This window comes from Paenibacillus tarimensis (genome assembly GCF_021532315.1).
GTDB classification, from domain to species: domain Bacteria; phylum Bacillota; class Bacilli; order Paenibacillales; family Paenibacillaceae; genus Paenibacillus_I; species Paenibacillus_I tarimensis.
This window is the reverse complement of the sequence record NZ_JAKGAO010000029.1, coordinates 1-55,704: the sequence shown is the minus strand read 5'-3', so window position 1 is coordinate 55,704 and position 55,704 is coordinate 1. Positions and strand designations below refer to the sequence as shown.

General features: G+C 49.9%; 72 protein-coding genes and 1 other annotated feature (1 of these 73 only partly in view). Of the genes, 69 read left to right on the top strand and 3 right to left on the bottom strand.

Annotated elements, in window-relative coordinates:
* The 3 genes from radA to pssA all read left to right on the top strand — a co-directional run.
* On the top strand, positions 1-396 hold the 3' end of the coding sequence (gene radA / locus L1N82_RS21355) for a DNA repair protein RadA (protein WP_235289470.1). The gene continues 972 nt to the left of window position 1, outside the view; the window shows 396 of its 1,368 coding nt (coding positions 973-1,368); its start codon lies beyond the left edge, outside the window; the stop codon is at positions 394-396.
* 10 nt (positions 397-406) lie between these two features.
* Positions 407-1,483: a DNA integrity scanning diadenylate cyclase DisA gene (gene disA / locus L1N82_RS21350; RefSeq protein ID WP_235289469.1), complete on the top strand. Its 1,077-nt coding sequence runs from the start codon at positions 407-409 to the stop codon at positions 1,481-1,483.
* A 114-nt stretch (positions 1,484-1,597) separates the two neighbouring features.
* On the top strand, positions 1,598-2,341 hold the full coding sequence (pssA, locus tag L1N82_RS21345; protein ID WP_235289468.1) for a CDP-diacylglycerol--serine O-phosphatidyltransferase: 744 nt from the start codon (positions 1,598-1,600) through the stop codon (positions 2,339-2,341).
* Positions 2,342-2,425: 84 nt separating this feature from the next.
* Here the strand turns inward: pssA and L1N82_RS21340 are convergent, their stop codons facing one another.
* Positions 2,426-2,815, bottom strand: coding sequence for a DUF1573 domain-containing protein (locus L1N82_RS21340; RefSeq protein ID WP_111145601.1), 390 nt, complete (start codon positions 2,813-2,815; stop codon positions 2,426-2,428).
* 169 nt (positions 2,816-2,984) lie between these two features.
* Between L1N82_RS21340 and L1N82_RS21335 the strand changes: the two genes are divergently transcribed.
* The 63 genes from L1N82_RS21335 to L1N82_RS21025 all read left to right on the top strand — a co-directional run bounded on the left by L1N82_RS21335 (position 2,985) and on the right by L1N82_RS21025 (position 51,719).
* Positions 2,985-4,070 (top strand): PIN/TRAM domain-containing protein, encoded by a 1,086-nt coding sequence (locus L1N82_RS21335; protein WP_407946798.1) that lies wholly within the window; start codon positions 2,985-2,987, stop codon positions 4,068-4,070.
* Positions 4,071-4,238: 168 nt separating this feature from the next.
* Positions 4,239-4,958 (top strand): 2-C-methyl-D-erythritol 4-phosphate cytidylyltransferase, encoded by a 720-nt coding sequence (gene ispD, locus L1N82_RS21330; RefSeq protein ID WP_235289465.1) that lies wholly within the window; start codon positions 4,239-4,241, stop codon positions 4,956-4,958.
* Positions 4,959-4,962: 4 nt separating this feature from the next.
* Positions 4,963-5,445, top strand: a complete 483-nt coding sequence (gene ispF, locus L1N82_RS21325; RefSeq protein ID WP_235289464.1) for a 2-C-methyl-D-erythritol 2,4-cyclodiphosphate synthase — start codon at positions 4,963-4,965, stop codon at positions 5,443-5,445.
* Positions 5,446-5,486: 41 nt separating this feature from the next.
* Positions 5,487-6,947, top strand: a complete 1,461-nt coding sequence (gene gltX, locus L1N82_RS21320; protein ID WP_235289462.1) for a glutamate--tRNA ligase — start codon at positions 5,487-5,489, stop codon at positions 6,945-6,947.
* Between the two features lie 651 nt (positions 6,948-7,598).
* Positions 7,599-8,261 (top strand): serine O-acetyltransferase EpsC, encoded by a 663-nt coding sequence (epsC, locus tag L1N82_RS21315; RefSeq protein WP_235289460.1) that lies wholly within the window; start codon positions 7,599-7,601, stop codon positions 8,259-8,261.
* Positions 8,258-9,697: a cysteine--tRNA ligase gene (cysS, locus tag L1N82_RS21310; protein ID WP_235289459.1), complete on the top strand. Its 1,440-nt coding sequence runs from the start codon at positions 8,258-8,260 to the stop codon at positions 9,695-9,697. Before epsC ends, cysS begins: the two co-directional genes overlap by 4 nt.
* On the top strand, positions 9,694-10,173 hold the full coding sequence (locus tag L1N82_RS21305) for a Mini-ribonuclease 3 (protein WP_235289458.1): 480 nt from the start codon (positions 9,694-9,696) through the stop codon (positions 10,171-10,173). The genes cysS and L1N82_RS21305 overlap by 4 nt, the downstream gene beginning before the upstream one ends.
* Positions 10,170-10,958: a 23S rRNA (guanosine(2251)-2'-O)-methyltransferase RlmB gene (gene rlmB / locus L1N82_RS21300; RefSeq protein ID WP_235289456.1), complete on the top strand. Its 789-nt coding sequence runs from the start codon at positions 10,170-10,172 to the stop codon at positions 10,956-10,958. Before L1N82_RS21305 ends, rlmB begins: the two co-directional genes overlap by 4 nt.
* Before the next feature lies 1 nt (position 10,959).
* The gene (locus L1N82_RS21295; RefSeq protein ID WP_235289455.1) at positions 10,960-11,490 is read left to right on the top strand and encodes an NYN domain-containing protein; all 531 of its coding nucleotides are present in this window, start codon (positions 10,960-10,962) and stop codon (positions 11,488-11,490) included.
* A 230-nt stretch (positions 11,491-11,720) separates the two neighbouring features.
* On the top strand, positions 11,721-12,371 hold the full coding sequence (gene sigH, locus L1N82_RS21290) for an RNA polymerase sporulation sigma factor SigH (protein ID WP_111145610.1): 651 nt from the start codon (positions 11,721-11,723) through the stop codon (positions 12,369-12,371).
* Between the two features lie 325 nt (positions 12,372-12,696).
* On the top strand, positions 12,697-12,846 hold the full coding sequence (rpmG, locus tag L1N82_RS21285) for a 50S ribosomal protein L33 (protein WP_081666981.1): 150 nt from the start codon (positions 12,697-12,699) through the stop codon (positions 12,844-12,846).
* An 18-nt stretch (positions 12,847-12,864) separates the two neighbouring features.
* On the top strand, positions 12,865-13,074 hold the full coding sequence (gene secE, locus L1N82_RS21280) for a preprotein translocase subunit SecE (RefSeq protein ID WP_111145611.1): 210 nt from the start codon (positions 12,865-12,867) through the stop codon (positions 13,072-13,074).
* Between the two features lie 23 nt (positions 13,075-13,097).
* Entirely contained in the window at positions 13,098-13,631 is a 534-nt protein-coding gene (gene nusG, locus L1N82_RS21275) for a transcription termination/antitermination protein NusG (protein ID WP_111145612.1), read from the top strand.
* A 114-nt stretch (positions 13,632-13,745) separates the two neighbouring features.
* Complete coding sequence (rplK, locus tag L1N82_RS21270; RefSeq protein WP_235289453.1) at positions 13,746-14,171, top strand: 50S ribosomal protein L11; 426 nt, start codon at positions 13,746-13,748, stop codon at positions 14,169-14,171.
* Between the two features lie 120 nt (positions 14,172-14,291).
* Positions 14,292-14,984, top strand: a complete 693-nt coding sequence (rplA, locus tag L1N82_RS21265; protein WP_111145614.1) for a 50S ribosomal protein L1 — start codon at positions 14,292-14,294, stop codon at positions 14,982-14,984.
* Between the two features lie 13 nt (positions 14,985-14,997).
* Positions 14,998-15,157 (top strand) — a sequence feature (ribosomal protein L10 leader region).
* 59 nt (positions 15,158-15,216) lie between these two features.
* Positions 15,217-15,720, top strand: a complete 504-nt coding sequence (gene rplJ / locus L1N82_RS21260) for a 50S ribosomal protein L10 (protein WP_235289451.1) — start codon at positions 15,217-15,219, stop codon at positions 15,718-15,720.
* A 61-nt stretch (positions 15,721-15,781) separates the two neighbouring features.
* Positions 15,782-16,147, top strand: coding sequence for a 50S ribosomal protein L7/L12 (gene rplL, locus L1N82_RS21255; protein ID WP_235289450.1), 366 nt, complete (start codon positions 15,782-15,784; stop codon positions 16,145-16,147).
* A gap of 76 nt (positions 16,148-16,223) precedes the next feature.
* The gene (locus L1N82_RS21250; RefSeq protein ID WP_235289449.1) at positions 16,224-16,838 is read left to right on the top strand and encodes a class I SAM-dependent methyltransferase; all 615 of its coding nucleotides are present in this window, start codon (positions 16,224-16,226) and stop codon (positions 16,836-16,838) included.
* Positions 16,839-17,243: 405 nt separating this feature from the next.
* The gene (gene rpoB, locus L1N82_RS21245; RefSeq protein ID WP_235289448.1) at positions 17,244-20,789 is read left to right on the top strand and encodes a DNA-directed RNA polymerase subunit beta; all 3,546 of its coding nucleotides are present in this window, start codon (positions 17,244-17,246) and stop codon (positions 20,787-20,789) included.
* A gap of 157 nt (positions 20,790-20,946) precedes the next feature.
* Positions 20,947-24,564 (top strand): DNA-directed RNA polymerase subunit beta', encoded by a 3,618-nt coding sequence (gene rpoC, locus L1N82_RS21240; protein ID WP_235289447.1) that lies wholly within the window; start codon positions 20,947-20,949, stop codon positions 24,562-24,564.
* Positions 24,565-24,797: 233 nt separating this feature from the next.
* Complete coding sequence (locus tag L1N82_RS21235; RefSeq protein WP_235289446.1) at positions 24,798-25,025, top strand: ribosomal L7Ae/L30e/S12e/Gadd45 family protein; 228 nt, start codon at positions 24,798-24,800, stop codon at positions 25,023-25,025.
* A 137-nt stretch (positions 25,026-25,162) separates the two neighbouring features.
* Positions 25,163-25,582: a 30S ribosomal protein S12 gene (gene rpsL, locus L1N82_RS21230; RefSeq protein ID WP_111145620.1), complete on the top strand. Its 420-nt coding sequence runs from the start codon at positions 25,163-25,165 to the stop codon at positions 25,580-25,582.
* A 49-nt stretch (positions 25,583-25,631) separates the two neighbouring features.
* Complete coding sequence (rpsG, locus tag L1N82_RS21225; protein WP_111145621.1) at positions 25,632-26,102, top strand: 30S ribosomal protein S7; 471 nt, start codon at positions 25,632-25,634, stop codon at positions 26,100-26,102.
* Positions 26,103-26,131: 29 nt separating this feature from the next.
* The gene (fusA, locus tag L1N82_RS21220; RefSeq protein ID WP_235289445.1) at positions 26,132-28,207 is read left to right on the top strand and encodes an elongation factor G; all 2,076 of its coding nucleotides are present in this window, start codon (positions 26,132-26,134) and stop codon (positions 28,205-28,207) included.
* Positions 28,208-28,326: 119 nt separating this feature from the next.
* Entirely contained in the window at positions 28,327-29,517 is a 1,191-nt protein-coding gene (gene tuf / locus L1N82_RS21215; RefSeq protein ID WP_235289444.1) for an elongation factor Tu, read from the top strand.
* Between the two features lie 378 nt (positions 29,518-29,895).
* Complete coding sequence (rpsJ, locus tag L1N82_RS21210; protein ID WP_005544556.1) at positions 29,896-30,204, top strand: 30S ribosomal protein S10; 309 nt, start codon at positions 29,896-29,898, stop codon at positions 30,202-30,204.
* Positions 30,205-30,247: 43 nt separating this feature from the next.
* Positions 30,248-30,871: a 50S ribosomal protein L3 gene (gene rplC / locus L1N82_RS21205; protein WP_235289443.1), complete on the top strand. Its 624-nt coding sequence runs from the start codon at positions 30,248-30,250 to the stop codon at positions 30,869-30,871.
* Positions 30,872-30,897: 26 nt separating this feature from the next.
* On the top strand, positions 30,898-31,521 hold the full coding sequence (gene rplD, locus L1N82_RS21200) for a 50S ribosomal protein L4 (protein WP_235289442.1): 624 nt from the start codon (positions 30,898-30,900) through the stop codon (positions 31,519-31,521).
* A complete protein-coding gene (rplW, locus tag L1N82_RS21195; RefSeq protein WP_235289441.1) occupies positions 31,521-31,814 on the top strand; it encodes a 50S ribosomal protein L23 in 294 nt (97 codons plus the stop codon). Before rplD ends, rplW begins: the two co-directional genes overlap by 1 nt.
* 17 nt (positions 31,815-31,831) lie before the next feature.
* Positions 31,832-32,662 carry a 50S ribosomal protein L2 gene (gene rplB / locus L1N82_RS21190; protein WP_235289440.1) on the top strand — a complete coding sequence of 277 codons (831 nt, stop codon included), beginning with the start codon at positions 31,832-31,834 and terminating at the stop codon, positions 32,660-32,662.
* 78 nt (positions 32,663-32,740) lie between these two features.
* Positions 32,741-33,022, top strand: a complete 282-nt coding sequence (rpsS, locus tag L1N82_RS21185; protein WP_111145628.1) for a 30S ribosomal protein S19 — start codon at positions 32,741-32,743, stop codon at positions 33,020-33,022.
* Between the two features lie 44 nt (positions 33,023-33,066).
* Entirely contained in the window at positions 33,067-33,402 is a 336-nt protein-coding gene (gene rplV, locus L1N82_RS21180) for a 50S ribosomal protein L22 (protein WP_111145629.1), read from the top strand.
* Between the two features lie 13 nt (positions 33,403-33,415).
* Positions 33,416-34,081, top strand: coding sequence for a 30S ribosomal protein S3 (rpsC, locus tag L1N82_RS21175; RefSeq protein ID WP_111145630.1), 666 nt, complete (start codon positions 33,416-33,418; stop codon positions 34,079-34,081).
* Positions 34,082-34,083: 2 nt separating this feature from the next.
* The gene (rplP, locus tag L1N82_RS21170) at positions 34,084-34,521 is read left to right on the top strand and encodes a 50S ribosomal protein L16 (RefSeq protein WP_111145631.1); all 438 of its coding nucleotides are present in this window, start codon (positions 34,084-34,086) and stop codon (positions 34,519-34,521) included.
* On the top strand, positions 34,508-34,708 hold the full coding sequence (gene rpmC / locus L1N82_RS21165) for a 50S ribosomal protein L29 (protein WP_111145632.1): 201 nt from the start codon (positions 34,508-34,510) through the stop codon (positions 34,706-34,708). Before rplP ends, rpmC begins: the two co-directional genes overlap by 14 nt.
* A gap of 52 nt (positions 34,709-34,760) precedes the next feature.
* A complete protein-coding gene (gene rpsQ, locus L1N82_RS21160; RefSeq protein ID WP_111145633.1) occupies positions 34,761-35,024 on the top strand; it encodes a 30S ribosomal protein S17 in 264 nt (87 codons plus the stop codon).
* 44 nt (positions 35,025-35,068) lie between these two features.
* Entirely contained in the window at positions 35,069-35,437 is a 369-nt protein-coding gene (gene rplN / locus L1N82_RS21155; RefSeq protein ID WP_111145634.1) for a 50S ribosomal protein L14, read from the top strand.
* A gap of 61 nt (positions 35,438-35,498) precedes the next feature.
* Positions 35,499-35,852, top strand: coding sequence for a 50S ribosomal protein L24 (gene rplX, locus L1N82_RS21150; RefSeq protein ID WP_111145635.1), 354 nt, complete (start codon positions 35,499-35,501; stop codon positions 35,850-35,852).
* Between the two features lie 30 nt (positions 35,853-35,882).
* Positions 35,883-36,425 carry a 50S ribosomal protein L5 gene (rplE, locus tag L1N82_RS21145; RefSeq protein ID WP_111145636.1) on the top strand — a complete coding sequence of 181 codons (543 nt, stop codon included), beginning with the start codon at positions 35,883-35,885 and terminating at the stop codon, positions 36,423-36,425.
* 24 nt (positions 36,426-36,449) lie between these two features.
* Positions 36,450-36,635: a type Z 30S ribosomal protein S14 gene (locus L1N82_RS21140; RefSeq protein WP_013312154.1), complete on the top strand. Its 186-nt coding sequence runs from the start codon at positions 36,450-36,452 to the stop codon at positions 36,633-36,635.
* A 31-nt stretch (positions 36,636-36,666) separates the two neighbouring features.
* Positions 36,667-37,065 carry a 30S ribosomal protein S8 gene (rpsH, locus tag L1N82_RS21135; RefSeq protein ID WP_111145637.1) on the top strand — a complete coding sequence of 133 codons (399 nt, stop codon included), beginning with the start codon at positions 36,667-36,669 and terminating at the stop codon, positions 37,063-37,065.
* A gap of 30 nt (positions 37,066-37,095) precedes the next feature.
* Positions 37,096-37,638: a 50S ribosomal protein L6 gene (gene rplF, locus L1N82_RS21130; protein WP_235289439.1), complete on the top strand. Its 543-nt coding sequence runs from the start codon at positions 37,096-37,098 to the stop codon at positions 37,636-37,638.
* Positions 37,639-37,727: 89 nt separating this feature from the next.
* Positions 37,728-38,096 (top strand): 50S ribosomal protein L18, encoded by a 369-nt coding sequence (rplR, locus tag L1N82_RS21125; RefSeq protein ID WP_235289438.1) that lies wholly within the window; start codon positions 37,728-37,730, stop codon positions 38,094-38,096.
* A gap of 31 nt (positions 38,097-38,127) precedes the next feature.
* Positions 38,128-38,625, top strand: a complete 498-nt coding sequence (gene rpsE, locus L1N82_RS21120) for a 30S ribosomal protein S5 (RefSeq protein WP_111145640.1) — start codon at positions 38,128-38,130, stop codon at positions 38,623-38,625.
* A 12-nt stretch (positions 38,626-38,637) separates the two neighbouring features.
* Complete coding sequence (gene rpmD, locus L1N82_RS21115; RefSeq protein WP_111145641.1) at positions 38,638-38,823, top strand: 50S ribosomal protein L30; 186 nt, start codon at positions 38,638-38,640, stop codon at positions 38,821-38,823.
* Positions 38,824-38,868: 45 nt separating this feature from the next.
* The gene (rplO, locus tag L1N82_RS21110; protein WP_111145642.1) at positions 38,869-39,309 is read left to right on the top strand and encodes a 50S ribosomal protein L15; all 441 of its coding nucleotides are present in this window, start codon (positions 38,869-38,871) and stop codon (positions 39,307-39,309) included.
* Positions 39,310-40,602, top strand: a complete 1,293-nt coding sequence (gene secY / locus L1N82_RS21105; RefSeq protein WP_235289437.1) for a preprotein translocase subunit SecY — start codon at positions 39,310-39,312, stop codon at positions 40,600-40,602.
* 87 nt (positions 40,603-40,689) lie between these two features.
* Entirely contained in the window at positions 40,690-41,343 is a 654-nt protein-coding gene (locus L1N82_RS21100) for an adenylate kinase (protein WP_235289436.1), read from the top strand.
* Positions 41,340-42,095 carry a type I methionyl aminopeptidase gene (map, locus tag L1N82_RS21095; protein WP_235289435.1) on the top strand — a complete coding sequence of 252 codons (756 nt, stop codon included), beginning with the start codon at positions 41,340-41,342 and terminating at the stop codon, positions 42,093-42,095. Before L1N82_RS21100 ends, map begins: the two co-directional genes overlap by 4 nt.
* A gap of 63 nt (positions 42,096-42,158) precedes the next feature.
* A complete protein-coding gene (locus L1N82_RS21090) occupies positions 42,159-42,440 on the top strand; it encodes a KOW domain-containing RNA-binding protein (protein WP_235289434.1) in 282 nt (93 codons plus the stop codon).
* A 2-nt stretch (positions 42,441-42,442) separates the two neighbouring features.
* Positions 42,443-42,658 (top strand): translation initiation factor IF-1, encoded by a 216-nt coding sequence (gene infA, locus L1N82_RS21085; protein ID WP_015847200.1) that lies wholly within the window; start codon positions 42,443-42,445, stop codon positions 42,656-42,658.
* Between the two features lie 135 nt (positions 42,659-42,793).
* A complete protein-coding gene (gene rpmJ, locus L1N82_RS21080; RefSeq protein WP_003333770.1) occupies positions 42,794-42,907 on the top strand; it encodes a 50S ribosomal protein L36 in 114 nt (37 codons plus the stop codon).
* A gap of 19 nt (positions 42,908-42,926) precedes the next feature.
* Entirely contained in the window at positions 42,927-43,295 is a 369-nt protein-coding gene (gene rpsM, locus L1N82_RS21075) for a 30S ribosomal protein S13 (protein WP_235289433.1), read from the top strand.
* Positions 43,296-43,314: 19 nt separating this feature from the next.
* Positions 43,315-43,710: a 30S ribosomal protein S11 gene (rpsK, locus tag L1N82_RS21070; protein ID WP_111145648.1), complete on the top strand. Its 396-nt coding sequence runs from the start codon at positions 43,315-43,317 to the stop codon at positions 43,708-43,710.
* A gap of 161 nt (positions 43,711-43,871) precedes the next feature.
* Positions 43,872-44,816, top strand: a complete 945-nt coding sequence (locus L1N82_RS21065) for a DNA-directed RNA polymerase subunit alpha (protein WP_235289432.1) — start codon at positions 43,872-43,874, stop codon at positions 44,814-44,816.
* A gap of 101 nt (positions 44,817-44,917) precedes the next feature.
* On the top strand, positions 44,918-45,283 hold the full coding sequence (rplQ, locus tag L1N82_RS21060) for a 50S ribosomal protein L17 (protein ID WP_111145650.1): 366 nt from the start codon (positions 44,918-44,920) through the stop codon (positions 45,281-45,283).
* Positions 45,284-45,413: 130 nt separating this feature from the next.
* Entirely contained in the window at positions 45,414-46,196 is a 783-nt protein-coding gene (gene truA / locus L1N82_RS21055; RefSeq protein WP_235289431.1) for a tRNA pseudouridine(38-40) synthase TruA, read from the top strand.
* Between the two features lie 269 nt (positions 46,197-46,465).
* Positions 46,466-46,903, top strand: coding sequence for a 50S ribosomal protein L13 (gene rplM, locus L1N82_RS21050; RefSeq protein WP_111145652.1), 438 nt, complete (start codon positions 46,466-46,468; stop codon positions 46,901-46,903).
* Between the two features lie 18 nt (positions 46,904-46,921).
* On the top strand, positions 46,922-47,314 hold the full coding sequence (rpsI, locus tag L1N82_RS21045; RefSeq protein WP_111145653.1) for a 30S ribosomal protein S9: 393 nt from the start codon (positions 46,922-46,924) through the stop codon (positions 47,312-47,314).
* Between the two features lie 273 nt (positions 47,315-47,587).
* Entirely contained in the window at positions 47,588-48,280 is a 693-nt protein-coding gene (locus L1N82_RS21040; RefSeq protein ID WP_235289430.1) for a phosphoadenylyl-sulfate reductase, read from the top strand.
* A gap of 45 nt (positions 48,281-48,325) precedes the next feature.
* A complete protein-coding gene (gene sat, locus L1N82_RS21035) occupies positions 48,326-49,495 on the top strand; it encodes a sulfate adenylyltransferase (RefSeq protein WP_235289429.1) in 1,170 nt (389 codons plus the stop codon).
* A 117-nt stretch (positions 49,496-49,612) separates the two neighbouring features.
* Entirely contained in the window at positions 49,613-50,383 is a 771-nt protein-coding gene (gene cwlD, locus L1N82_RS21030; RefSeq protein WP_235289428.1) for an N-acetylmuramoyl-L-alanine amidase CwlD, read from the top strand.
* Between the two features lie 172 nt (positions 50,384-50,555).
* Complete coding sequence (locus tag L1N82_RS21025; RefSeq protein ID WP_235289427.1) at positions 50,556-51,719, top strand: Mrp/NBP35 family ATP-binding protein; 1,164 nt, start codon at positions 50,556-50,558, stop codon at positions 51,717-51,719.
* A 115-nt stretch (positions 51,720-51,834) separates the two neighbouring features.
* Here L1N82_RS21025 and gerD read toward each other — a convergent pair whose 3' ends face one another.
* Entirely contained in the window at positions 51,835-52,548 is a 714-nt protein-coding gene (gene gerD, locus L1N82_RS21020) for a spore germination lipoprotein GerD (protein WP_235289426.1), read from the bottom strand.
* A gap of 189 nt (positions 52,549-52,737) precedes the next feature.
* On the opposite strand from gerD, the gene L1N82_RS21015 reads away from it, so the two are divergent.
* Positions 52,738-53,367, top strand: a complete 630-nt coding sequence (locus L1N82_RS21015; RefSeq protein WP_235289425.1) for a KinB-signaling pathway activation protein — start codon at positions 52,738-52,740, stop codon at positions 53,365-53,367.
* A 12-nt stretch (positions 53,368-53,379) separates the two neighbouring features.
* Here the strand turns inward: L1N82_RS21015 and pdaB are convergent, their stop codons facing one another.
* Positions 53,380-54,207, bottom strand: coding sequence for a polysaccharide deacetylase family sporulation protein PdaB (gene pdaB, locus L1N82_RS21010; RefSeq protein ID WP_235289424.1), 828 nt, complete (start codon positions 54,205-54,207; stop codon positions 53,380-53,382).
* A 182-nt stretch (positions 54,208-54,389) separates the two neighbouring features.
* On the opposite strand from pdaB, the gene L1N82_RS21005 reads away from it, so the two are divergent.
* Both L1N82_RS21005 and L1N82_RS21000 read left to right on the top strand, forming a co-directional pair.
* Positions 54,390-55,004: a stage II sporulation protein M gene (locus tag L1N82_RS21005; protein ID WP_235289423.1), complete on the top strand. Its 615-nt coding sequence runs from the start codon at positions 54,390-54,392 to the stop codon at positions 55,002-55,004.
* A 188-nt stretch (positions 55,005-55,192) separates the two neighbouring features.
* The gene (locus L1N82_RS21000) at positions 55,193-55,414 is read left to right on the top strand and encodes a hypothetical protein (protein WP_111145661.1); all 222 of its coding nucleotides are present in this window, start codon (positions 55,193-55,195) and stop codon (positions 55,412-55,414) included.
* Positions 55,415-55,704 lie beyond the last annotated feature (290 nt).

The window sequence follows — 55,704 nt, the reverse complement described above, 5'->3', positions numbered from 1 at the left end:
TCGACGGGCATTGACCATCACCGGATGGCGCTTATACTAGCGGTACTTGAAAAGAGGATGGGCATGTTCCTGCAAAATCAGGATGCTTATCTGAACGTAGCAGGGGGAGTCAAGCTGGATGAACCGGCTGTTGATCTTGCAGCGGCCGTCAGTATTGCCTCAAGCTTTAGGGATGCGCCCACTCGTCCCTTCGATGTATTCTTCGGAGAGGTGGGCCTGACAGGGGAAGTGCGTGCGGTGTCCCGCGCGGAACAGCGGGTGAAGGAAGCCGGAAAGCTGGGCTTCAAGAGGGTTATTATGCCAGAGAAGAGCCTGAAAGGCTGGACACCGCCGAAGGGTATCGAAATAATCGGCGTAGGAACGGTGGCGGAAGCCTTGCAGGCTGCGCTTGGCTAGGGGGGCCATCATGAAAGAGTCAAATCAACAAGAAATTATGAATCAACTGCTGCAGTTGATCGCGCCGGGCACGCCGTTCCGTGAAGGCCTGGAGAATGTGCTCCGGGCTAAGACGGGGGCGCTTCTTGTGGTGGGATACAGTCCAGAGGTCATGGAAGTGGTCGATGGCGGATTCTCGATCAACTGTGATTTCTCACCGAACTATCTGTATGAGCTTGCCAAGATGGATGGTGCCATCATATTAAGCGAAGACTTGCGCCGGATTTTATATGCGAATACGCAGCTGATCCCGGACAGCTCCATTCCGTCAATTGAAACGGGTATCCGCCACCGTACGGCTGAGCGGGTTGCGAAGCAGACCGGCAAACTGGTCGTGTCTATTTCGCAGCGCCGGAATGTCATTACCCTGTATCAGGGGAATCTTCGTTACTCGCTCAAGGATATAGGGGTTATCCTTACAAAGGCGAACCAGGCCATTCAGACTCTGGAGAAGTATAAGGCAGTACTGAGCCAGGACTTCACGAACTTGTCTGCTTCTGAATTTGAAGAGATGGTGACGCTGCAGGAGGTAGCTGGCGTGATCCAGCGGCTGGAGCGTGTGCTGCGGATTAAGACGGAGATTAAGCGGTATGTGAACGAGCTCGGCACAGAGGGCCGCTTGATCAGCATGCAGATGGAAGAACTTGTCGGAGGCGTGGAAGAGGATGCCTGGTTCCTGCTGAAGGATTACGTACGAGACAATGTTGATGACAAAATCCGGGAGATACGCGCGGGCCTCAAGAAGCTGAGCTCAGAAGAGCTGCTGGATGTCAACATCATTATTAAGCTTCTGGGTTATCCTGCAGCGGGAGCCATGTCAGAGGAATCGGTTCTGCCAAGGGGCTACCGCCTGTTAAATAAGATACCGCGATTGCCGATAATCATTATGAACAATCTGGTCGAGCGTTTCGGCCACCTGCCTCATATTGTAATGGCTACTATCGAAGAGCTGGACGAAGTGGACGGTATCGGCGAGGTTCGTGCCCGTGCAATTAAGGAAGGCTTGAAGCGTATTCAGGAGCAGGTTTTCATTGACAGACAGATCTAAAATAGGTAAAATTTTCTGATGGGTTCAAAAAAAGTTGTCTGACCTTGAAGCTTTCTGTCGATTTTCCGCTCCGAAGAACGCAAAATGGGGTATAGTATAAATGAGGTGGAGCCAATGATCACAAAATCAATACCGAGTCTCTTCACGATTGGCAACCTGTTCCTGGGTGTTATTGCCATCATCTCGGTCTTTAATGAAAAGCCGGAGATGGCGGCGATGATGGTTATCATCGCCATGCTGCTTGATGGCGTGGACGGCAGAGTCGCCCGTGCTCTTAATGCTCAGAGCGAGTTTGGCAAGGAACTGGATTCCTTGTCGGATGTCATATCTTTTGGTGTAGCGCCGGCATTTATTATGTACGTAGTCGCTTTTCAAGAGCTTAACCCAGCTGTAGCCTGGATTGTTACAGCCCTGTTCCCGATATGCGGAGCGCTGCGGCTCGCCCGGTTCAATGTTGTCGCCGGAACACCCGGCTATTTTATCGGCCTGCCGATCCCGGCTGCCGGTGGTGTCGTTTGTACGCTGGCACTGTTCTATCAGGATATTCCGGTGTCCGTGCTGTTAATCAGCACACTTGTGCTGTCCTATCTGATGGTTAGTAATATTAAGTATCCGAATTTCAAGAAGGTCGGTATACCGCGCGGAGCAGTCTGGGCGGTTCCGTTAATCGTTGCTGTCGTGGTGGTTCTGGGCATTTATCTGCCAGAGCACTTATCCAAGATCATCTTTATTCCGCTTGTGCTGTACGCGCTCTACGGTCTAAAAAAAAACGTTGACCGCCGCTTGGCGAAAACCCGCAAACGTGGGAAGACCCGCCACAGCGGCGAAGAACCTAAACACTCAGAACACAGCGCCTGATTGCCGCTTAGGTTTGTCAGCACGAATAAAACCGCCTGCCATTAATGGTCAGGCGGTTTTATATTTTTGGGGTATTTTGGGCGATCAAGTCAGATTGAATATGCCAAGCGTCGAACATTTCTTCGATTCCTGATCCAGCACTTCTTCAAGTTTAATATCGAGCAGATTGCTCATAGACGATAAGTAAAATAAGTTTCTGCCGATTTCCGAGCGGATTGCATCCTTGCAATGCTCGCAGAGCTGGCCGTTCAGATGATGGTCAAGCTTGCTCTTAGCCTGCTCCAGCTCGTCGGGGAAGTCCTGCTTCCGGGCATGAAGCTCGACACAGCCGCATTCGGTAACAGCCTTCGTGACAGCTCGGTTGACAGAAGCACCCGATTGTCCAAATTTAGTCATAACATCCAGCAAACTGCGGTGACGAAGCAGTAGTTCTGATACCTGTTGCTGAAATTGCTCCAGCGTAAGGGCGCTCATGCATTCCACCTCACTTCATAATTTGCTTTCCCACTTCTATTATAGAACATGGCAGGGCCGGTTACAAAAATCTTTATGGTATACCTTGTCGTAAAAATTTACCTCCTACGGTTAGACCGTGAAATATTGGCGCATAATTGTAATGGAGGTGAACCCAATGTTGAAACGCATGATACAAATCATGGGGATAGTCTTTGGAGGAATGGGCGGGGATTTGGCATACGGCTGGATGAATGCCGGTGCTGTCTGGAACGAGCCTGCCTTCGGGATGATGAAGCAAAGTGGAGCTTATTATACGAATGTTGGTCTGGGAGCATTTTGCGGTTTGCTGACAGCAACAGTACTGGCGGGTTCAATTATCCGCTGGATGCAGACGGGGGCAGAACGTGCGACCGCTATTCCGATGCCGGAGCTGGTATGCGGCGGTATAGGCTTGTTATCCGGTCTGAGCTTGTCTGCACTTCTATATCCGGTTACCGCTGGACTGACCGGAGCGGGCATGATTTTGCCGGCCGTGTTAACACTGTTGTGCGGTTATATGGGCATGCGGATCGGATTGAACAAGCGCGAGGAAATTACGGCAGGCGTAAAGGCGCTGCTGGAGGCCCGTAAGCATGCTCCCGTGGAAGAGGAAGACCGTTTTTATGAAGAGCACAAAATCCTGGACACCAGCGTTATTATCGACGGACGGATTGCAGACATCTGCAAAACCGGATTCATTGAGGGCACCTTGGTCATACCTGAATTCGTCCTGGAAGAGCTGCAGCATATTGCCGACTCCTCAGATCTGCTTAAACGCAACCGTGGTCGCAGGGGACTCGACATTCTGAATAAGATTCAGAAGGAGCTTGACGTAAGGGTTCTCATCTATGAGGGAGACTTCGAGGAAATCGGGGAAGTGGACAGCAAGCTGGTTAAGCTGGCTAAAGCGCTTCGCGGGAAAGTGGTAACCAACGACTTCAACCTCAATAAAGTGTGCGAGCTGCAGGGTGTTTCTGTGCTTAACATCAATGATCTGGCAAATGCGGTTAAACCGGTTGTTCTTCCGGGCGAGGAAATAGTGGTTCAGGTCATTAAGGATGGCAAGGAGCATGGACAGGGAGTTGCTTACCTGGACGACGGTACGATGATCGTGGTGGAGGGCGGCCGGGATTTCATTGGGACTACCATGGAAGTGCTTGTGACAAGTGTGCTGCAAACCTCGGCAGGTCGCATGATATTCGCCAAGCCGAAGCTTCTGGAGAAGGCGCAGTGAACGTGCTGCGTATATAGATCAAAGTTATCAGCCGGTCTTATCGCGGATGCTCTGCATGCGCGGTAACGCCGGCTGCTTATGCTTGCTGCAGCGTTGTGCAGGTTATTGTATGCGCTGGAAAAAGTGGTGTATGATAGACGTATTCCATGTAGCGAGGACAAGAGAATCATGAGTGAGAAGAGGACCTGGAGCGCGATTGTAGTAGCGGCCGGACGTGGAACCCGTATGGGATCTGCGGAGAGTAAGCAATATTTGCCGCTGCTCGGTAAGCCTGTTTTAATACATACCCTTCAATTGTTCGACCTGATGGAGGACATAACGGAGACAATACTGGTTACGGGACCGGATGATATTGTACGATGCAAGGAGCTAATCCGGGAATATGGTCTGGAGAAAGTGAGGGCAGTGGTGCCTGGCGGAGCGGAGCGCCAACACTCTGTTTATCAGGGGCTGAAAGCAGCTGGCTCTGATTGGGTGCTCGTACATGATGCAGTCAGGCCGCTCGTATCACCCGCGGCAGTCAGACGCTGCATGGCGGCTGCGGTGCGCAGCGGCGCAGCAGTCCTCGCTGTACCGGTGAAGGATACAATTAAAAAAGTGAGCCCTGACGGGGTAGTAGAGGATACGCCGGACCGCAGCAGGTTGTGGGCAATTCAAACGCCGCAGGCTTTCAACAGCGTTCAGCTCAGGGAGTGCCATGCCAGAGCAGATTCGGAGGGTTTTGTTGGTACAGACGATGCTATGCTGGTAGAGCGTTCGGGACAGCAGGTGACTGTGGCGGAGGGTGAGTACACGAACATTAAGATCACGACGCCTGACGATTTGCCGTGGGCTGCTTTTCTTCTGGAGGAGCGTGGCCGGCGCAGCCGAAATAGGGAAGGGGAATAGAAGCATGATTCGGGTTGGACAAGGATTTGATGTGCATCAATTGGTGGAGGGCAGGCCCTGTATTATTGGCGGAGTAACGATTCCGTATGAGAAAGGGCTGTTAGGTCACTCCGATGCGGATGTGCTGCTGCACGCGGTATCCGATGCCATTCTGGGCGCACTGGGCCTGGGGGACATCGGCAAGCATTTTCCCGATACCGATCCTGCCTTTAAGGACGCAGATAGCGTCAAGCTGCTGGAACGGGTATGGGTGCTGGCGAAGGAGCGCGGATATAAGCTTGGTAATATCGATTCCACGATCATCGCACAGCGGCCCAAGATGCTGCCCTACATCCCGCAGATGACGGAAGTTATCGCACGCGTACTTGAAGCGGATACCGAGCAGGTTAACGTAAAAGCGACGACTACCGAGCAGCTTGGCTTCCCGGGCCGTGGCGAAGGGATTGCTGCCCAGTCTGTTGTTTGCCTGGTGCGCGATGTGCTATGATCGGTTGAATAAATGATTCGATACAGGGGGACTTGGTGATTATGACAAAAGAAGTGCGTGTCCGTTACGCGCCGTCGCCAACAGGACATTTACATATTGGCAATGCCAGAACGGCTTTATTTAATTACTTATTCGCCCGTAGTCTTGGCGGTAAATTTATCATTCGTATTGAAGATACGGATGTGAAGCGGAATGTTGCCGGCGGCGAAGAAAATCAGCTGACGTACCTCAAGTGGCTTGGCATTGATTGGGATGAGAGCGTAGATATTGGGGGCGGGTATGGACCATACCGGCAGACTGAGCGGCTTGATCTGTACCGTACTTACTGGCAGGAGCTCATTGATAAGGGTCTGGCTTACAAGTGCTACTGCACCGAGGAGGAGCTCGAGCAGGAGCGGGAGGAGCAGACCGCACGCGGCGAGATGCCCCGCTACTCGGGCAAACACCGTGATTTGACTCCAGAGCAGCAGGCTGCTTACGAGGCGGAGGGCCGTGTACCGAGCATCCGCTTCCGTGTGCCGGAAGGCCGGGTATACCGGTTTGAAGATATGGTCAAGGGTGAAATCAGCTTTGAGTCAGATGGCTTCGGCGATTTTGTTATCGTGAAGAAGGACGGGATTCCCACTTACAATTTTGCCGTCGCGGTGGATGACCATCTGATGAAGATCAGCCATGTGCTTCGGGGCGAAGACCACATCTCGAATACGCCGCGCCAGCTAATGATCTATGAAGCTTTAGGCTGGGAGCCGCCGGTATTTGGTCACATGACGCTGATTGTGAACGAACAGCGGAAGAAGCTCAGCAAACGGGACGAGTCCATTATTCAATTCATCGAGCAGTATGATGCACTGGGATACCTGCCGGAGGCATTGTATAATTTCATAGCGCTGCTTGGCTGGTCACCGGAAGGAGAGCAGGAGATCTTCACACGCGAAGAACTGGTTGAGGCTTTCAATGCTGCCCGGCTCAGCAAGAGTCCTGCTGTATTTGATACGCAGAAGCTCAGCTGGATGAATAATGAGTATATGAAGAAGGCGGATGTTACCCGTGTAACTGAGTTGTGTATTCCGCATCTGCAGCAGGCGGGTAGACTGCCTTCCGAGCTGACGCCGGAGCAGTACGGCTGGGTGCAGAAGCTTGTTGCCCTGTATCAGGAGAAGCTGCGTTATGCCGCGGATATCGTACCGCTCACGGAGCTGTTCTTCCTCGATACGGTAACGGATGAAGCCGACGCGGCAGAGGTACTCGCTGAGGAACAGGTGCCGGGCGTGCTTCGTGCGTTCCACGAGGCTGTATCCAGTCAGCCTGATGCAGACTTTGACGAAGAGAATGTGAAGGCGCTGATTAAGCAGGTACAGAAGGAAACAGGCGCCAAGGGCAAGCAGCTGTTCATGCCGATCCGGGCGGCATTAACCGGCCAGACGCATGGCTCAGACCTTAACATGACCATCGCGCTTCTCGGTCGAGACAGGGTGCTGGAACGTCTGTCCGCCCGCCTGTAATCCTGTCATTTACTTGTCAGATTCAGGAGTGGCAGGTATACTTACTGTTAAGCAATTAATAATCCGTGACTATAGTCACACAGGCGATGATCAGGAGAAGTAAGTTCCAAGGGACTTTACAGAGAGGACAACCGTCATACAGCTGCTTGTGCGGCAGTTAATGATTGGCTGGGAGTTGTCCAGTTACCGGAGCCGAATATGCACCTGTAAGCCTTGCCCCGAACCTAAGAGCTCATGCTGGTAAGATCCCGGCAGACGCTGAAGGTGTAGGCGGCAACGGGTCGTTCCCGTTAGCAGCGGCAAGAGAGGGCAGAATGAGAAATTCCGTTGCCCGAACAAGCAGAGTGGAACCGCGTTACTACGCCTCTGCAGCCATGCCGGCTGCAGAGGCGTTTTTTCTTGTTGTCCGTTCCTTACGTCAGTGCGTTATCCAGTGGTGCTATCACCTTTTGCTTCAAAATCGTGATCGTCAGACATGTGCTTCAGGCTTAACCGGATGAGAGACGGTGAGGGCATGTCCGTGCTATGGAGAGACAGCCAGGTAAAGCCGTCCCTTTGGATTAACAACCTTAATTCATACTAGTGCTCTAGTGCTGGTAAGGGGACAAATACCGGCGGCCTCGGCTGATGCAGAGAGAAGGGGGTTATCCTATGTTTCGCAATTTAAGGTCAGATATTCAAGCGATTTATGAGAATGACCCGGCAGCGCGAAGTACGGCGGAAATCATATTTACTTATTCGGGTTTGCATGCCATCTGGGCGCATCGCATTGCGCATGCCCTGTACAAGAGAAGATTCTTCTCGCTGGCGAGGTTCATCTCCCAGGCAAGCAGATTTATGACGGGAATTGAAATTCATCCGGGAGCCACAATAGGCAAACGGTTTTTCATTGACCATGGCATGGGTGTTGTAATCGGGGAAACATGCGAAATTGGTGACGATGTTGTCGTTTATCAAGGGGTCACATTAGGAGGAACAGGCAAGGAAAAGGGGAAGCGGCATCCCACGATTGGCAATAATGTAGTTATCGGATCGGGAGCCAAGGTACTGGGGTCCTTCAAAGTAGGCGATAATTCAAACATAGGGGCGAACTCCGTTGTCGTACGGGAAGTACCGCCCAACAGCACGGTAGTGGGAATTCCGGGCAAGATTGTCAAGAGTAACGGAAAGCGTGTGACAGGACGGCTTGATCACTCCCATCTTCCTGACCCGGTTATTGAAATGTTCCGTACAATGCATCAGGAAATAAATGAGTTGAAGAGCGAAATCGCCGCTCTCAGGCAGCAAAATCAGGATGGAGGGAAGGGAGCATGACGACGATTCAAATTTATAACACGCTAACGCGGACGAAGGAAGCATTCATCCCGCTCGAACCGGGAAAAGTGAAGATGTATGTATGCGGCCCGACGGTATATGACTACATACATATTGGCAATGCGCGTCCTGTTATATTCTTTGATGTAGTACGGCGATATTTGGAACTGGCCGGTTTTGAGGTGCGCTATATCGTCAATTTTACAGATGTAGACGACAAGCTGATCCGCAAAGCGGAGCAGATGGGCACTACGGTTCCGGAGGTGGCGGAGACCTTCATCGCAGCATTCAAGGAAGATATTGAAGCGCTTGGCGTGCATACGGCGACCTATAATCCGCGGGTAACGGAGAATATACCGGAGATCATAGCGTTTGTAGAAGGTCTGGTTGACAAAGGATATGCGTATGAGAGCGGTGGAGACGTATACTTCCGAACGAGCCGGTTTGAGGAATACGGAAAGCTGTCTCATCAAAATCTCGAGGAGCTGCAATTCGGTATCCGGATTGAAGTGGGGGAGAAGAAGGAGAATCCGCAGGATTTTGTGCTGTGGAAGGCTGCTAAGCCCGGAGAGATTTATTGGGAAAGCCCATGGGGTAACGGTCGCCCAGGCTGGCATATCGAATGCTCGGCGATGGCTCGCAAGTACTTGGGTAATACCCTTGACATTCATGGCGGAGGTCTTGATCTTCAATTCCCGCATCATGAATGCGAAGTAGCACAGTCCGAAAGCCTGAATGGCGAGCCGCTGGCACGCTATTGGATGCATAACGGATATATCCATATCAATAACGAGAAGATGTCCAAATCGCTTGGTAACGGGATTACGGTCAAAGAACTGCTGAAGCGTGCCAAGCCTCAGGCTTTACGGTACTTCATGCTGACAACGCATTATCGCAGTCCGCTGAACTTCAACAATGAGACGCTTGTACAAGCGGAAAACAGCGTGGAGCGGATTGCCAACTGCGCAGCAAACCTGCAGCACAGGCTTGAAGCACTTGGGGAACGGGGCGCCACAGCCGGCGGAGCGGATAATAGCTCGTCAACGGGAGTGCCTGAATTGGATGAAAAGCTGGCTGAAATTCGTACCCGCTTCCATGCGAAGATGAGTGACGACTTTAACACACCGGATGCGGTGACCGCTGTATTCGACTTGGTTAGTGAAGCTAATCTGTACCTGAAACGTGAGGTAGTGGCGGGTGAGGCCCTGCAGGTCCTAATTACTATGCTGCACTCATTCGATTCCGTTCTCGGATTCATTAATACTCAGGCTGCGGACGGTCTGCTCGACGAAGAGATCGACAGGCTTATCGAAGAACGTACGGCGGCCAGACAAACGAAGAACTGGGCAAGAGCAGATGAAATCCGCGACCTGCTTGCGGAGCAAGGGATTGTTCTTGAGGATACCCCGCAGGGCATCAGGTGGCGGCGCAAATGAATGAAGGGATGAATGGCCGCACCGATCTGCTGTTTATGCATCCGCCTGCTAAGCAGCCGCAGCTGCTCCCGCCTGTTGTGCTGGCATATGTGGGAGACGCGGTGTTTGAGCTGTATGTAAGACAGTATCTTGTGTCCCTGCCGAATCTGAAGAGTGACCATCTACACCGGAGCGCAACTAAGATTGTATCCGCAAGAGCCCAGAGGGAGCTGCTCGAGAAGTGGCAGCCGCTTTTGACGGAGGAGGAAGCTGATATTGTAAGACGGGGGCGTAATGCCAAATCGGGCACGCCTCCGAAGAATGCCGATCATCAGGACTACCGGCATGCAACTGCACTGGAATGTCTGGTCGGGTATCTATACTACTGCCGCCGCCTTGATCGGCTGCAGACCTTAATGGATGCTGCGTTTGGCACCGGCGGACAGCCGGATGACGGCAGAAGTTTGTCGACAATTCAAGGAGGAGATTTAGGATGACAGAGCACGACGAACAGCAAGAGTGGATTACAGGCAAGCATCCTGTCATGGAAGCGCTGCGTGCGGGGCGGGAAATCAATAAGATTTGGATTGCCGAGCAATCGCAGCGGTCTCTGACCCAGCCTATTATCGCCGAAGCCAAAACACGGGGAATTATTGTGCAGTTTGTCGACAAGCGCAAGCTCGATCAGATGGTACAGGGCGTTCCCCATCAGGGGGTTGTAGCGCAAGCCGCAGCATACCGGTATGCTGAACTGGAAGAAATCCTGGAAGCAGCGAAGGCAAAGGGGGAAGAGCCTTTTATTTTGCTGCTGGATGAGATCGAGGATCCGCACAATCTTGGATCCATACTGCGGACGGCCGAATGTACGGGTGTTCATGGGGTCGTTATTCCGAAGCGAAGGTCGGCTGGCCTTACACCAACGGTGTCCAAGACATCCGCCGGGGCGGTGGAATATGTTCCGGTTGCAAGGGTTACCAATCTCGCCCAGACCATCGACCGGCTGAAGGATCAGGGTGTATGGATAGCGGGAACGGATGTAACGGATGCTCAGGAAGTATACCGGGCAAATTTCAATCTTCCGCTGGCTTTAGTAATTGGCAACGAAGGCAAAGGGATTGGCAGGCTGATTCGTGAAAAATGTGATTTTCTGGTGAAGCTCCCTATGCATGGCCGCCTTAACTCGCTGAATGCTTCCGTAGCTGCCGGAGTGCTGATGTACGAAGTGGTCAGGCAGCGCGGAGCGCAAGGCTCTTCAGCTTCGGGAACACAGCGGAACGGTTAGCATGGTTTCCGGGCGGCAGGACATTTTACTGGTTGATGGCTACAATATGATCGGCGCCTGGAAGGAACTCGAGCTGTTGAAGGAGACCGACTTGGAGAGCGCGCGGGATCGCCTGCTGGATAAACTGGCGGATTATCAGGGATTTTCGGGCATGCAGGTATATGTTGTATTTGATGCTCATCAGGTTCCCGGGCAGGGGGCCAAGTTCACTCAGTACAAACTGATCGTGATCTATACAAAAGAGAAGGAAACGGCGGATGAATGCATCGAACGACTCGTCATTGATCTCACAAAGCGTGGGCGGAATATCTATGTGGCTACTTCCGATCTAGTGGAGCAGCATGTGGCCTTTGGTAAGGGTGCGCTCCGTATCTCTGCCAGGGAGCTCTTCATCGAGATCGAGCAGAACCGCAAGGAAATCGAGCAGTCGGTAAAAGGCAATCCGCCAGTCAAGAGAAATCCTCTTGATGGTATTCTTAGTCTGGATATCAAGAGCAAGCTCGAGAAGCTCCGCAGGGGCGACAAAGAATAAAGCCGGTTACAGGTTACATGAGTAATGGATCACAATGACATGTGTGACATATATGTGGAAGTTTATCTAACTAAATAGTGTCGTGAATTGCTAGGTGGTTCCACTTTTGCTAGATAAAAGCGGGGTTTTCGGCGAAAGCGTTGTTGACGGTCTCAGGTTACATAATGTATACTGATTCTATGTTTCATAGAGTTCGAGAGTGTACGCCTTGCAGGCCGGAGGGATAGTTCGTGAGCATCGACCTCAGAGAATTGAGAATGCACGAATATGACTGCAAAACGGACGAAGATGTCGTGGAAGCGGTACGCCAAGGTGACAGTGACGCACTGGAGTATTTGATAAACAAATACAAGAATTTTGTGCGTGCCAAGGCGAGGTCCTATTTCTTGATTGGGGCTGACCGTGAAGATATCGTGCAGGAAGGCATGATCGGACTTTATAAGTCGATACGCGATTTTAAAGGGGACAAGCTGGCCTCTTTCAAAGCGTTTGCCGAACTGTGCATCACGAGACAAATCATCACTGCCATCAAGACGGCAACCCGCCAGAAGCATATTCCCCTCAATTCGTATGTATCGTTGGACAAGCCGATTTATGATGAAGATTCTGACCGGACGCTATTGGATGTCATCTGTGGCTCCAGAGTATCTGATCCTGAAGAACTCATCATCAATCAAGAAGAATTCGTAGGTCTGGAAGATAAGATGTCTGAGATCCTCAGTGACCTGGAACGGAAAGTGCTCATGCTTTATTTAGATGGGCGTTCCTATCAGGAGATTGCCGTTGATCTGGATCGTCATGTCAAGTCAATTGATAATGCACTGCAGCGTGTGAAGCGTAAGCTTGAACGATATTTAGAGCTCCGCAATATTGGCGGTTAGGCCGGAGGCTGCGGAGAAGCCCTGAGGGGCTTTTTTTATTGGCGCCGCCCAATGGACGATGTTTTAAACAGTCAAATGTTGGCGATAATGAAACCGGAGTCTCCGATGTCGGTGGCTGGTTCTGACTGATGGCTGCAGAAAACCTATACTTCCCAGTAAGGGCACGGTTTTATTTTCGTTGACACACATGGTTACGTTGTGATAAAGTATGTCAGGTAGCCCTAAATATGCGTACGGATATTTTTGTGGGTTCTTGAATCTACCACGGTTCAGCAGAAATGCTTTATCGCTTTATTCGGCTTTATAGTTCGGGAGGTGTACTTCAATGCGGGTTATTATTACTTTGGCTTGCACGAACTGCAAACAAAGAAACTACACGACCAACAAGAACAAACGGAATCACCCCGACCGCATCGAGATGAAGAAGTTTTGCAAGTTTTGCAACGAGCATACTCCTCATCGCGAGACAAGATAGTCAATTGGAGGTGTGGACGTGACATTTCTGGCTAGAATGAAGCAAGGCTTCGGGTCGACGTTTGCCTTCTTTGCCGACAGCTGGGCTGAGCTTAAGAAAGTCCGCTGGCCAAACCGTAAAGAGTTGACAAGCTACACGATCGTCGTGTTGGTGACAATCGTAGCTGTAACGATTTACTTTTGGGTTCTTGACATCGGGATCTCCCAATTGGTCGAACTGATCGTTTAAGAAGGGTCCAAAGGTGGCTTGTTATGGAAAAAAGATGGTATGTCGTGCATACGTATTCCGGTTATGAGAACAAAGTCAAGACGAACCTGGAGAAGCGGGTCGAATCTATGGGCATGGAAGATAAAATTTTCCGTGTTCTAGTTCCTATGGAAGAAGAGCTGGTGAACAAGGATGGCAAGAAGAAAACTGTCATGCGTAAAGTTTACCCGGGCTATGTTCTGGTGGAAATGGTTCAAACAGACGACTCCTGGTATGTTGTGCGAAACACACCTGGTGTGACTGGCTTTGTAGGATCAACGGGTTCTGGTTCGAAGCCGACGGCACTGCTGCCTGATGAAGTGGAGCAAATTTTGCGCCATATGGGTATGGAGGAGCCAAAGCCGAAAATCGAGTTTGATCTGAAAGAGGCTGTTCGTGTTAAGGTGGGTCCTTTTGCGAACTTTGTTGGTACAGTGGAAGAAATTCTGCTCGACAAAAGCAAGCTGAAAGTCCATGTCAACATGTTTGGTAGGGAAACCCCGCTTGAGCTGGATTACACTCAAGTGGAGAAGATATAACATCTGGTTTCTGATTGCCGTAATCCATTCACTTCAAGTGGGTGAGTTCTGCGGTGGTGGGAGGGAATCAATCATTCCCGTCAAACCACATTTTAGGGCAAGGAGGTGTGCAACATGGCTAAGAAAGTCATCAAGATGGTCAAACTGCAAGTTCCAGCAGGTAAAGCGAATCCGGCTCCGCCGATCGGTCCTGCACTGGGTCAAGCAGGCGTGAACATCATGGCGTTCTGTAAAGAGTTCAACGCTCGTACGGCTGATCAGGCTGGTCTGATCATTCCGGTTGTAATTTCTGTATTCGAGGACCGTTCCTTTACATTCGAAACTAAGACTCCGCCGGCAGCAGTGCTGCTTCGCGTAGCAGCTGGTATCGAGAAAGGTTCCGGAGAACCGAACAAGAAGAAAGTCGCAACGGTTAAGCGTGCTAAAGTACGTGAAATCGCTGAGCAAAAAATGGCCGACCTGAACGCGGCATCTGTTGAAGCTGCTATGCGTATGGTGGAAGGCACAGCCCGTTCCATGGGCGTTACAATCGAAGACTAATTCCCTTCATGGGATGTCAACGATTGATGGCTGTAAAGCCGGCAAGCGGACAATTTGTTCGCGTGGGAGGATCATCCGGTAGGAGGATTTTCCGCTACGACCACAAAGGAGGAAAACAACATGGCAAAACACGGTAAGAAGTACCAGGAAGCTGCCAAGGTAATTGACAGCGAAGCTGTATACGAGCCGCTTCAAGCAATCGAGCTCGTAAAGAAAGCTGCATCAGCTAAATTCGACGAGTCTGTTGAAGTAGCAGTTCGTCTGGGTGTAGACCCTAAGAAACAAGATCAGGCTGTTCGTGGCGTTGTTGTACTGCCGCACGGTACTGGTAAGACCAAGCGCGTTCTCGTATTCGCTAAGGGTGACAAGGCGAAGGAAGCAGAAGCTGCTGGTGCGGATTATGTTGGCGATGCTGACATGATCAACAAGATTCAACAGGGATGGTTTGAATTCGACGTTTGCGTAGCTACGCCTGACATGATGGCGGAAGTTGGTAAACTGGGTCGTATTCTGGGTGGTAAAGGTCTGATGCCTAACCCTAAAGCCGGTACGGTAACGTTTGACGTTTCCAAAGCGGTTCAAGAGATTAAGGCTGGTAAGATTGAATACCGTCTTGACCGTGCTGGTCAAATCCATGCGCCAATTGGTAAGGTATCGTTCGATGCCGAGAAGCTGGCTGAAAACCTCAAAGCTCTTATTGATGCTTTGAACCGTGCTAAGCCTGCTGCAGCTAAAGGCGTGTACCTGAAAAACATTGCAGTATCCTCTACGATGGGTCCTGGCGCTACTGTCAGCACTGCTGTATATCGTTAAGAGACTGCTAACCAACATTCGAATATGCATACCGTAGACAGTAGGTGCCATTTGGCTTAATTTCCTACCGAGGTGTTATGATATACGTGATAACACATATGGCTCTGCCATATTGTGCGCTATTACGATCATGGCCTTCGCGTCTGCGCGCGGAGGCCTTTCTCATGCATCAAGGTCGGGATCACTCATGATAAGCGGAATGCAAGAATTAATCTAACGGGAGGTGTAAAGTTTGGCAAACGCAAAGATCATCCAAGAGAAACAACAAAGCGTGGACGAAATCACGGCGAAACTTCGTGAAAGCTCCTGCACTGTTGTAGCTGACTATCGCGGACTGAACGTTGCGCAAGTGACCGAACTTCGTAAGCAATTGCGTGAAGCAGGTGTGGAATTCCAAGTGTTGAAGAATACACTGGTTCGCCGCGCAACCGCTAATGCCGAGCTTACAGAGTTGGATGCTGTGCTGACTGGTCCAACTGCGGTAGCATTCAGTAAAGAAGACGCTGTGGCACCGGCTAAAATTCTGAGCGATTTCGCGAAGAAGAACGAAGCTCTTAAAGTTAAGGGCGGCGTTGTTGAAGGTCGTGTGTTTGACGCAGCAGAAATGAAAGCACTGGCAGATCTGCCTTCCCGCGAAGGTTTGCTCTCCATGCTCCTCAGCGTGCTTCAAGCGCCTATGCGCAACTTCGCGCTTGCGGTTAAAGCCGTGGCGGAAAAGCAAGAGCAAGAAGCTTAATCAACGTATAACACAGCTCGTATGAGCGACTATAAAATAAACTACATTTGGAGGTATTTCCATGTCTAAAGAGCAAATCCTGGAAGCCATTAAAGGCATGAACGTCCTGGAACTGAACGATCTGGTTAAAGCAATTGAAGAGGAATTCGGCGTAACTGCAGCTGCACCTGTAGCAGTAGTTGGCGGCGGCGGCGGCGGCGCTGAAGCTGCTGAGCAGTCCGAGTTCGACGTAATCCTGACAAGCGCTGGCGGATCCAAGATCAACGTTATCAAAGTTGTTCGCGAAATCACTGGTCTTGGCCTGAAGGAAGCAAAAGAACTGGTTGACGGCGCACCGAAGCCACTGAAAGAAAAAGTAAGCAAAGAAGATGCAGAAGCTATGAAAGCAAAGCTTGAAGAAGCTGGCGCTTCCGTAGAAGTGAAGTAATTAATACCATACACGAACCCCTTGGAGACTTGTCTTCAAGGGGTTCGCTATATCCATTAAGTCGGGGAGGCACAGCATGTCCGATCACTATTATTCTCGCACACCGCAAACCGAGAGTGACCGCAAAGTGTATGAAGCGGTATTAGCCGGGCGAACCTTCCGCTTCGTTACCGATACAGGTGTGTTTTCCAAAACGGGTGTTGATTATGGTAGCAGGGTTTTAATCGATGCTATGGAGTTTGCAGCTGATGCCAAGGTGTTGGATGTTGGTTGTGGATATGGCCCAATTGGGCTGGCTGCTGCCGTCAAGGCTCCAGCCGGTCACGTTACAATGGTTGACGTTAACGAACGGGCTGTTCAGCTTTCAACTGAAAACGCGGCCTTGAATCATATTGATAATGTAACTGTAGTTCAAAGTGATTTATATGAAGCTGTGACCGATATGCGATTTGATGTTATTTTGACGAATCCGCCGATCCGCGCTGGTAAAGAAACCGTCCACCGGATATTTGAGGAGGCAGTCAGTCTTCTTGTACCCGGGGGTTCAATCTGGGTTGTCATTCAAAAGAAGCAAGGAGCTCCGTCTGCTTTTGCTAAGCTAGAAATGCTTTATGCTTCTGTTCGGGAGATAACGAAGGACAAAGGATATCGCATATTTAGGGCTGTAAAAGAACCTTCGGTAAAAGAGTAAACTTTTGTTGACTTGACATTTTGGATATGGTAGTATTATTAAATGTCAGTATTAAGATGGGCTCAAAGTCTTTAGCTAACTAAAATGTCAAGAATAATTTTCTGTCCTATCATGCATAGAAAATTAAGCCTTGACGTATAATGTTTAGATTTTGGGCGAAAATTAGTTGATATGAGATGATCGCTTTCCGTATTCAGGAATGACAGGGAATTGGAGGCTTGCCTTCACTTTCGAATTCTCGGGTAAGACGCGGATATGCTGCAACTTGTGTTGTGGAGGCGCGTTTTACATCGGTTGCGATGGCTGATGGAAATACGCTCTTTTTTCGAAGCTATTCGATAAGGGCTTTTCTTTATTTAGAAGTTTTCTGTGGTAAGTGAAGCAGACATGAGGGGTGAGGTTAAGTTGGCAGGACAACTTGTTCAGTATGGCCGACGCACGCGTAGAAGCTACGCCCGGATCAATGAGGTTCTTGAAGTACCGAACCTGATCGAAATCCAGCAGAAGTCGTATGAGAAGTTTTTGGAACGTGATTTGCTTGAATTGTTCCAGGACATTTCTCCTATCTCGGATTTCACAGGCAATCTGTCACTTGAGTTCATTGATTACAGCTTGGGTGAGCCGAAGTATTCGGTCGATGAATCCAAGGAGCGGGATGTAACCTATGCGGCACCGCTGCGCGTTAAAGTGCGGCTCATCAACAAGGAAACCGGGGAAGTAAAGGAACAGGAAGTGTTCATGGGCGACTTCCCGCTGATGACCGAGACCGGCACGTTTATTATCAACGGCGCCGAACGGGTAATCGTCAGCCAATTGGTTCGCTCCCCCAGTGTTTATTTCAGCACAAAAGTTGATAAGAATGGTAAGAAGACCTACACAGCTACGGTTATTCCGAACCGTGGTGCTTGGCTCGAGCTGGAGACGGACGCGAAAGATATCATCTACGTCCGGATTGACCGTACCCGTAAAATTCCGGTAACGGTGCTTCTGCGTGCGTTGGGATTTGGAACAGATGCGGAGATTATGGATCTGCTTGGACATGACGAGTACATCCGTAACACGCTGGACAAAGATAACACGGACTCAACGGAAAAAGCGCTGATAGAAATTTATGAGCGTCTTCGCCCGGGCGAGCCGCCAACTCTTGATAATGCAAAGAGCTTGCTTGTAGCACGTTTCTTTGATCCGAAGCGCTATGATTTAGCGAATGTCGGCCGCTACAAGATTAACAAGAAGCTCCACATTAAGAATAGATTGTTCAACCAGCGCCTGGCTGAGACACTGGTCGATCCGTCCACTGGTGAGATTATTGCCGAGGCTGGCCAGATGATTGACCGCAGACTGCTGGATGAAATTTTACCGCACCTGGAAGAGAATGTGGCCTACAAGACCTATCATGTGGCAAATGGTGTGCTTGATGCCGATAGTATTCCGCTTCAAGCTGTCAATGTATTCTCTCCAATTGAAGATGGTAAAGTTATCAAGATCATTGCCAACGGCAATATTGATAAATCGGTCAAGCACATTACACCGGCCGATATTATATCTTCTATTAATTATTTTATTAACCTTCTGCACGGTGTCGGAAGCACGGATGATATTGACCATTTGGGCAACCGCCGTCTGCGTTCTGTGGGCGAACTTCTTCAGAACCAGTTCCGTATTGGTCTCTCCCGTATGGAGCGTGTAGTTCGGGAACGGATGTCGATTCAGGATGCGAATGCCATTACGCCGCAGGCGCTCATCAACATTCGTCCCGTTATCGCATCGATCAAGGAGTTCTTCGGCAGCTCTCAGCTGTCCCAGTTCATGGATCAGACCAACCCGCTTGCCGAACTGACACATAAACGGCGTCTGTCGGCCCTGGGACCGGGCGGTTTGACACGTGAGCGCGCAGGATTCGAGGTTCGTGACGTCCATCACTCTCACTACGGCCGGATGTGTCCGATTGAGACCCCAGAGGGACCGAACATCGGTCTGATCAACTCCTTGTCAACCTTTGCTCGTATCAATGAATATGGTTTCATTGAAGCGCCTTACCGCTGGGTTGACCCGAAAACTAGCATCGTCACTGAGCAAATTGCATATTTGACTGCGGATGAAGAAGACAACTACGTTATCGCGCAGGCTAATGCGAAGCTGAATGATGAGGGCAGGTTTGCCGAGGATATGGTAATCGTCCGGTATAACAAACAGGCCGACAATATCCTGACCATGCCTAGCGAGCGTGTTGACTATATGGACGTATCTCCTAAGCAGGTTGTTTCGGTAGCTACGGCGCTCATCCCGTTCCTAGAGAACGATGACTCCAACCGAGCGCTGATGGGATCGAACATGCAGCGGCAGGCCGTTCCGCTTCTGATACCGAAGGCTCCGCTTGTTGGTACTGGAATGGAGCATAAGTCTGCTAAAGACTCTGGTGTCTGCATCGTCAGTAAGCATGACGGAATCATTGAACGCGTCACTGCCAACGAAATCTGGCTGCGCCGTGTAGAAATGATTGACGGTAAACAGGTCACCGGTGATCTGATTAAACATAAGCTCCACAAATTTATGCGTTCCAACCAGGGAACTTGCATAAACCAGCGTCCGATTGTTAAGAAGAATGAATTCGTGACAAAGGGAACGATTCTCGCTGATGGTCCGTCCACTGAAATGGGCGAGCTGGCTCTTGGCCGTAATGTCGTTGTGGCATTTATGACTTGGGAAGGCTACAACTATGAGGATGCCATTCTGCTCAGCGAGAAACTGGTGAAAGAGGATGTGTACACTTCGATTCATATCGAGGAGTACGAGTCCGAGGCGCGTGACACGAAGCTTGGTCCGGAAGAAATCACACGCGACATCCCGAATGTTGGTGAAGAAGCACTCAAGAATCTGGATGAGCGCGGTATTATCCGTGTAGGCGCTGAGATCGGTGCGGGAGATATTCTGGTCGGCAAAGTAACGCCTAAGGGTGTGACGGAGCTGACTGCTGAAGAACGCCTGCTGCATGCGATCTTCGGTGAAAAAGCCCGTGAAGTGCGCGATACCTCGCTGCGTGTGCCGCATGGTACAGACGGTATCGTCGTTGACGTTAAAGTATTCACTCGTGAGAACGGCGACGAGCTGCCGCCAGGTGTAAACCAGCTGGTCCGTGTCTACATTGCCCAGAAGCGGAAAATCTCTGAAGGCGATAAAATGGCCGGCCGTCACGGTAACAAGGGTGTTATCGCTCGTATTCTGCCGGAAGAGGATATGCCGTTCCTGCCGGATGGCACACCAGTAGAGGTTGTTCTTAACCCGCTGGGCGTTCCGTCCCGGATGAACATTGGTCAGGTACTCGAGGTCCATCTTGGTATGGCTTGTAAACGTCTTGGCATCCATGCTGCCACACCGGTATTTGACGGCGCACGAGAGCATGACGTATTCGATACAATCGAAGAAGCCGGTATGCAGCGTAATGGTAAGACCGTTCTCTATGACGGTCGTACTGGTGAGGAGTTTGAACGTGAAGTAACCGTTGGGGTTATGTACATGATCAAGCTCGCGCACATGGTTGATGACAAGATCCACGCCCGCTCCACGGGACCTTACTCTCTTGTTACGCAGCAGCCGCTTGGCGGTAAAGCCCAGTTCGGCGGACAGCGTTTCGGGGAGATGGAGGTTTGGGCGCTTGAAGCCTATGGCGCGGCTTATACTCTCCAAGAAATTCTCACTGTCAAGTCTGACGACGTTGTCGGCCGCGTGAAGACGTATGAGTCGATCGTTAAGGGTGAGAACGTACCGGAGCCGGGTGTTCCGGAGTCGTTCAAGGTCTTGATCAAAGAGCTTCAAAGCTTAGGTATGGACGTTAAGATCCTGACCGAGAATGAAGAAGAGATTGAGATGAAAGAAATGGACGACGAGGATGACGGAACCAGCGACAAGCTGAACCTCAACCTCGAAGGTGCAGAAGTCGGAGCTGAGTAATCGGCCAACATTGCAAGGAACTATGCGACCGCAAGCGTCGTGCCTGCTGACAGGTGCGATGCTTGCGGACGCTTATGAATAAATCACGATAAGACCTGTCATAGGCGCAGCCGCCAAGCTGCGCAAGGTGTGACTGAGACTTAAGGAGGGTTGCTCCTTGTTGGATGTAAACAACTTCGAGTACATGAAGATTGGCCTGGCATCGCCGGATAAAATCCGTTCCTGGTCGCGCGGTGAAGTTAAGAAGCCGGAAACGATCAACTACCGGACACTGAAGCCGGAGAAGGAAGGTCTTTTCTGCGAAAAGATCTTCGGACCGACAAAGGACTGGGAATGTCACTGTGGCAAGTATAAGCGTGTTCGTTACAAGGGCGTAGTATGTGACCGATGCGGTGTTGAAGTAACGCGCGCTAAGGTTCGCCGTGAGCGGATGGGTCATATCGAGCTGGCTGCACCGGTTTCGCATATTTGGTACTTCAAAGGTATCCCGAGCCGCATGGGTCTGGCGCTGGACATGTCTCCGCGCTCCCTTGAAGAGATTATTTATTTTGCATCTTATGTGGTGACGGATCCAGGCGATACGCCGCTGGAGAAGAAGCAGCTGCTCTCGGAGAAGGAATACCGGAGCTATCGTGAGAAGTATGGCTATGGTTTCCATGCCGGTATGGGTGCCGAGGCAGTGAAGAAGCTGCTTCAGGACATCGATGTCGAGAAGGAACTGGAAACACTTAAGGAAGAACTTCGCACCGCTCAAGGCCAGCGCCGTAACCGTGCGATCAAGCGCCTTGAAGTAATCGAAGCTTTCCGTAACTCGGGTAATGAGCCAGAGTGGATGATTTTGGATGTTCTCCCTGTCATTCCGCCTGAGCTTCGTCCAATGGTTCAGCTGGATGGCGGACGCTTTGCCACCTCAGACCTGAACGACCTGTACCGTCGTGTTATCAACCGGAACAACCGTCTGAAGCGTCTTCTCGATCTTGGCGCGCCGGATATTATCGTACAGAACGAGAAGCGGATGCTGCAGGAAGCGGTTGATGCCCTGATCGATAACGGACGCCGTGGTCGCCCTGTAACAGGACCTGGCAACCGTCCTCTGAAGTCACTCAGCCATATGCTGAAGGGTAAGCAGGGACGCTTCCGTCAGAACCTTCTGGGTAAGCGTGTTGACTACTCCGGCCGTTCGGTAATCGTAGTAGGTCCGAGCCTGAAGATGTATCAGTGCGGTCTTCCGAAGGAAATGGCGCTTGAACTTTTCAAGCCATTCGTAATGAAGGAGCTTGTAAATAAAGGTCTTGCTCATAACATCAAGAGTGCGAAGCGTAAAGTCGAGCGTGTTAGCCCAGAGGTTTGGGACGTACTCGAAGAAGTTATCAAGGAGCATCCGGTCTTGTTGAACCGTGCCCCTACACTTCACCGTCTTGGTATTCAGGCTTTTGAACCGATTCTCGTAGAGGGACGTGCGATCAAGCTGCATCCGCTCGTATGTACGGCATACAACGCCGATTTCGACGGTGACCAGATGGCTGTTCACGTACCGCTGTCTGCTGAAGCACAGGCTGAAGCCCGTTTGCTGATGCTTGCATCCGGTAATATCCTTAACCCGAAAGACGGCAAGCCGGTCGTAACACCGTCACAGGATATGGTTCTTGGCAGCTACTACTTGACCATGGACAACATGGAAGCGAAAGGCTCGGGTTCCTTGTTCGGAACTGTGAATGAAGCGATCTCGGCTTACCAGCGCGGTATCGTTTCACTGCATGCCCGCGTTATTGTTCCAGCACGTGTTGTGCGTAAGAAGACGTTTACGGAAGCTCAGCAGAACTCTCTGCTTGTAACTACTGTTGGTAAAATTATCTTTAATGAAATTTTCCCAGACGACTTCCCATACATCAACGAGGCAACCAAAACCAATCTGCTTCATGGAACGCCGGATAAATACTTTGTCTACGAAAAAGGTACAGACCTGCAGAAATTCCTTCAAGAAGTTCCGACAGCCGGTGCGGTGGGCAAGGAATACTTGGGGCAGATTATCGCTGAGTGCTTCCGCCAGTACCATACGACTCGCACGTCGGTAATTCTTGATAAAATCAAGCAGCTCGGATTTACCTACTCGACACGGGCTGGTATTACCATTGCCGTATCCGACGTTATCGTGCCTCAGGAGAAGCAGGAGATCCTGCAGGAATCTGAAGAAAAAGTACGCGTTGTTACGAACCAGTATCGCCGCGGTTTGATTACGAACGAAGAGCGCTATGACCGTGTTATCGATATTTGGGGTGCAACGAAAGATAAGATCACTGATATCCTCATGAGATCGATGGACCGCTACAATTCCATCATGCTCATGGTAGATTCCAAGGCACGTGGTAACAAATCGCAGATTACACAGCTTGGGGGCATGCGGGGGCTGATGGCTAACCCGTCTGGCCGTATTATCGAACTCCCTATCAAGTCAAACTTCCGTGAAGGCCTAACCGTCCTCGAGTACTTTATCTCGACACACGGTGCGCGTAAAGGTCTTGCCGATACCGCACTTCGTACGGCTGACTCCGGTTACCTTACCCGGCGGCTTGTTGACGTGGCACAGGATGTTATCGTCCGTGAGGATGATTGCGGTACTGATAAAGGCTTCATGGTTTCAAAGATCCAAGACGGTAAAGAGGTAATCGAGGATCTGTACGACCGTATCGAGGGCCGTTACTCCTTCGAAACGATCCGTCATCCGGAGACAGGCGAAGTTATCGTCAACCGTAACGAGTTGATCGACTCTAACAAAGCCGATGCTATTATTGAAGCTGGCGTTGCTAAGCTGCAGATCCGTTCCGTACTTAGCTGCCGCGCCCGTCATGGCGTCTGCAAGATCTGTTATGGACGTAATCTCGCTACCGGGAAGCATGTAGAAATCGGCGAAGCAGTTGGTATTATTGCTGCTCAATCGATCGGTGAGCCGGGTACCCAGCTGACGATGCGTACGTTCCATACCGGCGGTGTTGCCGGTGATGACATCACGCAAGGTTTGCCGCGTATTCAGGAGCTGTTCGAAGCACGTAACCCGAAAGGTCAAGCAATTATCACGGAGCTTGATGGTGTCGTCAAAGAGATCCGTGAAGCCAAGGACCGCCGTGAAATTGAAGTACAGGGTGAAGCAGAATCGAAAGTGTACGCAGTTACCTACGGTTCTAGAATCCGTGTGACCGAAGGCCAGCACATTGAAGCTGGTGATGAAATCACAGACGGATCGATTGACCCTAAGGATATGCTGCGTATCAAAGGTATCCGCGGCGTACAGAACTATATACTGCAGGAAGTTCAGCGCGTATACCGGAACCAGGGTGTTGAAATCAACGATAAGCACGTTGAAGTTATGATTAAGCAGATGCTGCGTAAAATCCGCATAGTTGATGCGGGTGAAACAACGCTGCTTCCAGGTGCATTCGTTGATATTCATGAGTATGAGGAAGCAAACCGTGAAGCGATTCTCGCAGGACGTGAGCCTGCCGTCGCGAAGCCAGTGCTCCTTGGTATTACAAAAGCATCGCTCGAGACGGACTCCTTCCTGTCTGCAGCCTCCTTCCAGGAGACGACTCGTGTCCTGACAGATGCCGCTATCAAAGGTAAGGTTGACCAACTGCTTGGCTTGAAAGAGAATGTCATTATCGGCAAGCTCATTCCAGCAGGTACCGGTATGAACCGTTACCGCAGCATTAAGTTTGCGGGCATGGACGAAGAGGAACAATTGGATGAATCTGCAGAGAGTGTAACAGTAGAGTCTTAGTAAAAAACTTCGCTGTTACTGAGAGTGTAACAGATCTCTTGCATTGGACTGTTTGGCGGCCGGGTACAGGTTTATTCCTGCCCGGCCGTACTTTCGTCCGGATACTATCAGCTATTAGAAAAAATATTTTCAGGCATAGGGTTATTACCTTGACATTCTACAAGCAGTGGTGCTATTATATCGAAGTGTGCCTAAAAGGGTGGTCCTGTGCTTGTTTGAAAGGATGAGGTTCCATGCCTTACAAGATTGGCACAAAGCAGACAACTAGGATGGTAGAACAGCAGATTGCTGAACGAGTCTTGGTTGCCAAAGATGCAGATCCGCGGATCACAGGCAGGATTATCGACTTGTGTGCTGAGGCCGGAGTCGAGATCGTATGGGTTGAATCGATGGAAATCCTCGGGGAGACCTGCGGCATTGACGTCGGAGCCGCCATGGCCGCAATGATCCCTGATGAATAATAAGGAACTTCTTGTTTTTGCTATAAGCCATTAAGGCATTAGGCAAAAACTTTCGTTTGTTTCTTTATGAACCACCTGGATCTGTGGGCTTAAAAAGGTGAGCGTAAATTGATTTATCAAAGGAAGGGGGTGGCAGCATGCCAACAATCAATCAGCTCGTACGCAAGGGCCGTCAAGCGAAAGTAGTTAAGTCGAAATCGCCGGCACTTCAAAGAGGTTTTAACGCACTGAAACGTGAAAGCACGGACCTTAGCTCGCCGCAGAAGCGCGGTGTATGCACTCGTGTAGGAACGATGACTCCGAAGAAGCCTAACTCCGCTCTGCGGAAATACGCGAGGGTTCGTCTGACGAACCGCGTAGAGGTTACAGCTTACATTCCAGGTATCGGTCACAATCTACAGGAGCACAGCGTGGTTCTGATCCGCGGAGGCCGGGTTAAAGACCTTCCGGGTGTTCGTTACCACATCGTACGCGGTGCGCTTGATACCGCAGGTGTTAACAACCGTAAACAAGCTCGCTCGAAGTACGGCGCGAAGCGTCCGAAAGAGAAAAAGTAATAAACCGGGGTGACCCGGTAACAAACATTTAAGAAAGGGGGACATCCTCATGCCACGCAAAGGACCAGTACCTAAACGTGATGTGCTTCCGGATCCGGTGTACAACAGCAAGCTGGTAACACGTCTGATCAACCGCATTATGATCGACGGCAAGCGCGGTGTTGCCCAAACGATTCTCTATGATGCATTCAATGTCATCAAGGAACGTACGGGTAAAGACCCGATGGAAGTGTTTGAAGCTGCCATCAAGAATATTATGCCAGTACTTGAAGTGAAAGCCCGCCGTGTTGGTGGTGCAAACTATCAGGTGCCAATCGAAGTTAAGCCGGAACGTCGTACATCGCTCGGACTCCGTTGGCTCGTTAACTACTCCCGCAACCGCGGCGAGAAGACGATGGAAGAGCGTTTGGCAGCAGAAATCATCGATGCATCGAACAACACTGGCGCATCGGTGAAGAAGCGCGAAGACACGCACAAAATGGCAGAAGCCAACAAAGCGTTTGCTCATTATCGTTGGTAGGATTTTAAGAGACGAAAGGAGACATGATCATGGCAAGAGAGTTCTCCTTGAAAAATACGCGTAACATCGGGATCATGGCGCATATTGATGCCGGTAAAACCACCACTACTGAACGGATCCTGTTCTACACAGGCCGTACCCACAAAATCGGTGAAGTGCACGAAGGTGCTGCAACGATGGACTGGATGGAGCAGGAACAGGAGCGCGGAATTACGATTACTTCCGCTGCTACCACTGCTCAGTGGAATGGTCACCGCATCAATATCATTGATACCCCGGGACACGTTGACTTCACTGTTGAAGTTGAACGTTCCCTGCGTGTATTGGACGGGGCCGTAGGTGTTTTCAGTGCGAAAGAAGGCGTTGAGCCACAGTCTGAAACCGTATGGCGTCAGGCTGACCGTTATGGCGTTCCTCGGATCGCGTATGTAAACAAGATGGACATCATTGGCGCAGACTTCCTGAATGTTGTCAAAGACATGCGTGAACGTCTGCAAGCTAACGCGGTTGCGATTCAGCTGCCAATCGGTGCCGAGAACGACTTCGTTGGCGTTATCGACATCATTGAGCGCGTAGCTTACAAGTACAAGGATGACCTTGGTAAAGAACCAGAGAAGGTTGAGATTCCGGAAGAGTATAAGGAAAAGGTTGAAGAACTTCGCGCTGAACTCGTGGAGAAGGTGGCTGAGCTTGATGAAGAGCTTACCATGCGTTATCTCGAGGGTGAAGAAATCACGATTCCTGAACTGAAAGCCGCACTCCGTAAGGGTGTCTGCTCCGTTCAAATCTTCCCGGTAATTGCTGGTTCTTCTTACCGCAACAAGGGTGTCCAGATGATGCTGGACGCTGTTGTTGATTACCTGCCGTCGCCAGTCGACGTACCAGACATCAAAGGTACGCTTGAAGACGGAACGGAAACAGTTCGTAAATCTGCAGATGACCAGCCTTTCGCAGCTTTGGCTTTCAAAATTGCGACTGACCCGTTTGTAGGTAAACTGACGTTCTTCCGCGTGTATTCCGGCGTACTGCATTCCGGTTCATATGTTCTGAATGCCACTAAAGGTAAGCGTGAACGGATCGGACGTATCCTTCAGATGCATGCAAACAGCCGTCAAGAAATCTCGGAAGTATATTCCGGCGATATCGCAGCTGCAGTCGGTCTGAAAGACACGATTACAGGTGATACACTTTGCGATGAGAAGAATCCGGTTATCTTGGAGTCTATGAACTTCCCTGAACCGGTTATCGAAATCGCAATCGAGCCAAAGACAAAAGCCGACCAAGACAAAATGGGCGTAGCACTCTCCAAGCTTGCTGAGGAAGATCCGACTTTCCGTGCTTATACGGATGAAGAAACGAATCAAACAATCATCGCTGGTATGGGTGAGCTTCACCTTGAAATCATCGTTGACCGTATGCTTCGTGAATTCAAAGTTGAGACGAATGTTGGTAAACCACAGGTAGCTTACCGTGAAACGTTCACTGCACCGGCTCGCGTTGAAGGTAAATTTGTTCGTCAGTCCGGCGGACGCGGTCAATACGGTCATGTATGGATCGAATTTGCTCCTCAAGAGCCAGGACAAGGATTTGTGTTCGAGAACAAAATTGTTGGTGGTGTAGTTCCTCGTGAATACATCCCTGCGGTTCAAGCTGGTATCGAGGAATCGATGAAGAACGGCGTACTTGCCGGCTTCCCGCTCGTTGATGTCAAAGCAACAATCGTAGATGGATCGTATCATGATGTCGACTCCTCCGAGATGGCGTTTAAGATCGCTGGTTCGATGGCGCTGAAAGCAGCTAAGGACAAGTGTAAGCCAGTTCTGCTGGAGCCAATCATGAAGGTTGAAGTTACCGTTCCGGAAGAGTATTTCGGTGACGTTATGGGTATGCTGAGCTCCCGCCGTGGCCGTATCGAAGGTACGGACAGCCGTTCCGGTGCTCAGATCATCCGTGCAAAGGTACCTCTGGCTGAAATGTTTGGTTACTCCACGACTCTTCGTTCCGGTACTCAGGGACGCGGTGTGTTCGCAATGGAACTGTCTCATTACGAGGAAGTTCCGAAGTCGATCTCCGAAGAGATCATTTCGAAGAGCAAGGGTGCATAATCCGGTTCTTCCAATATCTATACCTTAAGAGTTGCATTTGGCCCAGCGCAGCGTTACACTTGTGATGCGCGCGCTTGGCCCACACATACATTTTCCAATATTAAGGAGGATTAAGTTCAATGGCTAAGGCTAAATTTGAACGTAACAAACCGCACGTTAACATTGGTACGATCGGTCACGTTGACCATGGTAAAACGACTCTGACTGCTGCGATCACTACCGTTCTTTCCAAGAAATACGGCGGTGCAGCTATTGCATTTGACCAAATCGACAAAGCACCAGAAGAGCGCGAGCGCGGTATCACAATCTCCACAGCTCACGTAGAATATGAAACACCTAACCGTCACTACGCACACGTAGACTGCCCAGGCCACGCCGACTATGTTAAAAACATGATCACCGGCGCAGCACAAATGGACGGCGCTATCCTCGTAGTATCCGCAGCTGACGGCCCAATGCCACAAACGCGTGAGCACATCCTGCTCTCCCGTCAGGTAGGCGTTCCTTACATCGTCGTATTCCTGAACAAGTGCGACATGGTTGAAGACGAAGAACTTCTTGAACTGGTTGAGATGGAAGTGCGCGACCTGCTGAACGAATATGAGTTCCCAGGTGACGACACTCCAATCATCCGTGGTGCAGCTCGTGAAGCACTGCAAAACCCAGACGGACCTTGGGCTGACAAGATCGTTGAGCTGTTCGAGCAAATCGATACTTACATCCCAACTCCTGAGCGCGACACTGACAAGCCTTTCCTGATGCCTGTCGAGGACGTATTCACAATCACTGGTCGTGGTACAGTTGCAACTGGCCGTGTTGAGCGTGGTACAGTTAAAGTGGGCGACGAGGTTGAAATCGTTGGTCTGGCTGAAGAAACTCGCAAGTCCGTATGTACGGGCGTTGAGATGTTCCGTAAGCTGCTTGACTCCGCTCAAGCCGGCGACAACATCGGTGCACTGCTTCGTGGTGTTGAGCGTAAGGACATCGAGCGTGGCCAAGTTATTTCTAAGCCAGGTTCCGTTAAGCCTCACACGAACTTCACAGCACAAATCTACGTTCTGACCAAAGAAGAAGGTGGCCGTCATAAGCCTTTCTTCACTGGCTACCGTCCGCAGTTCTACTTCCGTACAACTGACGTAACGGGTATCATCAACCTTCCAGAAGGCAGCGAAATGGTAATGCCTGGCGATAACATCACGGTAACGGTTGAGCTGATTGCTCCAATCGCTATCGAAGAAGGTACTCGCTTCGCGATTCGCGAAGGCGGCCGTACTGTAGGCGCTGGCGCTGTAGCAACAATTCAAAAATAATTCGACGCGGCTCTAGCCGCATCGTGATCGGAAGCTTCCGCTTAGGCGGGAGCTTCTTTTTAGTTATTGATTCGTGAATTAGTTTCTACTATTATATATGAGTTACTGGGTGTATCATTCTCATATGAGGGGAAATGGGTTGACCATTAAGCTGCGGTTATAGCTTTAATTATAACCAAATACAGGAATTGCCGATAAAGTATAAAAAAATGTTGCATTCGCCTGGTCAATTCGATATAATATTGACTGTTGGTCTGCGACGTTGCGATGATGTGAGAGGTTGCCGACACACCCGGCTCCTTTGCCATGGAGAGGTGGTCGGGGTATTCTCACGGAGTATGTCCGATAATAAATTGGGCGATAGAAGGAGGGACTTATATGGCAAAGCAAAAGATTCGTATCCGCTTGAAAGCATACGATCACAGAATTCTTGACCAATCTGCAGAGAAGATTGTTGAAACTGCAAAACGTTCCGGTGCAGGTGTTTCCGGTCCGATTCCGCTTCCAACGGAAAAGCAAATCATCACCATTCTGCGTGCGGTACACAAGTACAAGGATTCCCGTGAACAATTCGAAATGCGCACACACAAGCGTCTGATCGATATTGTGAATCCGACGCCGCAAACGGTTGATGCGTTGATGCGTCTGGACCTGCCGTCCGGTGTAGATATTGAAATTAAGCTTTAATAGAAGAGATTATTTTACGTATGAAAGGAAATGAGGTGTCAACATGAAAGGTATCTTAGGCAAAAAGCTTGGTATGACGCAAGTGTTTACACCTGAAGGCAACGTGGTGCCAGTAACGGTTATCGAAGCAGGTCCTTGCGTTGTTCTTCAGAAGAAAGACCAAGAAAACGATGGATACGAAGCTATCCAGGTAGGCTTCTCTGATAAAAAAGAGAAGAGAGCGATCAAGCCGGAAATCGGCCACGCTAAAAAAGCCAACACGGCTCCTAAGCGCTACGTTCGTGAAATTCGCGGTATTACAATCGGCGACTATGAAGTTGGCCAAGAACTGAAGGCTGACTTGTTCGCTGAGGGCGAATTTGTTGACGTAACGGGTATTTCGAAAGGTAAAGGCTTTGCCGGCGTTATTAAGCGTTGGGGACAAAGTACTGGACCGATGTCTCACGGTTCCCGTTATCATCGCGGACCAGGTTCCATGGGTTCTATTCAAGCGAACCGCGTGCCTAAAGGCAAGCGTCTTCCGGGTCACATGGGTTCCGAGACGATTACGATCCAAAATCTCGAAGTTGTACGTGTGGATGCAGAGCGCAACGTAATTCTCGTTAAAGGCTCAATTCCCGGTGCGAAGAACAGCTTCGTAAAAATTAAATCTACGGTGAAGAAATAATAGACTGAAGAAAGGAGGAACATGAAATGCCAAAAGTAGCACTTTTCAACGTGAGCGGTTCGCAGGTTGGTGAATTCGAACTGTCAGACAGCGTATTCGGTATCCAGCCAAACGTTCACGTCCTTCATAGTGCAGTACTGCTTCAGCAAGCAGCTGAGCGTCAAGGCACGCATAAGACGAAAGGACGCTCTGAAGTGCGTGGTGGCGGCCGCAAGCCTTGGAAACAAAAAGGTACGGGTCGTGCACGTCAAGGTAGTATCCGTTCCCCGCAATGGGTTGGTGGCGGTACAGTATTCGGCCCAACTCCGCGGAAATACGGTTTTAAGCTTCCTAAAAAAGTTCGCCGTCTGGCAATCAAATCCGCACTGTCTTCTAAAGTGATCGATAATGAGATTATCGTGTTGGATCAACTTGCAATGGCACAGCCGAAGACGAAAGAATTCGCAGAGATCCTGAACAACCTCAAGGTTGCCCGCAAGGCACTGGTTGTTACGGCTAACTACGAAGATAACGTTGCGTTGTCGGCTCGCAATATTCCAGGTGTTAAGTTCGTCGCTGCAGACGGTATTAATGTTCTGGATGTATTGTCCTACGACAAGCTGGTCATCACGAAAGAAGCAGTCGAGAAAGTACAGGAGGTGCTTGCGTAATGAAAGATCCACGCGATATTATCAAGCGCCCGGTCATCACGGAGCAAACGAGCGACTTCATGATTAACAAGCGTTATGTGTTTGAAGTTGATCTCCGTGCTAACAAGACCGAAATTAAAGCTGCTATCGAACAAATCTTCAAAGTGAAGGTTGTTAGTGTTAATACATTGCGTATGCCGGCTAAGCCAAAGCGTTATGGCCGTCATTCCGGATATACTTCCGAATGGAAGAAAGCGATCGTTCAATTGAGCGATGACAGTAAAGAGCTCGAATTCTTCGAAGCATCCGTATAAGTAAGGAGGGAAATCTAGTGCCAGTTAAGAAGTATAAACCGACATCGCCGGCCCGTCGTGGTATGTCTGTATCGACATTTGAAGAGATCACCACGAATCAACCGGAGAAATCGTTGCTTGCGCCTCTTCACAAGAAAGCAGGTCGCAACAACCAAGGTAAAATCACGGTTCGTCACCATGGCGGCGGTCACAAGCGTAAATACCGTGTTATCGACTTCAAACGGAACAAGGACGGCATTCCAGCTCGCGTAGCGACAATTGAATACGATCCAAACCGTACATCGAACATCGCATTGCTGCATTATGCAGATGGCGAGAAGCGTTACATCATTGCTCCAAAAGGCCTGAAGGTAAACGATCAGGTAATGTCCGGAGTTGGCGCTGACATCAAAGTTGGTAACGCACTTCCACTCGAGAATATTCCTGTTGGTACAGTTATCCACAACATTGAGATGAAGCCAGGCAAGGGCGGACAGCTGGTTCGCGCTGCAGGTACTGAAGCTCAACTTCTCGGTAAGGAAGATGATTACGTTGTAATCCGTCTTACTTCCGGCGAAATGCGCCGTATTCTGAAAACTTGCCGTGCAACAATCGGTACTGTTGGTAACGAGGATCACGAGCTCGTGAAAATCGGTAAAGCCGGCCGTAGCCGTTGGCTCGGTAAGCGCCCAGAAGTTCGCGGTGTCGTCATGAACCCTAACGATCACCCTCACGGTGGTGGTGAAGGCCGTGCTCCAATCGGACGTAAATCTCCGATGTCTCCATGGGGTAAGCCGACACTCGGTTTCAAGACTCGTAAGAAGAAGAAGGCTTCCAGCCAATATATTATTCGTCGCCGTACGAAATAATAACCGTTCAGTCAGTGCGCCTCAGGCCGCCTGAGGCGGCGTGAACGATAACAAGCAAGCTTGAAGGGAGGAACACCCATGGGTCGCAGTTTGAAGAAAGGTCCGTTTATTGACGGCTACCTTCTGAAAAAAGTCGAAGATTTGAACGAAACGAATAAGAAAGTCGTTATCAAAACTTGGTCCCGTCGTTCTACGATTTTCCCGCAGTTCATCGGACACACTTTCGCTGTTTATGACGGTCGTAAGCATGTTCCGGTTTATGTAACGGAAGATATGGTCGGACATAAGCTGGGCGAGTTTGCGCCTACGCGTACGTACAAAGGCCATACAGACGACGACAAGAAAACAGGCAGAAGATAGTCTGCCGGTTATGATTTTCTACACGTAAGAGAGGAGGTTCAACCATGCAACAAGCTAAAGCCAGCGTTAACCATGTCCGCATCGCTCCTCGGAAAGCTCAACTGGTTGTGGACTTGATCCGCGGTAAGCAGGTTGGTGAAGCAATTGCGATTCTGCGTCACACGCCAAAGTCGGCATCTCCTGTTGTTGAGAAGCTTCTGAACTCGGCTATCGCAAATGCAGAGCATAACTACCAAATGGACGTTAACAAATTGGTGGTATCGCAAGTTTTTGTAAACCAGGGTCCAACTATGAAACGTTTCCGCCCTCGTGCAATGGGACGTGCAAGCCGGATCAACAAGAGAACCAGCCACATTACTTTGGTGGTATCCGAAAAATAAGGAGGGAAAACGTGTGGGTCAAAAGGTAAATCCGGTCGGTCTTCGTATCGGGATCATCCGGGATTGGGAATCCAAATGGTACGCCGGTAAAGATTTCGGCGATCTGCTCCTGGAAGACGTGAAAATTCGTGAGTTCCTTAAGAATAAATTGAAGGACGCGGCTGTTTCCCGCATTGAGATTGAGCGTGCAGCTAACCGCGTTAACGTAACAATTCATACAGCCAAGCCTGGTATGGTAATCGGTAAAGGCGGCTCGGAGGTTGAGAACCTTCGTACAGAGCTTGCTAAGATTACTAACGGCAAGAAAGTACACATCAACATTTCTGAAATCAAACAAGCGGATCTGGACGCTATCCTCGTAGCAGAAAGCATCGCACAGCAGCTTGAACGTCGTATCTCGTTCCGCCGCGCTATGAAACAAGCGCTGCAGCGTACGATGCGTGCAGGCGCGAAGGGAATCAAAACCTCGGTAAGCGGACGTCTTGGCGGTGCGGAAATCGCACGTACTGAAGGCTACAGCGAAGGCACAGTGCCTCTGCATACACTCCGTGCCGATATCGATTATGGTACGGCAGAGGCTCATACAACTTACGGCCGCATTGGCGTAAAGGTATGGATCTACCGTGGTGAAATCCTTCCGTCGAAGAAGAAAGCTGCCATCCAGGAAGGAGGCAACTAATCATGTTGGTACCAAAACGTGTAAAACATCGTAAGCAACAACGCGGCCACATGAGAGGCCGTGCCAAAGGCGGTACGGAAGTTCATTTCGGCGAGTTTGGTCTTCAGGCAACTGAGCCAGGCTGGATCACTAACCGTCAGATCGAATCCGCTCGTATTGCCATGACTCGTTACATCCGCCGTGGTGGTAAAGTATGGATTAAGATCTTCCCTGCTAAGCCAATCACCCAGAAGCCTCTCGAAGTCCGGATGGGTAGCGGTAAAGGTAACGTTGAGAAGTGGGTAGCGGTAGTTAAACCAGGTAAAGTAATGTTCGAACTTGCTGGCGTGTCAGAGGAAATCGCACGTGAAGCTATGCGTCTGGCGGCTCACAAGCTTCCTGTAAAGACGAAGTTCGTGAAACGTGAAGAAGTGGGTGGTGAAGCAAATGAAAGCAAGTGAATTCCGCAACCTTACCACTGCTGAGCTTGAACAAAAGATCGCAGGATTCAAGGAAGAGCTGTTCAACCTTCGTTTTCAATTGGCCACCGGTCAGCTTGACAATCCGACTCGCATCCGCGATGTTCGGAAAGAAATAGCTCGTGCCAAAACGGTAATCCGTGAACGTGAACTGGGTATCACCAGCTAATTAATAGATATTGAATAGATGGAATACCTCGCCTTCAGGAAGGAGGAAAAACATGAGTGAACGCAACGCACGTAAAGTACAAATCGGTAAAGTTGTAAGTGACAAGATGGACAAAACTATCGTGGTAGCGGTGGAAACTTACAAAAAGCATGATCTTTACCACAAGCGCATCAAATACACGAAGAAGTTCAAGGCGCATGACGAGAACAACCAAGCTAAGATCGGCGACGTTGTTAAGATTATGGAAACTCGTCCGCTCTCCAAGGACAAACGCTTCAGACTCGTTGAGATCGTTGAAGAAGCAGTTATCCTTTAAGATTTGCGTGTCATTAAGCATTTTTCCGAAAGGAGGACCTTAACATGATTCAACCATTTACACGTTTGGCTGTCGCTGACAACTCCGGCGCTAAAGAATTGATGTGTATTCGTGTGCTGGGTGGTACGGGACGTCGTGTCGGTCATATCGGTGATTTGATTGTTTGTTCTGTAAAATCCGCAACACCAGGTGGCGTTGTCAAAAAGGGCGACGTAGTCAAAGCTGTTATCGTTCGCACGAAGCGTACGGTTCGCCGTAAAGACGGTTCTTACATCTCGTTCGACGAGAACGCTGCTGTAGTAGTGAAGGAAGATAAGAGCCCACGTGGTACTCGTATCTTTGGACCAGTTGCCCGTGAGCTTCGCGATAAGGATTTCATGAAGATCGTATCGCTGGCACCAGAAGTCATCTAATCCCGTACAGACGGGAACTCGATAAATGCTTGAGTGCAGACGCACGCAGGAGGTGTAACAAATGCCAAGACTCAAAAAAGTTCTGGAATCGCACAACAACAAGCTGCACGTGAAGAAGGACGACAACGTTATCGTCATCACGGGCAAGGATAAAGGTAAAAAAGGCCGCGTTATCGCAGCTTATCCGCGTGAGAATCGCGTACTTATCGAAGGCGTGAACATGGTGAAGAAGCATACGCGTCCTTCCCAGCAAAATCCGCAAGGCGGAATTATTGAGCAGGAAGCGCCGATCCATGTTTCGAACGTGATGCACATTGATCCGAAGAGCGGCAAACCGACTCGTATCGGCTACCAAGTGCAAAGCAACGGCAAGAAGGTTCGGATTGCTAAGAAATCCGGCGAGGTAATCGACTAATTTGCATAGCGGAAAGGAGGTCCATGATTCATGGCTGCAAGAATGAAAGATCGTTTTCTAAACGAAATCACGCCTGCTCTGATGCAGAAATTCAACTATTCCACGGTAATGCAAGTGCCGAAGGTTGAGAAGGTTGTTATCAACATGGGTGTTGGCGAAGCGGTAGCAAACTCCAAAGTTCTGGACGTAGCTGTTGATGAACTTCAACAAATCGCCGGCCAAAAGCCAGTTGTAACACGCGCGAAGAAATCCATCGCTGGATTTAAGCTTCGTGAGAATATGCCAATCGGTGTGAAGGTGACCCTGCGCGGTGAGCGCATGTATTACTTCCTCGATAAGCTGTTCAACATTTCGCTTCCACGTGTACGTGACTTCCGTGGTGTTTCGACCAAAGCGTTTGATGGACGCGGTAACTATACACTGGGCCTCAAGGAACAATTGATCTTCCCTGAGATCGAGTATGATAAAGTTGATAAAACGCGCGGTATGGACGTCGTCATCGTCACGACGGCAAAAACGGACGAAGAAGCTCGTGAGCTGCTGACCCAATTGGGTATGCCGTTCGCGAAGTAATCCACTTCTAGGAGGTGTAACCAAGTGGCAAAAACTTCGATGAAAGTGAAGCAGCAACGTACCCCGAAGTTCAAAGTGCGTGCTTATACGCGCTGTGAACGTTGCGGCCGTCCGCATTCCGTTCTTCAAAAGTTTAAAATCTGCCGGATTTGTTTCCGTGAGTTAGCATACAAAGGCCAGATCCCTGGCGTTAAAAAAGCGAGCTGGTAATCAGCTAGACCGGGAAGGAGGTTTTCGAATAATGGTTATGTCTGATCCGATTGCAGATATGCTGACCCGTATTCGTAACGCGAATACTGTACGTCATGAGACCGTGGAGATGCCCGCTTCGAACATTAAGAAGCAAATCGCCGAAATTCTGAAGAGCGAGGGCTTCATTCGTGACGCTGAATTCATTGAGGACAGCAAACAAGGGATTATCCGTATTTTCCTGAAATACGGCCCGAACAACGAGCGCGTTATCACCGGACTGAAGCGCATCAGTAAACCGGGACTTCGCGTGTACACGAAATCAACTGAGATCCCTCGCGTACTGGGCGGACTCGGAATTGCGATCATTTCCACTTCCAAAGGGGTTATGACCGATAAAGCAGCACGTCAAGCGAAAGCTGGCGGCGAAGTCGTTTGCTACGTTTGGTAAGAAGAAGTTACAACGATTGGAGGTGTCACCATGTCACGTATTGGCCGCAAACCGATCCAGGTGCCTAACGGCGTAAACATTACCCTGGACAACTCTGTTATTACAGTTAAAGGACCGAAAGGTACGCTTACCCGCGAGCTTCATAAGGATATGAAGGTAGTCGTTGGTGAAAACGAAATTTCGATCGAACGTCCTTCTGACAATAAGCTTCACCGTTCCCTGCATGGAACAACCCGTAGTGTCGTTGCCAACATGGTCAGCGGTGTTACAGAAGGTTTCACCAAATCCCTCGAGCTAGTGGGCGTTGGTTACCGTGCAAATAAGACAGGGGAGAAAGTAGTTCTGAACGTTGGCTACTCTCACCCAGTCGAAATCGCTGCTGAGCAAGGTATTGAATTCGAGGTACCTTCCAACACGAAGATCATCGTTAAAGGCATCGACAAGGAACTTGTCGGCGCAACAGCTGCCAAAATCCGCTCCGTACGTGAGCCTGAACCTTATAAGGGCAAAGGTATCAAGTATGAAGGCGAACGGATCCTTCGTAAAGAAGGTAAAGCAGGTAAGAAGAAATAATAAGCCTAGAGGCTTAATGAACGTGAAGGCGGCTAGCCCGCCTATACATGCGGCTTAGACCGGACTGGTAGGAAGGAGTGAAATGCACAATGATTACTAAGGGCGACAAGAACAAAGCACGTCTGAAAAGACATCTGCGAGTCCGTAAGAAAATCAGCGGAACAACACAACGTCCACGTTTGTCTGTATACCGTTCCTCCAAGCACATCTATGCTCAGCTGATTGATGATGTTCAAGGCGTGACGATTGCTGCGGCATCCACACAGGACAAAGAACTCGCTGGTAAGATCGGAAACGGCGGTAGCGTGGAAGCAGCTCGTCAAGTAGGCGAACTGATTGCACAACGTGCGAAAGCGAAAGGCTGCGACAAAATCGTATTTGACCGCGGCGGTTACTTGTATCACGGCAGAATTCAAGCACTGGCTGAAGCAGCGCGTGAAGCTGGTCTCGAATTCTAATCGACTTTACTTAATAAGGAGGTAAAACGACTTGCGTGTAGATCCGAATACGTTAGAACTGACAGAAAAAGTTGTTCATATCAACCGCGTAGCGAAAGTTGTAAAGGGCGGACGCCGTTTCAGCTTTAGCGCACTTGTAGTTGTCGGTGACGGCAAGGGCTGGGTTGGCGCAGGGATCGGTAAAGCAGGCGAGGTGCCGGATGCAATCCGTAAAGGCATCGACGATGCTAAGAAAAACCTGATCCATGTACCGCTTGTTGGCACGACGATTCCTCATCTCGTGCTCGGTCACTTCGGCGCTGGTGAAGTTCTTCTGAAGCCTGCTTCCGAAGGTACCGGTGTAATCGCTGGCGGACCGGTTCGTGCAGTACTCGAACTGGCTGGCGTAGGCGACATTTTGACGAAATCTCTGGGTTCTTCCAACTCCATCAACATGGTTAACGCTACACTCGAAGGGCTTTCCCGCCTGAAGCGTGCAGAAGACGTTGCCAAACTGCGTGGCAAAACAGTGGAAGAGCTGCTGGGTTAAGGAGGGAATCTGATGGCAAAACTTCAAATCACCCTCGTTCGCAGCCTGATTGGTCGTAACGAGAAGCAGCGCGCTACCGTTCAAGCACTGGGCCTGCGCAAGCTTCATCAATCCGTTGTTAAAACTGACAACGCGGCCATTCGCGGCATGGTGAATCATGTCAGCCACTTAGTTAAAGTTGAAGAAGTACAGGGCTAATACAGCCATAGATAAGGCATAAATTACAAGGAGGTGCTACGAACGATGAAATTGCATGAGCTTAAGCCAGCTGAAGGCTCGCGTCAAGAACCGAAACGTAAAGGACGCGGTATCGGCAGCGGAAATGGCAAAACGGCCGGCAAAGGTCACAAAGGTCAAAACGCTCGTTCCGGCGGCGGTGTTCGTCCGGGCTTCGAGGGTGGCCAGAACCCGCTTTACCGTCGTCTTCCAAAGCGTGGTTTCAACAACCCGTTCCGTAAGGAATACGCCGTTGTAAACATTGAAGAGCTGAACAGCTTTGCAGCAGGAACTGAAGTAACGCCTGAGCTTTTGATGGAGCAGGGTATCGTTAAGAACCCGCAGAGCGGCATCAAGATCCTGGGTAACGGCGACATCAACGTCCAACTCACTGTTAAAGCAAACAAGTTCTCTCAATCTGCGGTAGAGAAAATCCAGGCTGCCGGCGGTAAAACCGAGGTGATCTAATTGTTCAAGACCGTGTCCAATATCTGGAAAGTGGAAGATTTACGGAGACGTATACTCTTCACACTTTTCATCTTATTGATCTACCGTGTCGGTTCGTTCATCCCCGTTCCCAACATCGATAAGACGATGCTGGAAGCGGCGAACAACCAGGAGAACCTGTTCGGACTGCTTAACACGTTCTCTGGCGGTGCCTTGTTTCAGTTCTCCATCTTTGCACTAAGTATATTCCCATACATTACGGCTTCGATTATCGTACAGCTGCTTAGTATGGATGTTATACCTAAGTTTGCAGAGTGGGCTAAAGAAGGCGAAAATGGCAAACGCAAGCTTGCGCAGATCACCCGTTACGGAACGATTGTTCTAGCGTTGATTCAAGCTTTTGCAACTTCGATTGGTTTCCACAACCAGTTCAATATCGTTATTGATGCCGGGTTTACAACCTATGCGATGATTGCAATTGTATTGACTGCAGGTACCGCATTCCTGATGTGGCTTGGTGAACAGATCACCGAGAGAGGGATCGGCAACGGTATTTCAATCATCATCTTTGCGGGTATCGTAGCTTCGATACCAGGACATATCCGTACATTGTATGCAGATCAGTTTGTAGACAATGCGGATAACTTGTTCCTTAGCATTTTGAAGATAGTTGTAATTCTGATTGCGGTTATAGCGATCCTTGTGGGCGTTATCTTCGTTCAACAAGGCGTCCGCAAAATTCCGGTTCAATACGCCAAGCGTGTTGTCGGAAGAAAAATGTACGGCGGCCAGTCGACACACATTCCGCTTAAAGTGAATGGTGCCGGCGTTATCCCGGTTATCTTTGCGATTTCCTTGCTCTACTTCCCTAGAACGATAGCACAGTTCTGGCAGGGTAAAGCATGGGCTAACTGGATTATCGAACACCTCGATTATGTCCAGCCGCTTGGGATGGTCCTGTATGTTATCCTGATTATCGCCTTCACCTTCTTCTACACCTTTGTACAGATCAATCCTGTACAGATGGCTGATCAAATGAAGAAGAATGGCGGTTACATTCCGGGTATTCGTCCTGGCAAACCGACATCGACGTTTATTACGCGTGTCTTGTCCAGAATCACGTTGTCAGGTGCGCTTTTCCTGGCCCTGATTTCCCTGCTTCCTGTAGCATTCGGTGCTTTTGCCGGACTGCCACAATCCGTTCAGCTGGGCGGTACTTCGCTCCTGATCGTAATCGGTGTTGCACTCGACACGATGAAGCAGATCGAAACCCAATTGATCAAACGCCACTACAAAGGGTTTATCAATAAATAACAGTAGGTTCAGAACGGGCTGACGGATACCGCTTGCCGGAACGCCAAGCCCGACCGGGCCTATTCTGCTTAAAGCGAGGTACTTCGAATGAATATCCTGTTTATGGGGCCTCCGGGTGCCGGTAAAGGCACGCAAGCCGAACGGATCGTGGAAACATTTGAAATCCCGCACATCTCGACTGGCGATGCATTCCGACTTGCAATGAAGCAAGGGACTCCGCTCGGTCAGAAGGCCAAAGAATATGTGGATCAGGGACTACTGGTGCCTGATGACGTAACCAATGGTATCGTGCGTGAAAGACTTCAGCAGAGCGATTGCGACAAAGGGTTTCTGTTAGACGGATTCCCGCGTACACTTGCTCAGGCAGAAGCATTGGATGACATGCTGTCTGATATGGGCAAGCAAATCAACCATGTGGTAAACCTTAAAGTCGACCGCAGTTTGCTGCTGGCCCGTCTGACCGGACGCCGTATATGCAAAGCTTGTGGAGCGACTTATCATGTGTTATTCAACCCGCCGAAGCAGGAAGGCGTGTGCGACAAGTGCGAAGGAGAGCTGTATCAGCGCTCCGACGATACGGAGGAGAAGGTTGGTACCCGTCTTGACGAGTACATCTCCAAAACGGCACCGCTGCTAGCCTATTATGAGAATAAAGGGCTGCTCCGCGAGGTGGATGGTGAGAAGGAAATTGATACGGTAACTTCGGAAATCGTATCTTGCTTAAAGGGGCAGGCCGAATGATTATCTGCAAATCCGAGATGGAACTAAGTTTCATGAGGGAAGCAGGTCGCATTGTAGCCGATACGCATCGGCTGCTTGCGCAAGCAATCAAGCCTGGGGTCACCACAAGTGAGCTCGACAAGATTGCTGAAGATTACATTCGCAGCCAGGACGCCATACCTTCCTTCAAAGGCTACAATCAATTTCCCGCGAGTATATGTGCTTCTGTTAATGACGAATTGGTACATGGCATTCCTGGATCTCGGGTCTTGAATGAAGGCGACATTATCAGTATCGATATCGGTGCGCAGTATAAGGGTTACCACGGGGATTCGGCCTGGACTTATGGTGTAGGCCAAATATCCGAGGAAGTTCGTAAGCTGCTCGAGGTTACTGAAAAGTCCCTTTATGCGGGGTTGCAGCATGTTAAGCCGGATGTTCGGCTGTATACCGTTTCGCATGCGATTCAGCAGGTCGTTGAATCGGCGGGCATGTCCATTGTTCGTGAATATGTAGGGCACGGAATCGGTACCAGTTTGCATGAGGAACCGCAGATTCCGAACTACGGCATGCCGGATCGTGGACCGCGGCTTAAACCCGGTATGGTGCTTGCAATCGAACCGATGGTCGTTCTAGGCGAGCGTTATGTACGAACGCTGGAGGATAATTGGACGGTTGTAACCCAGGACGGTACATGGTGTGCACATTTTGAGCATACAGTAGCCGTGACGCCTGATGGCTTTGAAATATTGACCCGTTCGGCTATTGCGTAATACACTTAAGCAATATCCCTTGCTAGGCTGCAGGATGGGCAATTCCAGGAGGGGATTATCGGTATGGAATCAGCGGTTGCTATCGGGCGGATCGTAAAGGTGCTGCGCGGTAAAGGCCAAGATGGCCTGGCGGTAATCATCGGTATCGTTGATGACCGGTTTGTGCTCATCGCGGATGGGGACAAACGGAGATTCGACGATCCGAAGAAGAAGAGTCTCCTTCACTTGGAACTGACTGAAGCTATCAGCTCGGAAGTTGTGAATAGTATGCAGGAAACGGGTCGAGTGACGAACGCCAAGCTGCGTTTTGCAATTCAGAAGTATATAGAGCGGAAAGGAGAATGACGGTGGCTAAAGAAGATGTGATTGAAGTTGAAGGTACGGTAATTGAACCGCTGCCCAATGCCATGTTCAAGGTGGAACTGGAGAACGGACATCAAATTCTGGCCCACGTATCCGGTAAGCTCAGAATGCACTTTATCCGTATTCTGACGGGAGATAAAGTGGTTATCCAGTTGTCGCCATATGACCTGTCCAGAGGTCGTATCACATATCGTAAGTAGTATCTTATGACTGCAAACTAGCATTGTCTATCAGCCGGGCATTCATTCGTTGAAGTTGCCGGTTGCACTTTTAGCTGCGGCCGTCTGATTCCTGATGAAGCCAGAGGTTGCAGTTTTATTCGGGAGGTAATCACAATGAAGGTTAGACCTTCGGTTAAGCCGATTTGCGAAAAATGCAAAGTCATTCGTCGCAAAGGCAACGTTATGGTGATTTGTGAAAATCCGAAACACAAACAAAAACAAGGATAAGAAGGAGGGATAACCTACAATGGCACGTATAGCTGGTGTAGACTTGCCGCGTGACAAGCGCGTAGTAATTGCCTTGACTTACATCTTCGGGATCGGTAACACAACGGCCCAGAAAATTCTGGCCTCGACTGAAATCAATCCGAGCACTCGTGTTCGTGATCTGACGGAAGACGAAGTAAGCCGTCTGCGTGAAACAATCGATAAGTCGGTTAAAGTGGAAGGCGATCTGCGTCGTGAAATCTCGCTGAACATTAAGCGGTTGATTGAGATCGGCTCTTATCGTGGAATCCGTCATCGTCGCGGTCTGCCTGTGCGCGGACAACGCACTAAGACGAATGCCCGGACCCGTAAAGGTCCTAGACGGACTGTCGCGAACAAGAAGAAGTAATAAGGGGGGATAACTGAAAATGGCAAAACCGAAAAAAGTGGTCCGCACGAAGCGCCGTGACCGTAAAAATATCGAATCTGGCGTAGCTCACATCCGTTCGACTTTTAACAACACGATCGTTACGATCACCGATCCGCACGGTAACGCGATCTCTTGGGCAAGCGCAGGCAACCTGGGCTTCAAAGGATCCCGTAAGAGCACTCCGTTTGCTGCACAGATGGCTGCAGAATCTGCTGCTAAAGCTGCAATGGAGCATGGCATGAAAGCTGTTGAAGTCATGGTTAAAGGTCCTGGTTCCGGTCGTGAAGCCGCAATCCGTTCGCTTCAAGCCGCTGGCCTTGAAGTTAACCTGATTAAAGACGTCACGCCAATCCCGCATAACGGATGCCGTCCGCCGAAACGTCGCCGCGTATAGTTCAAACGCGTGTGGTATCAAATATCTGCAACTTGTGAATAATGGTTGTGAAGGTTAGGCATACTACATGATTTGACCAAATAGCGGTGTAGATACTGAACCGGCCCGGCGGCCGGTGATCAGTATGGATACGGAGCGACGTTTGAAGGAGGGTTATTTTAGTGATTGAGATCGAAAAGCCGAAAATCGAAACCGTAGAGCTGAGCGACGAAGGCACGTACGGACGTTTCGTTGTAGAGCCGCTTGAACGCGGATATGGCACGACACTTGGAAACTCGCTGCGCAGAATTCTGTTGTCGTCGCTTCCAGGAGCGGCTGTTACATCGGTACAGATCGACGGAGTGCTTCACGAGTTCTCGACGGTCCCTGGTGTTCTCGAGGATGTTACCGAGATCATCCTGAACCTGAAGAGCCTCTCGCTGAAGATACATTCCGACGAGGAGAAGGTGTTGGAGATTGATGCGGAAGGCGACGGTGCGGTAACGGCCGGCGACATTCGTGCAGACAGCGATGTCGAGATTCTCAACCCTGATCTTCATATCGCAACATTGGCATCGGGTGCCCGTCTTCACCTTCGGGTATTCGCTAATCGCGGACGCGGTTATGTTCAGGCAGACCGCAATAAACGCGAAGATCAACCGATTGGTGTTCTGCCAGTCGACTCGATCTATACACCAATTACGCGTGTCAACTACAGCGTAGAAAATACGCGCGTCGGTCAAGTCACCAACTATGACAAGCTGACCCTTGAGGTCTGGACCGACGGCAGCATCCGGCCGGAAGAGGCTGTAAGCCTTGGCGCCAAAATCTTGACCGAGCATCTGGATCTCTTTGTTGGTCTGACTGATGAAGCGAAAGATGCGGAAATTATGGTTGAGAAAGAAGAAGACAAGAAAGAAAAAGTGCTTGAAATGACAATTGAGGAACTGGATCTCTCGGTTCGTTCCTATAACTGTCTGAAGCGCGCAGGCATCAACACCGTACAAGAGCTAATTACGAAAACCGAAGAAGATATGATGAAGGTGCGTAACCTGGGTCGCAAATCTTTGGAGGAAGTACAAGAGAAGCTTGAAGAGCTCGGTTTGGGCCTCCGCATGGAAGACTAAGACATCTTAGCGTTAGGCATAGCAGATTTGTACAGCAGATCCTAAGCTTCGCTGAGAAGTCGGTTTGCTCGGCAAATCTTTCTTAAAGGGAGGGAAACAAGATGGCATACCAAAAGTTGGGACGTGACTCCAGCGCGCGGAAAGCATTATTCCGTGACCTGGTTACTGACCTTTTCCTGTATGAGCGCATCGAGACGACAGAAGCTAAAGCGAAAGAAGTTCGTTCTATCGCAGAAAAACTGATCACGAAAGCAAAGAAGGGTGACCTTCATGCTCGTCGTCAGGTAGCAGCATTCGTTCGTCGTGAATCGATCGATGGACAACAAGATGCGATTCAAAAGCTGTTCTCTGAGCTGGCCACCCGTTACTCGGAACGTGCGGGCGGATACACACGGATCCTGAAGCTGGGCCCACGTCGTGGCGACTCGGCACCTATGGTGTATTTGGAACTGGTGGATCGTGCGTAATTAGACGGGAAGAGAAAGGGTGGACCAAGAGGAACCGGTGCTGCGCAGCGGTTCCGCAATGGGACCACCTTTTTTTCTGATCCTCGTCAGCTCATAACCACATTACACACAAGCTGCAGGAGGTACCATTATGCGAACCGTCGCCATGATCGTCAGCTATGACGGAACGGCATACAGCGGATTTCAAAGCCAACCACAAGGACAGACCGTACAGGACGAAATCCAGCTGGCTCTGCAGCGGCTGACAGGAGAGGCAATTAAGATAGACGGTTCAGGGCGGACGGATGCGGGTGTGCATGCGTATGGCCAAGTGTTCAGCTTTATCACGGGATCTCCTATTCCGATGAAGCGGTTTGCTATGGCTCTTAACGGTTGGCTTCCGAATGATATCATTGTTCGCAGCGCTCACGAGATGCCAGCTGGTTTTCACGCCCGTATACATGCTGTCCGCAAGACTTACCGTTATTCTATTACGACAGGGAAGTATCCGAACGTTTTCACGAACAGGTATCGGTTTCATCATTATAACCCGCTGGATGTGGATGCTATGCGGGAGGCTATCGTTCATCTGCTGGGTGAGCATGATTTTTCTTCCTTTACCTCAGCCGGTTCGACTAAACGCAGCCATGTGAGAACCATTCATGAAGTTCGTATTGAGCAGGACGGAGATGACATCCACACCTTCGTAACAGGCAACGGTTTCTTGTATAACATGGTACGTATCATCATGGGGACGTTAATGTGGGTAGGAGAAGGCAAATGGAAGCCGGAGCGAATGTCACAGGTGATTAAAGCGATGGACCGTTCCCAGGCAGGTCCTAAGGCTGGAGCACAAGGACTAACGTTGTGGGAAGTGGGGTATCCGGAGCCATTCTCGCAATGTCTGCAAATTGATCCGGCAAACGACTTGTAAGTTATAATATTGCTTGCAGTACACGGTTGTTTATAGTAGAATATAACTTGTGCCTTCTTAGTGGCTCTCCCACAGCCCCGCCTAAGTTGGTGCAAACTTTGCAAAAAGATTAGTATCCTTGAATCGTCTTGAAATGCTGTGCAATCCACTGATTTCACTCATGACATAGACGTGCGGGCAACCGCATTTGTGATCGAATATATGATTTTTGATACCCAATTACGTTTCCATACAAGCGAAATGTGCAATTGAATGAAGGAGGATCATCCATGCGTACCACGTATATGGCCAAGCCGAATGAAGTAGAACGCAACTGGTTCGTAATCGATGCTGAAGGCAAAACACTCGGCCGTCTGGCAAGTGAAGCTGCAGCTCTTATCCGCGGCAAACACAAACCGCAATTCACTCCTCACGTTGATACTGGTGATTTTGTAGTTATCATCAACGCTGAGAAAATTGTTCTGACAGGCAAGAAGCTCCAGAACAAAATGTACTATCGTCACTCCCTGTACCCGGGCGGTCTGAAGGTTACTTCCGCAGCTGATATGCTGAAGAAGCATCCTACGCGCGTGGTAGAGTCTGCGGTACACGGCATGCTGCCGAAGAACCGTCTGGGCGAGAAAATGAAGCTGAAGCTGAAAGTTTACGCAGGTTCGGAGCATCCGCACCAAGCACAAAATCCACAAGTTTACGAACTTCAGGGTTAATAAAGGGAGGACAGTTTCATGGCTCAAGTGCAATACTATGGAACAGGTCGTCGTAAACATTCGGTAGCGCGTGTGCGCCTTGTACCGGGTGAAGGACGAATCATTGTTAATAAGCGCGATTTGAACGAATATTTTGGACACGAAACACTGAAGCTGATCGTTAAGCAGCCGCTTGCACTGACTGAGACATTGTCGAAATACGACGTTCTCGTTATTGCTAACGGTGGCGGTACAACTGGTCAAGCTGGTGCAATCCGTCACGGTATTTCCCGTGCATTGCTCAAGGCTGACCCTGAGTTCCGTCCGGCTCTGAAGCGTGCAGGCTTCCTGACTCGTGACCCGCGGATGAAGGAACGTAAGAAGTACGGTCTTAAAGCGGCTCGTCGTGCACCTCAGTTCTCGAAACGTTAATATTCCTTTTATGGAATCAGCCCTTGGCCATCCGGCCAGGGGCTTTTTATATGCCTTAGACTATAACAGCGCAGTTGATGTTATGAGATTGAGGCAGAGATAGCCTGTATCAGCAGGGAGCAGAGAGATACTGTTTAAACCATTAGAATAGGCAGTCAAACGCCTTATTATGGGCATACGATGTAATATAGGCATTGAGTTATGCAGTGGAAAGACGTATACTATTGTTAATGCATATCACTTTACTAGGAATTAATTATTGGAGGTCTGGATATGAACCTGTTCGAAAAAGAAGCGCTCATTAAACAGAAAGAGGTTGAGCTCGAGAGCGCATCACCGGAAGATATATTGAAGTATGCTGTTGAGACATTTCCGAATATTACTTTCGCCTGCAGCTTCGGTGCCGAGGATGTGGTTCTTGTAGACATGCTTCAGAAGATTAGCCCTAAGACGGATATCTTCTACTTGAACACTGACTTCCACTTTGCGGAAACCTACGAAACACGTGACCGGCTGGAGCAGCATTACAATATGAAGTTTGTTGAAGTTAAACCGGAAATCACGCCGGAGGAACAGGCAGCACAGCATGGTCCGGAACTGTGGAAGTCGGATCCTAACGCATGCTGCAACATCCGAAAAGTAACGCCTCTTACACAGATATTATCGAAATACGAGGCCTGGATTACTGGCATTCGCCGTGATCAGGCACCTACCCGTGCTAATGCGAAGAAGATTGAATATGATACGAAGTTTGGCCTCGTGAAATTCAACCCGATAGCAAGCTGGACATCTGATGATGTCTGGAATTATATCCGTTCTAATAATGTCATTTACAACCCGCTTCATGACAATAACTATCCGAGCATTGGCTGTGAGTATTGCACACGTCAAGTAATGCCGGGTGAAGACCCTCGTGCAGGGCGCTGGGCTGGCAACGAGAAGACTGAATGCGGTTTGCATAAATAATTCATTATTGCAGATTAAGTCAACATTTTTGGGAGGTTTGGCTACATGGGGATTCAACCACATGGCGGTGAGCTGGTTAACCGGATCGCTGCCGGCGGTGAACGCGAAGCATTGCTTGCCGAAGCGGCAGGTTTAAAGGCTGTGCCGGTCAATACTTGGACTATTTCAGATCTGGATCTGATCGGTGTGGGCGCTTTTTCACCACTTAAAGGATATTTGAATGAAGCAGATTATCGCTCGGTCGTAGATACGATGCGTCTTGCTGATGGCACGGTGTGGAGTATTCCGATTACCTTGGCCGTTACAGATGAGAAGGCTGCTGAGCTGTCCGTAGGTGAGCGTGCTGCGCTTGTTGGCGAGACTGACGGTGTGATTTATGGCCTTATCGACATTGAGAGCATCTACAAGGCAGACCAGAAGCACGAAGCCGTACAGGTTTTCAAGACGGATGATCTTGAGCATCCTGGTGTTGCGAAGCTGATGGGTCGTCCGTCGACCTATGTAGGCGGAGCGATTACAGTGCTGAACCGTCCAAAGCCAGAGAAGTTCGAAGAGTTTTACTTTGATCCGGCTGAAACACGGAGATTGTTTGAGGAGAAGGGATGGCGTACAGTCGTCGGCTTCCAGACACGGAATCCTGTTCACCGGGCTCATGAATATATTCAGAAATCCGCTATGGAAATCGTGGATGCACTGTTTTTGAACCCACTCGTGGGTGAGACCAAGTCTGACGATGTACCGGCTAATGTTCGGATGAAGAGCTATCTGGCCCTTCTTGAGAACTACTATCCGAAGGATCGCGTGTTCCTGGGTGTTTTCCCGGCTGCTATGCGATATGCAGGTCCAAGGGAAGCAATTTTCCATGCACTTGTGCGAAAGAACTATGGCTGTACACACTTCATTGTTGGCCGTGACCACGCTGGAGTAGGCGATTATTACGGTACGTATGAGGCTCAAGACCTTCTTCGTACATTTACGGCAGAGGAATTGGGTATAATGCCGCTCTATTTTGAACACAGCTTCTTCTGCAAAAAATGCGGCAACATGGCTTCCAGTAAAACTTGCCCGCATGACAAGGCTGATCACCTGACATTGTCAGGTACGAAGGTCCGCGCACTTCTGCGTGATGGTATCTGCCCGCCGCCGGAATTCTCGCGTCCGGAAGTGGCACAGATTCTAATTGAAGGTATGTCGGATCAGGTTGTAAAACCGTAACGCACATACACATAAACGTTCATAAATAACCACCCTGTCCCATATAGTTGTATAGGATGTCCGGCTAATGATTAGCATAGACATTCATGCAAACTGGGGATCGGGGTGGTTTTTCTTATGCGCCGCATCAAAAAACGTTTCATTGTATGGATAAGCTACAGAGGGGCAGCACGTATCGGGCTCGGCCTCGGAACCGTTCTGCTGATTCTGCTGCTGCTCTCTCAGGAGACACCTACCTCAAGGACGTGGACATACTGGACGCTGCCGCTCTCCGGTAAAACAATCGTACTGGATGCTGGTCATGGGGGAGTGGATGGCGGAGCAAGCAGTAAGCAAGGAATTATTGAGAAGGATTTGAATTTGGCGATTGCGCTTCATCTAAGGGATTACCTGCAGCAAGCCGGGGCCTTAGTCACCATGATTCGTGAGGATGACCGCGACCTGGCTGATCCGGGCACGAAAGGGTACAGCAGAAGAAAGACCGAGGATCTGATCCGCCGGGTTGAGCTGATTCAGGAGGAAAAGCCGGATATGGTAGTAAGTATCCATATGAACAGCATTCCATCGGACAAATGGTCTGGAGCGCAGACCTTTTATTACCCGAACCACCCGGATAATAGCTCACTCGCTACACTGATCCAGGAGGAGATTGTGCGTAATCTCGAAAACACGAACCGGGTGCCAAGCAAGAAAAATGATGTCTATCTTCTGAAGGCTGTTGAAGATGTACCGGCGGCACTGGTTGAGGTAGGCTTTCTGTCCAATCCGGGAGAGGCACGGCTGCTTGCTGATGCCGAATATCAACGAAAGGTCGCAGCTTCTATTTATCAGGGCATTCTGCGTTATGCCGCGGGGGAGAAGGAGAAAACAGCGCCCGGTGGCAGTTAATGGCGTAAAGAGCTAGAATAAGATTCAGCAAGGACGTTCCAAAACTTGGTTCGGACCGTACTTATGCTATAATTGAGACATATTAAGCTGTTGGCAGCCCGGTTGACTAAAGTGTAAACAGAGACGGATAAACCGGTATGACTCAGGCGACAACGAGGGTGAGTGATGGCATATGTTGACACGAGAGCAAGTCTTGGAGGCAATCAGTCCCGTTATTGATACAGGTCAAGGAACCGGCGCTGGGACACCGTCCGTGCGTGATGTTGTAGTGAAGGAGCGTCAGGTCTCAATGACGGTCCTGACTGACAGCGGGGAGCCGGACGCCGCGCTGGAGGAAACCCTGCGCGCTGCGCTTGCGCGGGCAGGGGCCGAAACCGTACACCTGCGGTTTCGGCCTGCAGGAGGGCGCGCCGCAGCAGCCGGCGCGCCTGGACAGGCGCCTGGCAGCAGCCCAGGCGCCGGCACTGCAGCAGCCGGCCAAGCTGCGGCTGCTGCAGGAGCGGGCGCCGTACGCGGTCACGGCGCCGGGCTCGAACAAACACCGCTGCTGAGCGAAGCCAGCGGTGTGCACTTCATTGCCGTCGCCAGCGGCAAGGGCGGCGTCGGCAAGTCCACGGTCACCGTTAATCTGGCGGTGGCCCTGGCCCGTAAAGGCAAACGCGTCGGGCTGATCGACGCGGATATCTATGGCTTTAGTGTGCCTGATATGATGGGAATCGAGGGACGCCCTGAGGTTGTTAATGAGCGGGTGATCCCGATTGAGAGATTCGGTGTTAAGGTCATGTCGATGGGCTTTTTTGTAGAAGATAACAGCCCCATCGTGTGGCGCGGGCCAATGCTTGGGAAGATGCTTCGCAACTTCTTTGAAGAGATTGAGTGGGGCGAGCTGGATTATGTGCTGCTGGATCTGCCCCCGGGCACTGGCGATGTTGCCTTGGACGTGCACCAGATGATCCCTCAGAGCAAGGAAATCATCGTGACGACCCCGCATGCAACAGCGGCATTCGTTGCGGCACGTGCGGGCTCAATGGCGCTCCGGACCGAGCATGAAATCCTGGGCATTGTTGAGAATATGTCTTACTACTCCTGCTCCGCATGCGGCAGCAAGGATTATGTGTTTGGCAGGGGCGGAGGTGCCAGGCTCGCGGAATCGCTTCATGCCGATTTGCTGGCTCAGCTGCCTCTTGGAGCGCCGGACAACCATCCCGCAGAACCGGATTTTTCACCTTCCGTTTATAAGGAGGATACAGAGACGGGACAGCTGTACGCCTCCATCGCGGAGCAGGTCATAGCCAAATGTGAGGATCATTCAGCACCAGATAGACAAAACACATAGACTAACATGCTGCGTGTAGCCAGTTCATAACAGAGATAGTTATGCACCGCAGGCAAACCGCAGAAACCCGCCGGCACCATGCCGGCGGGTTTGCTTTTGCAACCCTCGTATAGTTCTAACTTGAGCCGCCGCCACCTTCTCCACCGCCTGAGCCACCGCCTTCACTTTCTCCGCCACTGCCACCGCCGCCTTGCTCTCCTTCTTTCTGCAGCGGTTCAAATGGCTTGGGCTTAAGCTCTTCCTGTACGGCTTTCTTCATGAGATCAAGCAGTTCAATACGAACAAGGGGACTTTGCATCGTTTCCTGCATGATCGTTTGAATATGCTTCCGGTACTGCGGAGTTTGCATGACATCAAGTATAACCTGGTCCATCTCGGGTGTTTTAAATACCGAAACCAGATCCTGCTGGTAACCAGGGTCCTTCATCAGGTCTTTATGAACCTGTTTATTTTGTGTATTAACAGCCTTCGCGAACTCACCGGCGAACCGCTCATCCGTCATCAGTTTTTCAATAACCTTGTAATAATCGGGGGAGACCAGAACATCCTTGACAGCAAGACGGACCTGCTCCTGGCCCTGTGTCGTCAGCATTTGTGCTTGCAGTCCTGTTCCTTGGCCCAATGTCCCTTTTGTAGCTCCTTCTTCCAGTGCCTTCTGTGCATCCTCAGTCTTCAGAATATCGACCACCATGGTTTTCATGTCTTTATAAGACATGGCTTCACCGCCGCCGCCCCCGCCGGAAGGCTCTGAGCCGCAGCCAGCCAAAAGCAGCAGGGAGCAGGCGAATAAGAGCGCAGCAGCAGCCGATCTTGCCGAGCGTTTTCTCATAGGTACACAACCCCTTTCCTGAAAGCTTGATCATTGCCACTTTGTCTGTTCCAGCTTCCAATAATGCATGAGAGCTTGTCTGTGGGTTATTATGACCGTACTCACAGTGGTTTATGAAGGGGGACGATAGCTTTTTGAACCGAACATGGTAAAATAAAGAGGATGTAGACAAGAGGAGGATTCAAGCAGGTGAACATACGGAAATGGTTTTTTTTATTTTGGAGCTGTATGGCGGTTGGAGCGGGAGCAACCGCTTTGACGGGATCCATTATGCTGTGGACTGATCAATCGTTTCATATTATGGGGATTGATGCGGTGGGTTTTAATGCGGGCATGATGCTTCTGGTGGGAACTATGATTGGCGCTTTCAGCCAGATGGGCTTTTTTGCTTATTTGACCTTGAATTATATTGCATTGAGTATATTCCGCCGAAAATATTTGTGGAACGCGCTTCAAGCCTATACCACATTGTTTGCGGTGGCCTTCTTTGGTTACGTGCTTTATGATAACCGAGAGGTGTTTGGCAATATGATGTTTTGGCTGCTGCCGCTGCTGCTGGCGGTATGTTCCTGGATCGTGGCCAAGGTGAAGGTGAATCAAACAAATGCGAGTGCTCTCGTGCCTACATTGTTCTTAATGTATGTCGGGACGCTTATTGAGACATGGCCAAGCCTGAGTGCGGAGGAGACCAATGCATCGGCTGTTATCTTCATGCTGGTCCCGCTGTTTGTATGCAATGCTTATCAAATCCTGATGCTGCACCGCATCCTGAAACCGGCAGCGGCCGATTCCGCAATAAATACGAAACCGGTCGCCTAATGCCTTCGGGAATTACAATTTGTATTCTTGAGGGATATGCTCCTGTAGAGGATCTTGAGAAGGTGTCTGTATTGTTTGCTTATCCTGTACACTATGACCGGACAGCTCGGTATGAGCAATTAGCTCTGACACGGAGACGAACGTGTATCCTTTTGCCTGAAGCTGGTCAATAATCAGCGGGAGAGCTTCTGGCGTCTGTTTGGCTGAATCACTGGCGTGCATCAGAATGATATCACCGGGATGCGCTTTTGTGACCACACGATTGACAATTTTGTCCGTGCCAATATTCATCCAGTCCAGAGAATCGGTGTCCCATTGGATGACCTTGTACCCGAGCTGGTCAGCGATCTGAAGCACCCGTTTGTCAAAATCCCCGTTTGGCATCCGAATTAAATTAGGAGCCTTGCCGACGACGGTGGACAAAATGGAGTGTGCAGTCTGAATTTGGGTCCGGATCTCCTGGTCGCTGAACTTGCTGTAGTTGTCATGCTTGTGGCCATGACTGCCAATTTCATAGCCGGACTCCGCTATTTTGCTGACAATCTCGGGGTGAGACTGGGCCCAAGGTGCCGAGAGAAAGAAGGTGGATTTATGTACCCCTTTCTCCTTCAGGATATCAAGGATCGGCAGAGCTCTCTTGTCTCCCCAGCTGATATCGAAGGTAAGGGCCACAACTTTCTTCTCGGTCTGAACACTGTAAATGGCTGCAGGCGTCGGTGGTGCGAAGACCGTTATATTATCCTTCTCGGCATATACGACGCCGGCGGAGAACATGATGGCAACTGCAAGGAGAAAATAACGTTTCAACCGGCGTCCGTTCCATACTACAAAAAAATTCATTCGTCTGGCTCTCCTCTCGGTTTGAAAATGCTATCCGCCACAAGGACATGCGGGGCTTGTTCTTCTAAAATGTATGCGTAGATGCGGAACTTATGCGCGGTAATTTCGTATCGGATAGAGCTGACGGGCGGTACAACAAGTTAGAATACCAGACATATAGTTTTGAAGGAGGGGGTGCCAATATGCTGTCATGGAAAGCTATGGTGCAGCATCTGGTCGCGATGAGGACCTATATAGCCATGTCCGCCATTTTGTTTTTTGCGGGTATGATCGTAGGCGGGACCAATACAGCACTGCATCAATATTTGAACAGCCAGCTTCAGGGGATTTCTGATATAGCCGATCAGATCGATCAGTCCAGCAATCCGATGCTTAGCATGTTTTTGTTTATTTTTTTTAACAACACGATTAAGTCTATATTCGTCATGTACCTGGGGGCGGCTTTCGGCATTATTCCGCTATTCTTTCTGCTGGTCAACGGCATGGTGCTGGGGTATCTATACACTTCCATGAATGAACAGGGTGTAAATGCAGCATTGCTTTTCGTAAAGGGGATACTACCACACGGCATTCTGGAGATACCAGCCATTCTAATCGCCTGTGCATATGGACTAAAGTTTGGTGCATTAGGGTTCAGGGGACTGAAGTCTTTGTTCTTTGGATCACGTAAAACAATTGGAGCAGAGTATGAATTTTTCGCTACACGCACGGTTGCCGTTATGCTTCTGCTAGTTATTACGCTGCTCGCAGCTGCTGTTATTGAGACGACAGTTACACCTTGGTTGTTATCCATGTAATAAATTCCCGGAAAACTGAGCATAACAGTAAAGCGGCGTCATGCACGAAGCATGAACGCTGCTTTTTTTTACAGCGGACAAAGGATGCTGCACCGTCAGAGTGGTCTGGCATGCTTTTGAAAACGGGCTGGCTCGAAAAGAGGAAGCGGGAAGAAGGGACAACAATCGCAAGGGGGCAACGTACAGGTATGCTCGGAATACTATTTACGGACAAAGAATGCAAGGAACTGGAGTATGTACTGCGCAAGGAACTTGACGAAATGCTGCTTGATCTGCATGATGCCCGGCTTGATGGTGATATTAAGAACGCTATTGCTAAACGGTATAAAATTGTTTTTCGAATGTATGCCCGAATGGCTTCACCAAAGGAGCTCTCTCGGTATGCGCTCAATATTCGTGCTTATTTGTGACCAGGAGTTGCTTGAGTGTGTTCCATTAAAATGAAGGCCCGCAGGTCTTGACGGTGGCCTGCGCCATATGTTAAATTATTTATCCGACGCTTTGCAGCGGGGGATATAACGCTTAATTGATAATAGGCCCAGAAAAAAGGTTGAATTAACCTCTTGCAAAGAGTGAAGCGTCTGTGATATATTATAAAAGTCGCTGCTGAAATGAAGAGGCGACAGAGAATACAGTTTAAACGCTGTGTTTTTCATAGTAATTGTTCTTTGAAAACTGAACAACGAGCGAACTGCCCTGT

Coding starts and splice junctions, on each gene's coding strand:
- disA (WP_235289469.1), top strand. CDS start 407: ATGAAAGAGTCAAATCAACAAGAAATTATGAATCAACTGCTGCAGTTG.
- pssA (WP_235289468.1), top strand. CDS start 1,598: ATGATCACAAAATCAATACCGAGTCTCTTCACGATTGGCAACCTGTTC.
- L1N82_RS21340 (WP_111145601.1), bottom strand. CDS start 2,815: ATGAGCGCCCTTACGCTGGAGCAATTTCAGCAACAGGTATCAGAACTA.
- L1N82_RS21335 (WP_407946798.1), top strand. CDS start 2,985: ATGATACAAATCATGGGGATAGTCTTTGGAGGAATGGGCGGGGATTTG.
- ispD (WP_235289465.1), top strand. CDS start 4,239: ATGAGTGAGAAGAGGACCTGGAGCGCGATTGTAGTAGCGGCCGGACGT.
- ispF (WP_235289464.1), top strand. CDS start 4,963: ATGATTCGGGTTGGACAAGGATTTGATGTGCATCAATTGGTGGAGGGC.
- gltX (WP_235289462.1), top strand. CDS start 5,487: ATGACAAAAGAAGTGCGTGTCCGTTACGCGCCGTCGCCAACAGGACAT.
- epsC (WP_235289460.1), top strand. CDS start 7,599: ATGTTTCGCAATTTAAGGTCAGATATTCAAGCGATTTATGAGAATGAC.
- cysS (WP_235289459.1), top strand. CDS start 8,258: ATGACGACGATTCAAATTTATAACACGCTAACGCGGACGAAGGAAGCA.
- L1N82_RS21305 (WP_235289458.1), top strand. CDS start 9,694: ATGAATGAAGGGATGAATGGCCGCACCGATCTGCTGTTTATGCATCCG.
- rlmB (WP_235289456.1), top strand. CDS start 10,170: ATGACAGAGCACGACGAACAGCAAGAGTGGATTACAGGCAAGCATCCT.
- L1N82_RS21295 (WP_235289455.1), top strand. CDS start 10,960: ATGGTTTCCGGGCGGCAGGACATTTTACTGGTTGATGGCTACAATATG.
- rpmG (WP_081666981.1), top strand. CDS start 12,697: ATGCGGGTTATTATTACTTTGGCTTGCACGAACTGCAAACAAAGAAAC.
- nusG (WP_111145612.1), top strand. CDS start 13,098: ATGGAAAAAAGATGGTATGTCGTGCATACGTATTCCGGTTATGAGAAC.
- rplK (WP_235289453.1), top strand. CDS start 13,746: ATGGCTAAGAAAGTCATCAAGATGGTCAAACTGCAAGTTCCAGCAGGT.
- rplA (WP_111145614.1), top strand. CDS start 14,292: ATGGCAAAACACGGTAAGAAGTACCAGGAAGCTGCCAAGGTAATTGAC.
- rplL (WP_235289450.1), top strand. CDS start 15,782: ATGTCTAAAGAGCAAATCCTGGAAGCCATTAAAGGCATGAACGTCCTG.
- L1N82_RS21250 (WP_235289449.1), top strand. CDS start 16,224: ATGTCCGATCACTATTATTCTCGCACACCGCAAACCGAGAGTGACCGC.
- L1N82_RS21235 (WP_235289446.1), top strand. CDS start 24,798: ATGCCTTACAAGATTGGCACAAAGCAGACAACTAGGATGGTAGAACAG.
- rpsL (WP_111145620.1), top strand. CDS start 25,163: ATGCCAACAATCAATCAGCTCGTACGCAAGGGCCGTCAAGCGAAAGTA.
- rpsG (WP_111145621.1), top strand. CDS start 25,632: ATGCCACGCAAAGGACCAGTACCTAAACGTGATGTGCTTCCGGATCCG.
- fusA (WP_235289445.1), top strand. CDS start 26,132: ATGGCAAGAGAGTTCTCCTTGAAAAATACGCGTAACATCGGGATCATG.
- tuf (WP_235289444.1), top strand. CDS start 28,327: ATGGCTAAGGCTAAATTTGAACGTAACAAACCGCACGTTAACATTGGT.
- rpsJ (WP_005544556.1), top strand. CDS start 29,896: ATGGCAAAGCAAAAGATTCGTATCCGCTTGAAAGCATACGATCACAGA.
- rplC (WP_235289443.1), top strand. CDS start 30,248: ATGAAAGGTATCTTAGGCAAAAAGCTTGGTATGACGCAAGTGTTTACA.
- rplD (WP_235289442.1), top strand. CDS start 30,898: ATGCCAAAAGTAGCACTTTTCAACGTGAGCGGTTCGCAGGTTGGTGAA.
- rplW (WP_235289441.1), top strand. CDS start 31,521: ATGAAAGATCCACGCGATATTATCAAGCGCCCGGTCATCACGGAGCAA.
- rpsS (WP_111145628.1), top strand. CDS start 32,741: ATGGGTCGCAGTTTGAAGAAAGGTCCGTTTATTGACGGCTACCTTCTG.
- rplV (WP_111145629.1), top strand. CDS start 33,067: ATGCAACAAGCTAAAGCCAGCGTTAACCATGTCCGCATCGCTCCTCGG.
- rplP (WP_111145631.1), top strand. CDS start 34,084: ATGTTGGTACCAAAACGTGTAAAACATCGTAAGCAACAACGCGGCCAC.
- rpmC (WP_111145632.1), top strand. CDS start 34,508: ATGAAAGCAAGTGAATTCCGCAACCTTACCACTGCTGAGCTTGAACAA.
- rpsQ (WP_111145633.1), top strand. CDS start 34,761: ATGAGTGAACGCAACGCACGTAAAGTACAAATCGGTAAAGTTGTAAGT.
- rplN (WP_111145634.1), top strand. CDS start 35,069: ATGATTCAACCATTTACACGTTTGGCTGTCGCTGACAACTCCGGCGCT.
- rplX (WP_111145635.1), top strand. CDS start 35,499: ATGCCAAGACTCAAAAAAGTTCTGGAATCGCACAACAACAAGCTGCAC.
- rplE (WP_111145636.1), top strand. CDS start 35,883: ATGGCTGCAAGAATGAAAGATCGTTTTCTAAACGAAATCACGCCTGCT.
- rpsH (WP_111145637.1), top strand. CDS start 36,667: ATGGTTATGTCTGATCCGATTGCAGATATGCTGACCCGTATTCGTAAC.
- rplF (WP_235289439.1), top strand. CDS start 37,096: ATGTCACGTATTGGCCGCAAACCGATCCAGGTGCCTAACGGCGTAAAC.
- rplR (WP_235289438.1), top strand. CDS start 37,728: ATGATTACTAAGGGCGACAAGAACAAAGCACGTCTGAAAAGACATCTG.
- rpmD (WP_111145641.1), top strand. CDS start 38,638: ATGGCAAAACTTCAAATCACCCTCGTTCGCAGCCTGATTGGTCGTAAC.
- rplO (WP_111145642.1), top strand. CDS start 38,869: ATGAAATTGCATGAGCTTAAGCCAGCTGAAGGCTCGCGTCAAGAACCG.
- L1N82_RS21100 (WP_235289436.1), top strand. CDS start 40,690: ATGAATATCCTGTTTATGGGGCCTCCGGGTGCCGGTAAAGGCACGCAA.
- map (WP_235289435.1), top strand. CDS start 41,340: ATGATTATCTGCAAATCCGAGATGGAACTAAGTTTCATGAGGGAAGCA.
- L1N82_RS21090 (WP_235289434.1), top strand. CDS start 42,159: ATGGAATCAGCGGTTGCTATCGGGCGGATCGTAAAGGTGCTGCGCGGT.
- rpmJ (WP_003333770.1), top strand. CDS start 42,794: ATGAAGGTTAGACCTTCGGTTAAGCCGATTTGCGAAAAATGCAAAGTC.
- rpsM (WP_235289433.1), top strand. CDS start 42,927: ATGGCACGTATAGCTGGTGTAGACTTGCCGCGTGACAAGCGCGTAGTA.
- rpsK (WP_111145648.1), top strand. CDS start 43,315: ATGGCAAAACCGAAAAAAGTGGTCCGCACGAAGCGCCGTGACCGTAAA.
- rplQ (WP_111145650.1), top strand. CDS start 44,918: ATGGCATACCAAAAGTTGGGACGTGACTCCAGCGCGCGGAAAGCATTA.
- truA (WP_235289431.1), top strand. CDS start 45,414: ATGCGAACCGTCGCCATGATCGTCAGCTATGACGGAACGGCATACAGC.
- rplM (WP_111145652.1), top strand. CDS start 46,466: ATGCGTACCACGTATATGGCCAAGCCGAATGAAGTAGAACGCAACTGG.
- rpsI (WP_111145653.1), top strand. CDS start 46,922: ATGGCTCAAGTGCAATACTATGGAACAGGTCGTCGTAAACATTCGGTA.
- L1N82_RS21040 (WP_235289430.1), top strand. CDS start 47,588: ATGAACCTGTTCGAAAAAGAAGCGCTCATTAAACAGAAAGAGGTTGAG.
- sat (WP_235289429.1), top strand. CDS start 48,326: ATGGGGATTCAACCACATGGCGGTGAGCTGGTTAACCGGATCGCTGCC.
- cwlD (WP_235289428.1), top strand. CDS start 49,613: ATGCGCCGCATCAAAAAACGTTTCATTGTATGGATAAGCTACAGAGGG.
- L1N82_RS21025 (WP_235289427.1), top strand. CDS start 50,556: ATGTTGACACGAGAGCAAGTCTTGGAGGCAATCAGTCCCGTTATTGAT.
- gerD (WP_235289426.1), bottom strand. CDS start 52,548: ATGAGAAAACGCTCGGCAAGATCGGCTGCTGCTGCGCTCTTATTCGCC.
- pdaB (WP_235289424.1), bottom strand. CDS start 54,207: ATGAATTTTTTTGTAGTATGGAACGGACGCCGGTTGAAACGTTATTTT.
- L1N82_RS21005 (WP_235289423.1), top strand. CDS start 54,390: ATGCTGTCATGGAAAGCTATGGTGCAGCATCTGGTCGCGATGAGGACC.
- L1N82_RS21000 (WP_111145661.1), top strand. CDS start 55,193: ATGCTCGGAATACTATTTACGGACAAAGAATGCAAGGAACTGGAGTAT.